This window comes from Nocardia sp. NPDC051833 (assembly GCF_040681225.1).
GTDB lineage: Bacteria > Actinomycetota > Actinomycetes > Mycobacteriales > Mycobacteriaceae > Nocardia.
On record NZ_JBFAYK010000001.1, the window covers coordinates 916506 to 971786 of the forward strand.

Consider the following 55281-nt stretch of genomic DNA (forward strand, 5'->3'; position numbering starts at 1 on the left):
GAGGCCTTCACCAGCTGGGCGACCTCCCAGTTGATGGTGTGCTCGGGAATGCCGTTGAGCGAGGTCATGCCGGTGGTCTGGCAGTCCTTGGTGCCACCGCGCCCGTTGTCGACCTGGCGGCTCAGATCCTCCGCATGCGCCGTTCCCTGATGACCCGGGTCGAGGAAGATCGTCTTGCCCGTGAGCTGATCGCTTGCGGCGGGTTCCGGCGCGGCGTGCGCCGTCGCGGGCACCAGCCCCGTCAGCGACAGGACGACCGCGGCGGAGACGGTGGAGCAGAGACCGGCCTTGATGATGTTTGGTTGCATGTTCGGTCGGTGCTCCGGAACGGAGCACCCCTCCCTTCCCATTGGTAACACCAAACCCAGTGGTTCACTCTTGCAACGTGAGCAACTACAGAGCAAGCACCGTTACCGAAATGTGACGGGAGAAAAGAGCAGGTTAGCGCTGGTCAAACGCCCAGATCGGGGGGCTCGTCGACCGAATCAGGCAACGTCGGGCAATTGCCGCAACGAGCGCAGCGCGTAGTGCACGCGGGTCTTCACCGTCCCCACCGGCACCCCGAAGTCCGCGGCCACCTCCCGATAGCCGCGATCGTGCAGGATCACTTCGACGACCGCGGCCCGCTGCGGCTCGGGCAGCCGGGCCAGCAACTGATCGACCAGCAGCCCGTCGACGAGCCCGTCGGCGAAATCCGGTCGGCCGACGCAGGCGACCTCGGTGATGTCGTCCCAGCCGACGTCACCGGGCCGGGCGGCCCGCGCCCGCACGATGTCGACGACGACGTTGCGTTCGATCGCCAGCAACCAGGTCCGCACGCTGCCCTTGCGCACGTCGAAGTCGCGACAGGACCGCCAGCCGCGCAGCAGCGTCTCCTGCACGGCGTGCTCGGCCAGGCCGGGATCGCCCAGACTGCGCATCGCCCGCCAGTGCAGCAGGCCACGGTCGGCGGCCAGCACCTCGGCCAGCCCGTCGGGGGTACACAGGCGCGCGCAGTGCGCACCGCAGGAGTTGTCCTTCATATGGGGTTATCGCCGCGCACCGCCCCGATGACAACGAGCGACGTTAAGCCGCTCTTCAGAATCCTGCTGGCCCCGGACGCGACACTCGTTTCGCGAGCCCGGCCAGGGCCTGCTCCAGGAGGGGGGAGCAGGGCCACCGGGCTCGCTCTTTTCCACCCATTCCCTGGCGCGAGCGGGAATCGGCGACGACAATCGCGGCGAGGGAGCGAGAAAACGTGGACATCCATGCATACCCGACCGACGCGCACACGCCGGTCGACCGGGCCGAGGCCACCCGCATAGCGGCCGACCACCTACCACCGCCGCAGCCGGACACCGAGCGGCGCATCGTCGAATTCGCGACCGGCTTCGTCGCCTTCGAGATCAGACCACTGCACGCACCCGTCGACCGGCCGTTACCGGTCGGCGGCTCGGTATACGTCATCGACAAGGAAACGGGCGCGGTGTCGTTCTGGCCGACCTATTCCTGCGCGGCGGTCGCGGATCGTTATGAAGCGGGGCAGGTGATCGTCGAGGACGCCTGGCCCGATCAGGACGACTGATCGAGGACATCACCATCCTCAGGCGCTGAACAGCCCGCGCGATCCACGGCGTTAGGCGCTGAACAGCCCTCGCGATCCGCGGCGTTTCCGAGCGTCCGGGCTGCTACTGGTATCGGCCGTCGGCGGCTGCGGTGAGTCTGTCGGCCAGGGCGCGGACGGCGTCGTTGAGGGTGGCGGGGTGTTCGATGATGAAGGGGCGGTTCAGGCCGGCGAGCAGGGCGGGGATCCAGTCGAGTTGTTCGGCATGGATTCGGATGCGGACCCACGGGTCGGTGTCGGCGGGCTGGGAGTCGATCTCGTGCACGGTCGCGATCGTCGCGGGGAGCAGGGGGCGGACCTGGGTGAGTGTGCCCTGGACTCGGACTGATACCTCGTGCCGGTAGGGCGCGGTGGCCAAGGCGGACAGCAGATGAGCGGCGGGCTCGAATTCGGCTGGCGGGGTGAATGTTCCGGGCTGGGTGGTCGCCGCGGTGATGCGGTCCAGCCGGAACTGGCGTAGTTCCTCGCTGTCGCTGTCCATCCCGGTCAGGTACCACCGGCCGGAGTGGTCGACGAGCCCGTAGGGGTGTACGGTCCGGCTGCTGGACCGTCCGTTTCGGTCGGTGTACTCGATGGCGACCGGTTGATGCTCGCGGGTGGCCTCGGCGAGCCGGAGCAGGACGGTGGTCTCGACCGGCGCTTCCGGGCGCGTGTCGGCGGTGAATTCGACGGTGTCGATCAGGGCGTCCAGCCGGGCCGTCAGGCGTGCGGGGAGGACGCGGCGGAGTTTGGCCGTCGCGCTCTCGGCCGCGCGGGTGGCCGCTGTCGGCCGGTCGGTGCCGCGACTGGCGAGGAGCCCGAGGAGCACGGCCACCGCCTCGTCGTCGGTCAGCATCAGCGGTGGCATTCGGTAGCCGGGCGCGAGCCGGTATCCCCCGTAGCGGCCCCGCACCGATCGGACCGGGATATCCAGGTCGGTGAGATGGGTGACGTATCGCCGGACGGTGCGTTCATCGACGCCGAGCCGTCGGGCGAGCTCGCCGACGGTATGGGTACCGCCGGTCTGCAACAGCTCGAGCAGGGCCAGCACTCGGGCGGTGGGGCGCGTCATCGGGAAATTCTCGCATCAATACCGGGCGGAAACTGTCCGGTATCGGCTCTACCGTGGCGTGCGGCGGTGGAACCCTCCCCCGCATCCGACAGCAGGAGCACACCATGAAGCTCGTCTCGATCCGTCTGATCACCGACGACATCCAGCGGCTGGTCAGTTTCTATCGCCACGTGACCGGCGTCGAAGCGAACTGGGCTACACCGGATTTCGCCGAGATCGTCACACCGGCCGGCACCCTCGCGATCGGCAGCACCCGCACCGTGGCGCTGTTCGCCGCGGGCAGCGCGAGCCCAGCCGACAATCACACGGCGATCATCGAATTCCTGGTCCCCGACGTCGATGCCGACTACCGGCGGTTGCGAGATACGGTCGAGGACTTCGTCAACGAGCCGACGACGATGCCGTGGGGAAACCGGTCGCTGCTGTTCCGCGATCCGGACGGCAACCTGATCAACCTCTTCACCCCGGTCACCGCGCAGGCCGCCGCGAAGTTCGCCGACTGATATCCGCTCACCGACATTTCACGATGCGCCGGTCATGCCTCCACGCCGACCACGCCGCCGCCTGCTCGCGCGGCACCGGAACCGCTCGCGGGCGCTCTCGTCTTCCGCCGGAAGTGACTTGGCTCGGCGCGCTAGCGAAGCGTCGATAGCAGGGCGAATGCCTGTCGCACCAGTTCGGAGAGATCGGGGGGATTCGCGGTGTCCCGGGTGCGCAGTTCCCAGTCGCGGATCAGGGCGGTGCGCAGGACCGCGACGGCGGTGCGGGCGGCCAGGTCGGCGGCGTAGTCCACGTCCTCGGGTGCGATCCCGTTGCGGTGCAACCGGTCTCGCAGCGCGTCGGCGATGGCCGATTCGAACTGCACCAGGAGTGACCGCGCCGAGCGGCCGAGCTGTGTGCGGGGTGGGCCTTGCAGGAACAGCCACAACGCGCTGGGTGTCCCGGAGGCGTCCGGGGCGCTTTCGACGGCGGCCAGCGCCGCCCGTTCGATCGCGGTCAGGGGCGTCTCGTGGTCCGGACGGGCGCGGATCGCCGCGGTGAACACCGGCATGCCGTCGATGATGTCGTCCACCAGCAGCTCCTCCTTGCCGGCGAAGTACCGGAAGAAGGTCCGCTCGGTCACCCCGGCCTGGTCGGCGATCTCCCGCACGGTGGTCGCGGCGTACCCCTGGTCGGCGAACAGGCGGGTCGCGGCCGTCCGCAGCGCCTCGCGCGTGGCGGCCTTCTTCCGTTCCCGATGGCTGGTCTGTTCGCTCACCGCCATCACGATAGCGGTCCGATCGATCCTGCGCGGCCAAGAAATGTCAGTACTGACGATTGTCAGTACTGACATTTTGTGCGAGTCTCTAGCTCGGACCGAAGGGAAGACAATGAAGATTCTCGAGCGCCGCCGGATCCTGTTCGCGGCAGTGACCGTGGTGGTCGTCGCCGCGGCGACCACCACCCTCCAGCTGAGACACCACACGCCGCCATCCCGCACGGAAGATCCCGCGGCTGCGATGTACGGGGGAACGATGAGTACGTGCTTCTGGAAATACGGTGCGGTCGGTGCGGTGCCCGACACGGTCAACGTCGCGTACCCCGACGCCGGAGCCGTGTACTGGACCGCCGCCTTCCGCCGTCCGCCGGGCAGCACCCTGACGCTGTCGGGCACTTTTCCCCATGCTCGTTACACATCGTTGATCAGTTACGACATCTCCGGGCGGGTCATCGACGGACTGGCCGACTATCAGTACGAGCCCGATGCGGGGTCGGTCAACCCGTTCCGGCCGGGCGCCCCCCGCGGCGGCACCAACCACTACACCGTGACCGTCGCCGAGCAACAGAACCTCGACCCGGACACCCGCCGGCCCCACTTCAGCCGCAACCCGAAATACGGTGAGGCCCCGCGCAATACCCTCTACGCCGAGCCGGACACCCCGAATACCGAAACCGTCGGCGGACGCGATTACGCCATCGAATCCGTCACCCTGCGCACCTACGTGCCCGACCGAGGCACCGACCTGAACGGCGATGTACCGCTGCCCGAGCCGCAACTGACCCTCGCCGACGGCACCCGGCTCACCGGCCAGGGACTCTGCGACGCCATCGACTCCGAATCGAAGGACCGCCTCGCCCACGGTCTGGAACCGCGCGGTGCCGCCGCCGACGCGCTACGCCTGGACGACAGCACTTTCGCCGCCCTGCGCCATCCCGAGACCCTGACTCAGCCCTGCAATGTGCTGACTCCGACCGGATGCCCCACCGACTACACCGTTCCGCCTGCCCTGGTGCAAAATCCGCGCCCGGTCGCCGACCCGGCCACCTTTCCCGCCACCCCCGAGGCGAACTGGCGCGCACAGTACGACCGCCGGTATCTCCTCCAGCTCTACACCGGCGACGACGCGCCAGGCGCCAGCATGAACCCGCAGCGCGCCGGCGGCGGCGGCTTCTTCCCCAATATGCACAACAACTACGTTCGCAACGCCCTCAATCACCGATTGGGCGACGTCGTCGTGCTGCGCGGCAAGCTGCCCACCTCGCCCCGGACCGAAGGCGGCGAAACCACCTTCCCCGCCGACGCGTTTCAGACCCGCTACACCTCGTTCTGCATGACCGAGTCGATCCAAACCACCCGAACCATGAACTGTGTCTTCGACGAGCAGATCGCCACTGATCCGGATGGGTACTACACCATCGTCATCAGCCGCGCCGGCGATCGCCCTGCCAACGCCGATCCGGGCTGCGGGCGTACCTGGCTGGAATGGCAGACACCCCGCGACACCGACCCGGACTTCGCGTTCATCCAGATCCGCAACATGCTGCCCGACCAATCCTTCGCCCAGGCCACTCAGAACACCCGGCACCCTGGCGACGAAAAGGCCGTCATGGGCGACTACCTGCCCACGGTCACCTACATGAGCAAGGCCCAGAGCGAGGCCACCGGCTGCCCTATCGGCCGCGAGGGACAGGAGTGATACACCAGTGAGCACAGCGCGATGTCTGCGCACGGGAACCGTTGCCGCCGTCGTGGCTTTGGCCACGGCACTGGCGGTTCCGGCCTGTAGCAGCAACTCTTCGGAATCGGGCGACGGCCGCTCGTCGGCTACCTCCTCCCCGGCGCCCGCCGGGAGTGGTCCGGCGCGGAATCCCCATCTGGCCGCGGACAAGTACGCAGTCACCCATCTGGACTCGAGCCAGTCCGACAGCTTCGACGATCCGGTACCGACGGGCACCTTCCATATCGACCCGGCGCGGATGCCGCGCGTCACGGTGGGCCCGGTCAGCATCATCACTCTGGCCTCCACCGACCCGGAGTATCGATGGATCTCCTCGTCCGCCGGTGTGCGGTACGTCGACGTCTCCGACGGTGGATTCAGGGAAGTCGCCGGGATGGACGTCCCCGGCGTCGCACCGCTCCCCGCGCCGGCACTGGACGCGGTGCTGAATCAGAACTTCACCGACGTCGCCCAGATCCAGAACGCGGTGAAACAGGGCTGGGACGGGATGACCTGGAGGCGCATCACCAACGGCGTCTACAGCCTGGTGGACAGGGACAATCGCGTCTACTACACCACCGGCGACTCCCAGCTGTATGTCTTCGGGCTCGCGAACAACGACAAGCCCGAAGACGGCATCGAGATCCTCGAACACCTCGACCTGAAACCATTTCTGGGCACCGGCACGACCGCAACGGGCCTGCCGGAGAACGTGGTCGGGGTGAACCTGACCTACGACGGGCGCCTGATCGTGGCCTCCACGCGTGAGGTGCTGGCCTTCGATCGCACCGATCTCGACGCCGCCCCGCAGCGGGTGCGTTTCGGCGAGGACGAGACCGTGTCGAACTCGATGGCCATCGATGCGGACAACGGCATCTACATCGCCTCGAACAAGATCATGCGCAAGATCGTGTGGACCGGGTCGAAACTCTCGACCGAGGAAGCCGACGGCGCGTGGTCCTCGCCCTATGACACCGGCCGCCGACCCCCCGCGGTGAAGTTCGGCACCGGCACCGGATCCACGCCCACCCTGATGGGATTCGACGGCAAGTCCGACGAACTGGTAGTGATCACCGACGGCGCGGACCAGATGCATCTGGTCGCTTTCTGGCGCAACAAGATTCCCGAAGGCTTCCAGCAGAAGCCCGGCACCAGATCCAACCGCATCGCCGATCAGATCCAGGTGACCGCGGGCCTGCCCGACCCGCTGCCGGAATTCGTGCAATCCGAACAGTCGGTCGTGGTCGACGGGTACGGCGCGTTCGTGGTCCAGAACATCGGTGCGGGCGGCCAGCCCGACCGGCTCATCGACGTCCTCGCCAACGGCCCGGTCGACACCCCGCCACACGGCATGCAGCGTTTCGAGTGGGATCCGGCGGGGCACCGCTGGAACTCGGTGTGGGCACGCGGCGATGTCGCCTCGACCTCCATGGTCCCGGCGGTGTCCACCAGTACCGGGGCGGTGTTCGTCAACGGCTACAGCAAAGCCGACGGCTGGGAAGTCACCGGTCTCGACTGGAAGACCGGGGAAACCGTGCACCGCACCATCTTCGGTCACTCCAACCTCGGCAACGGTGCCTACGCCATCATCGAGGCACTGCCCAACGGCGACCTGCTGTTCAACAGTATCGGCGGACCCTTCCGCGCCAAGATCGCCGAGTAGACACCGAGCACCGACGCGACGGTCTGCCCATCCCACCGGGCAGACCGTCGTGCAGGTTGCGAGTGAATGGAAGCCGAGAACTCGTCCCTACCGCCGAACCGCGCAAGAGAACGGTGCCCGCGCCCATGCAGCAGGGTTCATCCAGCAACGGGCAGGTGAGATTTGGGCGTGTCATTCGTTGGCGGAGATCGCGGCGTCGAGCTCCTGGAGAGCTTTGTCGTATTGATCGCGGTCGAACAGGAATGGGCCGAGTGCGGTGTAGTCACGAGTGGTGCGGTGGGGCTGTTCGAAGCGATCCCACACGACGAGGTGGCCGGTCAGGGTTATGCGCGTCAATAGTGGCCAGCAGCCCATTACCCCGCAGCTGCAGGCGAGCACGGGGGCTTTCTGTCGCATGACGTAGGAGGACCCGTGGAAATGGTCCATCGCCGACTCCAACCGGAAGAACACTGGAACGAGGCCGCCGTACGCGTCACCCGCAGGCTCCATGCCGGCGCAGATTTCGAAGGTATCGATGAGATCAGTCAGGGGGATGGTGTCGATGCGGGGCATGATCTGGTGGACGTCGGTTCGTCCGGGCGGTCCTGGGCGATAGTCGAACCCGATTTCGCTGATTGCTGTCGAACGCTTGCGTCGCAGGCGCTGCCGATCTCGGGCGGTCGACCCAACACCCGCGTGGCGGCGGGCGTCTGGGGTCTGGGCCCTTTCGGGGATCATCGCCCGAGGCGCACGACGCCCTTCTCAGTGGAAAGAATCATGGCGTCAACGTATCCAGAGCTCGTCCAACCCGCAAGGTGGACCACCTCCGCTGCCCGCCCAGGTCGCACATCGGCATTTCAGGATGCATTTACCGACTTGCCCGTCCACGCTGCTGGGGGTGGTCGGAGTGGCCGCGTGGACCAGGACGCGCCGAGCCTCACCCGTTCAGGTAGGTGTTGATTCGTTCGCGGTCGGCGTCGGTGGCCGGAAGCTGGACGACGAGCAGGAGTTCCGGGTTCTCGACCAGGCGGAATTGGAAGAGTTCCAGGTCTATCGGGCCTGCCTCGGGGTGGTCGATGCCGATGGTGGTCGGTTGGAAGTCCTGGACCGGGTACTCCGACCACCAGGTGCGGAATTCCGCACTGGCCGTGCTCAGTTCGGCTACGACCTGGGTCAGGCGTGGGTCGCCGGGACTGTTGCCGAGCAGGACGCGGAACTGGCTGAGGATCGCTCGGGCGGCGGGTTCCCAACGGCGCATCATGGCGCGGTTGCGGTGGTCGGTGTACATCCACCACAGCAGATTCCGGCGGTCGGGGGGCAGGGCGGCCGGGTCGGTGCGGATCCGGCTGAACGCGGTGTTCCATGCGACGAAATCCAGGCGCGCGTCGTGCACTACGGCGGGGGTCGGCGACATCGTGTCGACAAGCCGTTGCAGGCGCGAGATTTCGTCGCCGGTCCGATACCGCACGACCGGATCGGCGAACCCCGCGAGCCTGCGGAGCTGCCGGTGCTGGGTGGCGTCCAGATGCAGCGCCCGCGCCAGCGCGTCCACCACCTGCGGGCTGGCCGCGATCTTGCGACCTTGCTCGAGCCAGGTGTACCAGCTGAGGCTGACGCCGGCCAGCTCGGCGACTTCTTCCCGCCGCAGGCCCGGGGTCCGCCTCCGCCCGGGAATCACATCCGCGGGGAGACCGACGTCGGAAGGCTGTAACCGGGACCGGTGTGCTTTGAGGAACTCGGCGAGTTCGGTGCGGCGATTTTCGCTCATGGCGCTCCCGTTGTCTCGGCGAACAGTGATGTTCTGGGTAGCAGTATCGGTGCCAGGACCGGTGGGCGTGGGCGACTTACCGTCGTAGACATGAGGTGATCGCGAAAGGTCATCCGGGACAAGGGAGTACGGCGATGAGTAACGACAACGGGCCGGTGCTGGTGATCGGGGCTACCGGGCAGCAGGGGCGGGCGACGACGACGGCGCTGCTCGAACGGGGCGCGCAGGTCAGGGCTTTCGTGCGGGATCCGGAATCGGCGGGGGCGCTGGCGCTGCGAGCCGAGGGTGCCGAGCTGGTGGTGGGCGATCTGGACGATCCGGGCAGTGTGAAGGCGGCGCTGGACGGCAGCGGCAGTGTGTTCCTGATGCTGACCATGATGGAGGGCGTCCACATCACGGCGGCCGGGATCGCCGCGGAGCAGCGGCGCGGTGAGCTGGTGATCGATCTGGCGCGCGACAGTGGGATCGAGCATCTGGTGTACAGCTCGCTGCGGGGCGCCGGGGAGGACTCGGGGGTGGAGTATTACGCCGCCAAGACCCACCTCGAGGAGTACATCGCCGCGCAGGGCGTCCCGGCGACGATCCTGCGGCCGGTGTTCTTCATGGACAACTTCCGGTCGTTCAATCGCCCCGTGCTCGACGATTCGGGCACGCTGCTGGTGAATCTCGCTGTGCGCGGCGATATTCCGATCTCGCTGATTTCGGTCCGCGATATCGGCGCGTTCGCCGCGCTCGCCCTGACCCACCGCGCCGAGTACCTGGGACGCACGGTGTCGATCGCCGGTGACCGGCTGACCCCGCCGCAGATCGCCGAGGTCTTCGGGGCGGCGGCCGGGCTGCCCGCGCGCAGTGTGCAGGTGCCGATCGAGGCGGTGCGCGCCTTCGACGAGCAGGTGGGCAAGATGTTCGCGTACTTCAACGAGAGCCCCGACGAGCCGCTCGACCTGGCCGCGCTGCGCACCGCCCACCCAGGACTCCAGGACCTGGCGACCTGGGTGACGGCTACCGGCTGGCGGCCGTGAGCGGGCGGCGCAGGGCCGCGACGACCCCGAGCACCGTGAGCGTGAGCGTCAGCACGCCGAACCAGTCGCCCCAGCGGACGTACGGCGTGCCGGCGGTGCTGGTGCCGAGATCGGCTATCGCCATGTGGGTTTCGGTGATGCCGGTCTCGACCGAGACGTCGATGCGGCCCTGCGCGTCGACGCCGAGCAGTTCGCCCAGTTGCGCGGGCCGGGCGATGGCGATGCCGGATTCGACGGCCCGCACGACGGCCATGCGGCTGTGCAGCCAATGGTCGACGGTGAAGTCCAGGGCCGGGGCGAGCAGCAGGGTCGCGCCGTTCGCGCGGTTCTCGCGGACGAGGTCGGGGTGGTCGAGATCGGCGCAGATCGCGAGCGCCCACGGGCGGCCGGGTACCGGCACCGCCGCCCGGCCCGCCCGCAAGCCCGCTTCCAGGCCGGGCACCAGATATCGCTTGGCGTAGACGGTTTGGCCCGGATAGGCGATGGCGGCGTTGACGGTGCCGCCCTGCTGTTCCAGTTCCAGGCCCACCACCACGTGCACCCCGCGCCGCCTGGCGACGTCGTCCAGTGGCTCACTCAGCCGGGCCAGATCAGAGGACGTTGCGTGCCAAGCCTTCTCGGTGAAGACGACGACCTCGGCGCCCTGATCGGACGCCCGCTCGACCATTGTCACCGCCTCCGCGATCATCGCCGCGCCGGGAGCGGAGTCGACGGGAACGTACATGGGCGGTTGCGCCAGCGCGACGAGGGCGACCCGGACGACAGGCCCCTCGGCAGCCGAGCACACAGCACCCGCCGCGCCGGCGCCGAGCGTCAGCACAGCCGCGATGCCGACAATCCGACGCCGCCTCGTGCTTCGAACCTCATACAGTGCCCTGGAATGGCCGTCTCCTCCCCGACGCTGCCATGGGCTTCGCTCCTCTGCCACCGCTACGGTCCGAGCACCGGCAATTCCGCGCCGCATCGCATTTCGCACCGAACCAGCCACAGCGCCGACGATCCTCCGCCACTGTGGGTTTCGCACGGCCGACGCCGCGACGTCGACGGTCCGGCGCGGCTGAGTGCCCGATGCCCCCGGCACCGCCACGGTCGCGGCGTCGGCAGGTGCGAGCGGCTGCGAGTTTCGCAGCTGAGGCGCTGTCACGGCCACTACGACGGCTGGCACCGCGAGCAGGAGGAAGGTGATTCCCGCGACGCCGGTGATCGCGGCGATCCGCACGATCGGTCCCACCTCGGCCTGGGAGTAGCCGATGCTCCACCACGCGCCCACCCCGCCGACCAAGCGGTACAGGTATTCGGCGCAGGTCCAGGCGGCGGGGAAGGCGAGCGCCGCGAGTCCGATCCGGTGACGCGCGAGCAGCGCGCGGAACAGCAGGACGCACGCTCCGTACGCGACGGCGCTGCCGCCCAGCAGTACGGCGGCCGCGAGGACCGGCTGTTCCAGTGTCCGCACGAAATACGGCCAGTAGCGTGCGGTTCCGCCGAGCCAGGACAGAACCGCCGCCGCGTACAGGGCGCGAGCGGGGTAGCGCGGTGCCAGCCACAGCACCGGCAGCGGCGCGAGGAACGCGATCAAGGGGACCGGACGCAGCCCGGTTCCCACCGCCCACAGCCCTGCTGAGATCACCGTGGACGCGCACCAGATACTCACGTGGACAGATCTTTTCGTCGAGAAGGTCACTGCTCGATGGTCGGCGGCGAGCGGTACCGCGCACATCGCCCGGACGAGCGGTCCCGCCTCCCTCCCGCGAGGGAGATCAGCGCCCCGGCAGCCCGTTGTCGCCGGGCGCCACCATCCCGGATTCGTAGGCGAACACCACCGCCTGCGCCCGGTCACGCAAGCCGAGCTTCGACAGCACCGAACTGACATGGGTTTTCACGGTGTGCTCGGTGACGACCAGGCGCGCGGCCAGTTCCGCGTTCGAGCGGCCCGCGGCGAGCTCGCGCAGGATGTCGCGTTCGCGGGCGGTGAGGGCCGTCAGGTGGGCGGTGGCCTCCGGGCGGCGGGTGCGGGCGATCTCGGCGATCAGGCGACGGGTCACCGACGGGGCGAGCAGGGCCTCCCCCGCCGCGACGACGCGGACGGCGGCGACCAGCTCGGCGCGACGGGCGTCCTTGAGCAGGAATCCGCTCGCGCCGGCGCGCAGGGCCGCGTAGACGTAGTCGTCCAGATCGAACATGGTCAGTACCAGGACTTTCGCGTCGGACTCCGCGCAGATGCGGGCGGTGGCGGCGACGCCGTCGAGCCGGGGCATCCGGACATCCATCACCACGACGTCGGGCCGCAGCCGTCGGGCCGCGGCCACCGCGTCGAGGCCGTCGGCGGCTTCCCCGACGACCTCGATGTCGGGTTCGGCGTCCAGGATGAGGCGGAAGCCGGTGCGGAACAGTTCCTGATCGTCGACGACGAGTACCCGCATGCTCACTTCCCCTGCGCCAGTGGCAGTTCCGCGTCGACGGTGAATCCGGTGGCGGTCGGTCCAGCGCGGAGCACGCCGCCGCAGGCGTGCACGCGCTCGCGCATTCCGAGCAGGCCGAATCCGGTGGTGTCCGAGCGGGAAGGGCCGGTGCCGTCGTCGACGACGCTGACCCCGAGGCGGTCCGCGGACCAGCGCACCGCGACCTCGACCCGGCTCGCCCGCGCGTGCTTGCCGGTATTGGTGAGCGCCTCCTGCACGATCCGGTAGGCGGCGGCCTCGGTCTGCGGTGCGATCGGCGCGCGCGTTCCGTGTTCGGTGTAGTGCGCGGCGAGGCCGGGGCGCTCGGCCCGCGCGACGAGGTCGGCGACGGCGGCCACGCCCGGCGGGTGGGGTGGGTCGTCGCCGTCTCGGAGTGCGCCGATGCTGTGCCGGAGTTCGCGCAGTGCGGCGCGGCCGTCGTCGGCGATCGCGGCGAAGGCGGTGTCGGGGTGCGCGAGCAGGGGGCCGGTCTCGGCGCGCAGGATCATGGCGCCGACGGTGTGGGCGAGCCCGTCGTGCATGTCGCGGGCGATGCGCAGCCGTTCCCTGGCCACGGCGGCGGCCCGTTCCTCGTCGAGGCGGCGGGCCCGCTCGGCGAGGACGTCGATCTGGGCCTGCCGAGCCCGCACCCCGGCGCCGAGCGCCCACGCGGTCAGGAACGACATGGCGGCGTAGCCGTAGGAGTCGACGGGCTCGTTCGGCACCAGGAGCGAGACGAGAATCCCAGCCGCGACCAGCACGAACGTGATCCGGCGCTGGATCGCCGAACAGGAGGCGGCGATCGTGTACACGCACACCACGGTGCCGAACGGCAGCACGGGCATGGCGTGCGCGCAGGCCAGCGCGGTGATCGCGGGTCCGACCACGCCGAGGGTGGCCAGCGGCGCCCGGCGGCGCCAGAGCACCGGGACCGAGGCGAGCACCGACAGCCCGACGATCCACCACGTCGCACCGGCGACGACGGTGGGTCCGACGGTCACGACCGTCACGATGGCGGCGATCAGCGCGTCGATCGGTTCGAGCGGTTTCCGAGGCAGGCCCACGACGATCCAGTCTGACCGGCGACCGCGCGCCGCGCCTCCCTCGCGAGAGTGATTCCCGCACCGCGCGGTGGCGGTTCCCCACGGCGACGCTCGCGGGCCTAGGCTGGATCCGGACCGGACGACCGGGCGGCCACAGGCCCATGACCAGCGACGATGCCCACCCCGGACCACGGCGAATCAAGAACGAATTGCATACATAGCGATGTATGCATACGATAGCGACCGATCGAACCGCAGGGAGAGGTGAACACGATGGGCGCAGGACACGGACACGACCACGGGGTGTCGGCCGACAGCGACAAGCGCTGGCTGGCCGGCGCGCTGGCGGTGATCGTCACCTTCCTGATCGGTGAGGTGATCGTCGGCATCGTGGCCGATTCGCTGGCGTTGCTCTCCGACGCGGCGCACATGACCACCGACGCCGCCTCCATCGTGCTGGCGCTGGTGGCGATCCGGCTCGCCAAGCGCCCGGCCACCGGCCGGATGACCTTCGGCTGGAAGCGGGTGGAGATCCTGTCGGCGCAGGCCAACGGCCTGACGCTGCTCCTGCTGGCGCTGTGGCTGGGCTACGAGGCGATCCGCAGGCTGTTCGAGCCGCCGGAGGTGCACGGCACCCTGGTGCTGGTGACCGCGCTGATCGGCATCGTGGTCAATGTCCTGGCGACCTGGATGATCAGCCGCGCCGACCGGACCAGCCTGAACGTCGAGGGCGCCTACCAGCACATCCTCAACGACCTGTTCGCGTTCATCGCGACCGCCGTGGCGGGCCTGGTCATCATCCTCACCGGCTGGGTGCAGGCCGATGTCGTCGCCACCCTGATCGTGGTGGCGCTGATGATCAAGGCGGGCATCGGGCTGATCCGGGCGTCGAGCCGGATCTTCCTCGAGGCCGCCCCCGACTACCTCGACCCCGAGCGGGTCGGTCGCGACATGGCCGCGCGCGACGGCGTGACCGAGGTGCACGACCTGCACATCTGGGAGATCACCTCCGGCTCCCCCGCGCTGTCGGCGCATGTGCTCGTGCAGCCGGGGCACGACTGCCACGCGGTCCGCGAGGACATCGCGCACATGCTCGACCACGAGCACCACATCGAGCACGTCACCCTGCAGGTCGACCACGCCAGGCCGGCGGTCATCGGGATCGGCGCGGTCGACGACGACAGCCACTGCGGCGAGCCGCACGGACCCAAGCACGTCTCGACCGGCCGGGTGCCGCACACGCACTGACCCCACGAACGCGGGAAGGCCCCACACCTGGACAGGTGCGGGGCCTTCTCGTCGGTCACGCTGTCAGGGCGGACCCGGTCGTTTCATCGACCTGGAGGCTTGCTCAGCCGCCGAAGGAGCCGGTCCACAGGGTGTCGACCAGGCCGTGCAGGGCGGCGCCGAGGGTGTCGAAGAGGCCGTTCAGGGCGGCGCTACCGGTGTCGATGATAACGGGGATCATAATAATTCCTCTGTTTCTCGCATAGGCCCAGCCGGAGCTGGCTTACAGATGACCTATCGACGCCGGAACGCCGCGAGTTACGAAATTCCGGAATTCGTGACCCGCGTAACAACAACCCTCGTAAACCTATTACTACCTGCGGTTTTACCCGAATACCTCACGTTTCTGAGGGGATTATGAGAATCGCATGAGATTCATGTTGCGCTCATCCGATAAGACTGAATTTCCGATGCCCCGAAAAATAGGGGCACCGATCACGAATACATAGCGGGACAGCTGGTCACACCTGTTCACCCGCGCCCCGGATGGGTCGGCCGCCGACCATGCCCGCGACCAGGGCGAGGAAGCCGAGATGGGCGCGCAGCGCGGCGCCGTCGCGGGCGACGGAGGCGACCGTGGCCGTCCCCGACGTCACCGGATGACCGGCGAACCGGTCGGCCAGCCAGGCGAGCACGACCGGGACCACCAGGAACTCCAGCGGCAGGTGCGAGCCGCGGCGCACGCGCAGGTATTCGACCGTGGCGCCTGCCTCGCGATAGCGCTGGACGTGGGCATCGATGTCGGCGACGGCGATCACCTCGTCGCGCACGCCCTGCACCACCAGCAGCGGAGCGGCGGGCGCCCTGGTGCCGGGCTCGATGTCGGCGAGGATGCGGCGCAGGGCCGGTTCGGCCAGCAGCCCGGCCAGCCCCTCGCGCAGGTGCCGGGCGACATCGCGGCGGGCGAACCGCCACAGCAGCGCGAAGGTGGTGCGCTGTTCGGCCTCGCCGAGCAGGGCGCGGTACCGGTCGTCGAGGTGGTCGTCCAGGACCGGGTCGAGATCGGGGTAGGCGCGGCGCAGGCCGGCGACGAACGCGGCGGGGAAACCGGCGAACCAGCCACCGTTGAGGCGGACGAACGCCGCCGCCGGGTCACCGACCGGCGACCCGGCCGCCGCGCCGACGATGGTCAGCTCCGGCGCGTACTCGGCGGCCAGCTCCGCCGCCCACGCCGTCGCCAGGCCGCCGCCGGAGTAGCCCCACAGGGCGACCGGGGTCGTCGGCGTCAGCCCGAGTGGCACGAAGCCGAGCGCGGCCCTGATCCCGTCCAGCGCCCGGTAGCCGGGCTCGCGGGCGGCGCCGAACCGGCCACCGAGCCCCTCGTGATCGGGCACCGACACCGCCCAGCCCTGCCGCAGCGCCATCGCCACGATCGGCAGTTCGAGCGGCGCGATCGAGCCGGTGGTCTGCGCGCCGAGCCGCAGCGCGTAGGAGGGGAAGCACTGCGGGGCGACGGCGTCGATGGCGCACTGGAACGAGACCAGCGGACGCGGACGCGTTGGGTCGGCGCCCCACGGCAGCAGCACCGTGGTCACCGCGACCTCGGGCGCACCGTCGAGATCGCAGGTCCGGTACAGCAGTTGCCAGGCCGCGATGCGCTGGCGCACCAGCCCGAACAGGGCCAGCTCCACCGAACGCGAGCGCACCACCGTGCCCGGCGCGAGCAGCTCGGCGCCGGGCGGGGTGGCGTAGAACGGGTCCTCGGGCGGGAGCAGCGGCGCGGTGCTCCACTGCGTCAGCGCGAGCGGGTCGAGCCTCACAACTTGCCGCCGCCACCGAAGAACCAGGGATTGAACGTGCAGGTCAAAGCGAGACCGCCTTCCGGGTCGAGGGCCCGCAGCGCGATCGAAGCGGCCCGCGGGGAGTACATCATGGTCAGGTGGTCGGAGATGTCCTGCTCGCAGCCGTCCTGCAGGGCGATGTTGTCGACGGTGGCGTCGGGTCCGGCGCGCAGGAAGGCCAGGTCGAGGGGGTTCATCACCTCGTCGTAGCGGGAACCGACGACGGTGTAGGCGACGCCGGGCACGGTGTCACCGCTCGCGTTGAGCGTGCTGTAGAACGGCGAGCCGATGGCCTGTTCGACATTGGCGACGCCGATGATCGGCCGGTAGAAGCCGAGGATGTCGATGCCGGCGTTGTTGATCATGCGGCCGAGGGTGGCGATGCCGAGCAGCGCGGTGCCGTGGTGGGTGGCGCCGAAGGTGACCAGCTTGCCGACCTTGCCCTGGCCGCCGTCGAACTTGAGGTAGTGGTTGGCGATCGTGCCGCCCTGGGAGTGGCCGACGATGTCGACCTGGTCGGCGCCGGTGGCCGCCCGCACCCGCTCGATGAAGCCCGCGACCTGCTGCGCCGAGTCGGCCATCGGCCCGACGCCGTAGCGGCCGGGCAGCACGGCGCCGAGGCCGCCGCCCTCGAGCAGGCCCGACTTGCCGTAGTTCAGGGTGAACACGCAGTACCCGGCCTTCGCCAGGCGCGGCGAGAGGTAGGAGAAGGTGTCGTAGGCGTTGAGCCAGGTGCCGTGCAGGAGCACGACGGGACGCGGGTGCTGTGCGCTCGGCTTGCAGTCCCAGCGGTTGGCGCCGGGCGGCGCGGCGTCGGGGTGCAGCAGGCCGTAGGCGAAGGCGGGCAGGTAGGCCGACATCTCCGGCCCCTCGCCGACGGCGTCGGACGCGCGGCTGCCCGCCGACCCCGAGCTGCTGCCCGAGGCGCTGCCGGTGTCGGCGATGGCGGTGGGCCTGCGGCCGTCGGGGGCCGTGGCCATGCCGGCGTCGAGGTATTCGGCCAGCGAGGCGATGGTCGGTTCCAGCACCGGGTCGGCGCTCGCCGGGCCCGTGCCGAGAACCGAGGCCGCGGTGAGGCCCGCGGCGATACCGAGTCCGCACAGGGTGCGGCGCAGTGGCTGCGTCGTTGCAATCATGGTGGTCAGTCACTTCCGTCGAACCGCGTCGGCCAGCGTTGGCTCGGACGCGCACAGCGAATCTATGACCGGCGCCACAGCGGTGTCACTGCACCGTGCACCGAGAAAACGTCGCACTTGTTGGCGCGGGAACCAAGATCTGTGCGTTCTCGATGGGAGCTGCCCACGCCGCCCTGTTCTCGGACACAATCAGGTCATGCTCGCCGAACACCCCGTTACCGCACCACCCGCTTTGACCGCACGACTATTGACCCGCTGGCCCCAGATCGCCGAGCGGATGCTCGCCGCGGGGCTCGGTGCCACCGCCCCCGCCGAGCTGCCGCCGGGCCATTTCACCGCGGAAGTCCTGCCGACCATCTACGCCTGCGGGCGCGCCGTGCTCGAGGCGATCGCCGCCGAGCGCGAGTTCACCCAGGCCGAGGTCGCGGCGTTCGTCGGGCCGGTCGCCGAGCGCCACGCCGAGGACCGGCTGCCGCTGCCGATGCTGATCGGCGCGATCCACGGCTCGGCGCAGGCCGTGCTCGACGAGGCGTTCGCGCTGGCCGAGCCCACCGAGATGAACGACCTGGTCCGGGTAGGCAGCGGACTGCTCGAGTTGCTGCGCCACATCAACATGACCGTCGTCGAGACCTACACCGAGGTCGAGCAGTCGATCTATCACGCCGAGCGCGAGGCCCGTCGGGAACTGTGTTCAGCGCTGGTGCGCGGGCTGCCTGCCGAGGAACTCGCCGCGCGCGCCGACACCGTGCTCGCCGACCAGTACACGGTGCTGGCGATCCACCTGAGCGAGCCCGCCCGCACCGGCAGCGCGGCGAACCTGGTGACCCGCCGCCGGATCCGGGTCCTGCAGCGCGCACTCGACGAGCTCACCGGCACCACCACCCCGGCCACCTTCGACGGCGCGAACGGCATCGCGCTGCTGAGCAACAGCTCCGAGACCGACGCCCTCGGCGCCCGGCGCTTCGACGAGCTCGCCGCCCGGCTGACCGATCAGTACGGCGTGACGGTGTATCTGGCCGAGTTCTCCGGCGTCGCCCGCGACGCCATCCCGGCCGCGGCCAAGGACGCGACCGAGCTGACCGAGCTGGCCCGGCTGCGCGGCAGGCCCGGCGGCTGCTACCGCCTCGACGACCTGCTGCTCGAATACCAGCTCACCCGCCCCGGCCCGGCCCGGGAACGCCTGGCGCAGCGGGTGATTCCGCTGCTCGGCAGTCCGCATCTGATCGAGGCGCTGGAAGCGCACCTGCGCCACGGCGCCGACCGCAAGACGGCCTCACGCAAGATCCACGTGCACCCCAACACCTTCACCTACCGGTTGCGCCGCATCGCCGAGCTCACCGGACTCGACCCGGCCGACCCGACCGATTCGCGCATGCTGGCCGCCGCGCTCACCGTGCACCGGCTCGACACCCCGCAGCGGCACGGCGAGGACCAGCAGGTCTAGCGGGTCAACCCGTCGGCGACGGCGCCGAGCCCCGCGGAGATCGCGGCGCGCTGCGCGGGCTCGAGCACGTCGACGAACACCCGGCGCACCACCTCGACGTGCCCGGGCGCGACGGCGTCGAGCTTGGCCCGGCCCGCCTCGGTGAGCACCGCGTTGACGCCGCGCACGTCGCTGTCGTCGTCGACGCGACGCACCAGCCCGGCCTGCTCGAGCTTGCCCACCTGATAGGTGAGGCCGCTCTTGGAGGTGTAACTGGCGGCGGCGAGGTCGGTCATCCGCATGGCGCCGCCGGGCTCGGCGGCGAGCCGGACCAGCACCTCGTACTGGGTGTGCGTGAGCCCCTCCCCCTTGAGGTGCTGGTCCACCGCGCGGTCGACCAGCGCGCCCGCGGCCAGGAACCTGACCCACAGCCGCATCTCCTCGGCATCGAGCCACCTGGGTTCTTCCATGCCGCAAACCCTAATCACTTCGGCGGAATAGCTGCGCATCGCGTATTGTTCAAATTTGAACATACACAGTTCACCGATCCGAAGGAGCCGACCGTGACCATGCCGGTGCTCTACCTCTCGCACGGCGCTCCGCCGCTGATCGACCACGCCACCTGGCCCGCCGAGCTCGCCGCCTGGTCGGCCGACCTGCCCCGGCCGCGCGCGATCCTGATCGTGTCCGCGCACTGGGAGTCGGCCCCGATCACCCTCGGCGCGACCACCACCGTGCCGCTGGTCTACGACTTCAGCGGCTTCGCCCCGCGCTACTACGACCAGCGCTACGCCGCCCCCGGCGCGCCCGAGCTCGCCGCCCGGGTGCGCGAACTGCTCGGCGGCGCGGTCGCCGACGCCCCCGATCGCGGCCTCGACCACGGCGCCTACGTGCCGCTGAGCCAGATGTACCCCGACGCCGACATCCCGGTGCTGCAACTGTCGATCCCTACACTGGATCCGCAGGACCTGATGGAGTTCGGCCGCGCACTCGCCCCGCTGCGCGCCGAAGGTGTGCTCATCATCGGCAGCGGGTTCTTCACCCACAACCTGCGCGCGCTGACCGCCGACGACCACCACGTGCACTCGTTCACCGCCGAGTTCGACGACTGGGGCCGCCGGGCACTCGACGACCGCGATATCGACGCACTGCTCGACTTCGAGCACACCGCCCCCGCGCCGCGGCTGGCCCACCCGCGCACCGAGCACTTCGCCCCGCTGTTCCTCACCCTCGGCGCGGGCGCCGATGACATCGACTCCCTGCGCACCGTCATCGACGGTTACTGGTTCGGGATGGCACGACGCTCGGTTCAGATCGGCTGACCGGGCGCAACGGAAAGGACATCGCCATGACCACATCGACCACCCCCACCGACGCCGGACTCCTCGTGCTGCGCCTCGGCGTCGGCGCGACCATGGCCGCGCACGGCACCCAGAAGCTGTTCGGCTGGTTCGACGGCGGCGGCCTGTCCGGCACCGAGAAATTCTTCGCCGCGAGCGGCTATCCGTCGGCGAAAGCCTTCGCCGTGGTGGCCGGGCTGAGCGAGACGCTCGGCGGCATCGGCCTGATTCTCGGCCTGCTCACCCCGCTGGCCGCGGCGGCGATCCTGGGCACGATGCTCAACGCGATCGCGGTGAAGTGGGGCGGCTTCTTCTCGCCCAAGGGTGTCGAATACGAGATGATCCTGGCGGTCGCGGCGACGAGCCTGGCACTCAGTGGCGCAGGCGCTTTCGCGCTCGACCGGTTCGTCCCCGGCCTGCGCAACTACAAGCTCGCCTATGGCGTGGGGGCCATTGCCCTGGCCGTGCTCGTCGGCGGAATAACGCTGCTCGTCCGGAATTGAAATTCAACGAAAAAACCCGCTATTCGACGTGTGCATCGAATAGCGGGTTATTCGTTTCCCGACAAGGAAAGTCTGAAATTCAGCGCGCTTTACAGGTAGGCGCTGCACACCGGCCAGGCGCCGGGACCCTGCGCGGCCAGCACGTTCTCCGCGATGCGGATCTGCTCCTCGCGGCTGGCGTTGTCGGCGGTGCCGGTGCCACCGTAGGCCTCCCAGGTGCTCTGCGAGAACTGCAGGCCGCCGTAGTAGCCGTTACCGGTGTTGATGTTCCAGTTGCCCGTGCTCTCGCACTGCGCCACGGCGTCCCAGTTGTTCGCCGAGGCGGTCGCGGTGGTCAGACCGGCCGGAACGGCGATCATGGCGCCGGCGACAGCGGCGAAACCGAGGGCACGAGTGGTGAACTTGCGATTGAAAGACATAAGGATTCCTGCCTGCGCCCACCGGCTCGGTGAAGTAATCCACCGCGTCCCTGCCCCTCAGTAATGTCGGGGATCCTCGAAATCGCGGGGCAGGCTTTCCGGTGTTCTGCGATTCGATTCGGCTCGGGTTGTTGTTCAAGCCGTGACCGAATGTAGCCGGAATGCGAGCTGAGATCACGTCCGGATCACGGACGCGTCTGTACCGGACATTGTCCAAAGGAACACTGTTCCGCGCAGGTCCACCGTGACAAATCCGTAATCACAATACTGTCGTTATACCGTCGTTATGTGACCGGGATCACCCGTATATAGCGACCCCGGTCACGTTTCCGACCCGGCAATTCGGGCATCGCGCCCGCGCGGGTCAGCGGTATTCGGGGTTCTCGAAGCCGAACCGGCAGCCCGCGTCCCACTCCGAGCGCTGGTTGCCGTGGACCGGGATGCCGCCGACATCGCGCAGGATCCGGGCCAGATGCAGCAGATTCCAGGTCATGAAGGTGGTGTTGCGGTTGGTGAAGTCGTTGTCCGGGCCGCCCGAACCCGGGTCGAGGTAGGACGGCCCCGGCCCCGCCTCACCGATCCAGCCCGCGTCGGCCTGCGGCGGAATGGTGTAGCCCAGGTGCTGCAGGCTGTAGAGGATGTTCATCGCGCAGTGCTTGACGCCGTCCTCGTTCCCGGTGATCACACAGCCGCCGACCTTGCCGTAGTAGGCGTACTGCCCCGCCGCGTTGAGCTGCGACGAGTTGCCGTAGAGCCGCTCGATCACCCGCTTGGTGACCGAACTGTTGTCACCGAGCCAGATCGGCCCCGCGATCACCAGGATGTCGGCGGCCATGACCTGCTCCTGCAGCGCGGGCCAGGCGTCGGTGGCCCAGCCGTGCTCGGTCATATCGGGCCAGACGCCGGTGGCGATGTCGTGGTCGACGGCGCGGATGTGCGAGACGGCGACGCCGTTCGCCGCCATGATGTGCGCGCTGACGTCGATCAGACCCTGCGTATTGCTCGGTTCCGGCGAACGCTTGAGCGTGCAGTTGATGAACAGCGCCGACAGATCGTCATAGGTCGCCATGGTCGTTCGGCCTCCTCGGTGGATGACGCGGCGATCCCCGCCGCGCAGTACCGTGCCCGCACCGGCCGTGACGTTACGGCGGCGAGGTCACATCCGAGGGCGCCGCGGGAGCACAGCACGATGTCGACAACACCCCGGCCACCGCACTCTCGGCCGCCCGGCGCGGCAACTCCGGATCGGGTTCCAGCCGGAGCAGGACCACCTGGTGGTAGACCGGGGCGGTCGCGGTGATCAGCAGGGCGCGCGCGTCGACAGCGGGCGCGAGCTCACCCCGCGCTACCGCCCGTCGTACGACGACCTCCGACTGGTGGTAGCGGTCGGCCCACAGCCGCCGCAGGGCGTCGGCGGCCTCCGCGGAGCGGAACGACACCGCGATGAGCGCCACCGCGATCGAGTTCGGCTCGCCCAGCGAGTCCTGGATCTCCTGATTGAGCGCGGTCAGGTCGCCCACCAGCGACCCGGTGTCGCGGGGCTGCCAGTCGATGTCTCCCGCCGCGGTGAACAGGTCGGCGATCAATCCCCCGGTATCGCGCCAGCGGCGGTACACGGTGGCCCGGTGCACGCCCGCGCGGGCCGCGACGGCGTCCACGGTGACCGCGTCGTAGCCGTTCTCGGCCAGTTCGGCGCTGACCGCGTCGAGGACCTGGGTGCGGATCCGGGCGGTCCGGCCGCCGGGGCGAGTCCGGGGTGTCGGCGAGGGGGAACTCATATCGGCTATCCGGTTGCTCGGTGGGACGGGGTCGTGGCACCATCCTAACGCGATAGTTGTCGCACTAATACCGGAGGAGTTCACTGTGCCAGAGACATCAACGCTCGAACCTCCGGATCCGGCCACGCTGCATCCCATGGCGGGCCAGCCGCGGGTGGTGCTGCTGAAACCGCTGGTCACCTCGCCGCTGATCGAGGTCGGCGAGTTCACCTACTACGACGATCCCGACGACGCGACCGCGTTCGAGACCCGCAACGTGCTCTATCACTACGGGCCGGAGAAGCTGATCATCGGGAAGTTCTGCGCCCTGGCCACCGGCGTCCGGTTCCTCATGAACGGCGCCAACCACCGCATGGACGGACCGTCGACCTTCCCGTTCCCCACCATGGGCGGCGCGTGGTCGGCGCATCTGGACCTGCTCACCGACCTGCCGAACCGGGGCGACACGGTCGTCGGCAACGACGTGTGGATCGGCAACGGCGCGACGATCATGCCCGGCGTCCGCATCGGGCACGGCGCGATCGTCGCCGCCGGATCCGTGGTCACCCGGGACGTCCCCGACTACGGCATCGTCGGCGGCAATCCGGCCCGGCTCCTGCGCACCCGCTACGACGACCAGGACATCGCTCGGCTGCTGGCCCTCGCCTGGTGGGACTGGCCGACCACCCACCTCACCGAGCACGTGCGCACGATCATGAGCGGCACCGTCGCCGACCTGGAAGCCGCCGCCCCGACCGGAAAGTGAGCGATGCCCCGCCACCTCGCCATGATCGGCATCCCGATCGTCAGCCACGTCCTGCCGAGCCTGGCGGTCATCCGGGAGCTGGTGGCTCGCGGCCACCGGGTGACCTACGCCAACGACCCGGCCGTCGCCGACCTCATCACCGGCACCGGCGCCGACTTCGTGCCGTGCGCCTCGCTGCTCCCGGTCGCTGACAACGCCTGGCCGGACGACCCCATCGCCGCGCAGAACCTGTTCCTGGACAACGCGATCCACGCACTCCCCCAGCTGCGCGCCGCCTATGACGACAACCCCGCCGACCACTATCTGTACGACATCGGCGCCTACGCCGCCCGCGCACTCGCCGAAGCCCAGCAGCGGCCCCTGCTCCAGCTGTCGCCGACCTTCGTGGCCTGGCAGGGCTATGAGCAGGACGTCGCGGTGCACCTGCGTGGCCTGCCGGGCGCCGCCGCCTACCGCGAGAAGTTCGCCGGTTGGCTGCGTGGGTGCGGTGCGACGACCACCGACGTGGACGCGTTCGCCGGTCCACCCGACCGCGCGCTGGCCCTGATTCCCCGGTCCATGCAACCGCAGGCCGACCGGGTCGACAGCGACACCGTCACTTTCGTGGGCCCGTGCTTCGCCGCCGACGCGACCACCTGGACCCGGCCGACGGCGGACAAGGTCCTGCTGATCTCGCTGGGTTCGGCCTACACCCGCCGACCGGAGTTCTATCGCCGGTGTCTGGCGGCCTTCGGTGACCTGCCGGGCTGGCATGTCGTCCTGCAGATCGGCAAGCACACCGAGGCGAGCGAACTCGGTGCCATTCCAGCGAACATCGAAGTGCACTCGTGGATCCCGCAGCGAGCGATCCTGGAGCAGGCCGACGCTTTCGTCACCCATGCCGGCATGGGCGGGTGCGGCGAGGGACTGCTCTCGGGTGTCCCGATGATCGCCGTGCCGCAGGGCGCCGAACAGTTCATGAACGCGGACCGCCTGGTCGAACTGGGTGTGGCCCGCCGGATCGACACCGCCGACGCCACCGCCGAGAACCTGCGGTCGGCCCTGTTCGAGCTCATCGGCGATCCCGAGGTCGCGCGCTGCTCGGCCGCGCTGCGCACCGAGGCCAGGGCCGAGGGCGGCACCCACCGCGCCGCCGACCTCGTCGAATCGCTGCTCACCTAGCGCTGGAAATACTCCTCGAGCCGCGCCCGCACGGTCGACCTGGCGCGGTGCAGCAGGACGCGCTGATTGCCCGCCGAGATGTCGAGCAGCGCGCAGACCTCGTCGGCGGAGTAGCCCTCGATATCGCGCAGGGTGAGGACGGTGCGGTGACGGGCGGGCAGTGCGGACACCGCGGCGGCGAGCAGGCGGGCCACTTCGGCGCGTTCGACGGCGTCCTCGGGTTCGGACCACGGACGCGGCTTGGCGCCGATCGCCCAGTGACCCGGGTACTGGTCACCGGGCGGGCGGAACCGGCCCGGATCGACGGCGGGCCCCTCGTCATCGGGCAGCAGCGTGGCGAACGGGACCGTGCGATGTTCCTTGATCCCGCGCTTCTTGGCGGTGTTCACCAGGATCCGATACACCCAGGTCTTGAGTGAGGACCGGCCTTCGAACCGGTCGACACCGCGCACCACGGCCAGCCACGCCTCCTGGACCACTTCCTCGGCCGAGGCGTCGGTGGAGACGAACGAGCGCGCCAGCCGCAGCATCGAGCCCGACCAGGCATCGACGACCAGCGCGAACGTCGCGTCGACACCCGCTCGCAGCTCGGCGACGAGCACGTCGTCGGCGGGCAGGGCGCCGTCGTGTCCCACCGGGTCTCCTCGCTGTCACCACTCGCGTCGCTGGCAGCACAGTACCGCCGCGCGGCGGTGTAACGCGCGGGACCGGTCCGGGAACGGAGAACGCATGCGAGAGAAGGAGAAGACCATGCCACACCGCCGTATCCGCCGAACAGTCCTCAGCGTGCTGGCGGTGGGGTTCGTCGCCGCGCTGGTCGTGGGCCTCTACCTGTTCCAGCCGTGGCGGCTGTTCACCACGACGACCGTCGACGAGGCGCCGGTCACCGCCATGGGCGACGCGCCGGTCTCGGTGATCGCGTCCGGCGAATTCCTCTCCCACGAACACGACACGACCGGCTCGGCGCAGCTCCAGCGCCTGCCCGACGGCACGCTGGTCCTGCGGATCACCGACCTGCGCACCTCCGACGGTCCCGCGCTGCACGTGTGGCTCACCGATCAGCCGGTGATCGGCGACGACTGGCACAACTTCGACGACGGCACGCACATCGATCTGGGCGCGCTCAAGGGCAACGAGGGCAACCAGAACTACACCCTGCCCGCAGGCACGGACCTGTCGGCCGTCGAGTCGGTGAGCATCTGGTGCGCCCGCTTCCACGTGTCGTTCGGGGCGGCCACGCTGACGCCGGCCTGAGCCGCTCAGGCGGGGCGGTGCCAGTCGCGGAACGCCGCGAGCAAGGTGGTGCGCGCCGGGCCGGAGAGCTGCTCGGGCGCGAGTCCGCCGAGGTCACGGGTGGTGCGGCGGATCTGTTCGAGGTAGACCTCGCAGCCGTCGCACTCGGCGAGATGGGCGAGGAAGCGCAGTTCGGTCGCGCTGTCGAGGGCGCCGTCGAGGAAGCTGGTGACCAGCTCGACGAATTCGTCGCAGTCCATTCGCACCGGCTCCTCTCGCTCGGCCAAGCATAGCCATCGCCGCACCCTTCAGAGCCCGCGGCGGCCCCGGCGTTACAGCCGTCGGCGGTTCAGGCGAGCAGGCGCTTCTCCGTCGCCACCGCGACGGCCGCCGCCCTGGTGTCGACGCCGAGCTTGTCGTAGATGCGGCCCAGGTGCGTCTTCACCGTCGCCTCGCTGATGTGCAGCGCGCGGGCGATCTCGCGGTTGCCGAGGCCCTGGGCGAGCTGGCCGAGGATGTCGCGTTCGCGCGCGGTGAGGGTGGGTCCGGGATTGCGCATCTTGGCCATCACCTTCGCCGCGACCGGCGCGGACAGCGCGGTCTGCCCGCTCGCGGCGGCGTGGATCGCGGCGAACAGCTCCTCGGGCCGCTCGGCTTTGAGCAGGTAGCCGGTGGCACCCGCCTCGATCGCGCGGGTGATGTCGGCGTCGGTGTCGTAGGTGGTGAGAACCAGCACGTGCGGGGTCGGCGCCGGCTGCGCGGTGATCCGGCGGGTGGCTTCGACACCGTCCATGTCGCTGCCGAGTTGCAGGTCCATCAGCACCACGTCGGGGCGCAGGCTCGCCGCCAGCGCGACCGCGGCCGGGCCGTCGGCGGCCTCGCCGATGACCTCGATATCGGGCGCGCTCGACAGCAGCGCGTGCAGTCCGGCGCGGACGACGGCGTGATCGTCGCAGATCAACAGGCGGACGGCGGGTTTCACAAGTGCCGATGCTAGCGCGCACTCCCCACCGGAACATCGTTCCTCATTGCGCACACCGTACGGTAGCCGTACAGTGTTCGACATGACGAACATCGTGCGCACACCGTCGGCCGAGGCCACCGCGACCGGCCCGATCGCGGCCTTCGCGCGGTTCGTCGCCTGCGGCGGCGGGCTGGGCCTGGCGTCGAGCGCGGCGGTGGCGCAGCTGGCCTGCGTGCTGCCGTGGGCCGTCGCGAACGCGGTGGTCACGATCGTCTCGACGCTGCTCGGCACGGTGCTGCACGCGCTGATCACCTTCGGCGGGCGCACGCTGCCGGGGTGGCGGGAGCACTGGCAGTCGGCGGGGTCGGCCGCGGCGGCCTACGCGGTGACGAGCGCGGCGATGTTCGCGCTGTTCGCCGTGCAGGCGGCGCCGGGGGTGCTCACCGAGCAGGTCGTGTACCTGTCGGCGTCGGGCCTCGCCGGGATCGGCCGGTTCCTGGTGCTACGCATGGTCGTGTTCGCCGATCAGCGCCCGATGGCGCGGATCGGCCGCGCGGCGGCCCGCGAACCGATCACGAATACCGCCGGCCGCACCACCGTCGACATACCGGCCGAGGTCACCCGCACCGAATGGCCTGCTGTACCGGCCGAGGCTGGGTCGGCCGGCGGCCCGGCCGGGACCCGCCCCCGGATGCGTCCGAGCACGACCCGGCTGGTTCTCCCGGCGCCCCGACCGCACCGGTACTGGCTGCCCGCCGCCGCGTAGCGCTCTCAGCCGACGGCGAGCGGAATCGCGACCGAGAGCACGGTGCCGTCGCCGGGCGCCGATTCGATCGCGCAGGTCCCACCCAGCTGACGCACCCGCGCCCGGATCGCGGGCAGGCCGTGCCCGCGATGCTCGGCCGGATCGGCCCGCTCGTCGGGATCGAACCCGCGCCCGTCGTCGGCCACATCGAGGAGGATCTGGTCGTCGAGGCTGGTGAGGGTGATGGTCGCGGTCGTCGCCGCCGCGTGTTCGCGCACATTGGCGAGCGCGCCCTGCGCCACCCGCAGCAGCGTCGCCTCCACCCGCTGCGGCAGCGGGCCAGGGGTGCCTTCCAGATGACAGCGCACCGTGAGGGTGTCGCCGGACTCCCGCGCGGCGAGCGCGGTGAGCGCGGCGGCGAGCGAACCGCCGGCGGCCAGGTCGGCGGGCGCCAGGTCGTGGACGAAGCGCCGGGCCTCGGCGAGGTCGCGGTCGGCGATCTCGGCGGCCGAGCGCAGATGAGCGCGCGCCAGTCCGGGATCGCTGTCCCACACCAGATCCGCCGCCTGCAACAGCATCCGCTGGCTGGACAGCCCCTGCGCGAGGGTGTCGTGGATCTCCATGGCGAGCCGTTCCCGTTCGGCGAGAGTGCCCTCGCGGCGCTCGGTCTCGGCCAGTTCCTGCCGGGTGCGGACGAGGTCGTCGATGAGCGCCGCCTGGTGTTCGGTCTGGCGGCGCATGCCGACGAACAGCACGGTGGTCACCGCGGCAACCGCGGGCGGCGCGAGCACCAGGTTCGGATCCAGCCAGCCCGCGATCCGCACCTGACTGAACACCACCAGCGCGGTCAGCGCGCAGACCAGCGTCACCGCGACGCGCACCGACAGAATCCGTAAACCGGTGTACACCAACGGAACCGCGCACCAGGCGAAGCTCGGTGCCAGCACCACCAGCACCGCCCAGGTCGCGACGAGCGCCGCGAACCACATCACCCGATTCGAATGCCGCAGCTCGCTCATCGCGTAGAGCACCGCGAGCAGCAGCGCGAGCGCGACGACGAGCGGGGTCGAGCGGGTGTCGGCGTGCCGGATCAGCCAGCGCATGAGCGAGGCGGCCAACAGTACGTAGAACGCGCTGTAGACGATGACCGTGAGCAGGCGCGTATCGTCGTTCCGGTCGCCGAGTGTGCTCCGCATCGGTACCTCCCGTCCACATCAGCTGGGCAAACTCCCCCATTCTCCCTCGCGGGACGCCGTGCCCGGGTCATCCGATCGGTTGACCCCGGTGTCGCCCGATCCGGCCGCGCAAGTGCAGCCGGTTCGCCGATCCGCGCGGGCCGCCCAGCGCACAGGATGGATATCAACAGGCCACGGCACCACCGCCGGACGGCCGAGAATCCGATCAGGAGCAGCCATGAGCACCAAGTTCAGCACCCGCAACCGCCTCATCGTCGCCGGCGCCTCGGCCGCCGTCGTCGCCGCGGGCGTGGTTGGCGTGGTGACGGTGCAGGCCCAGAACCCCGACGCCGCGACCCGCACCCCCGTCGTCGCCGACGCCGCCGACGCCAACCTGACCCAGAGCACCCACCTCTCGATCGCCGCCGCCACCAAGGCCGCGCAGACCGCGCTCGACGCGGCGGCCAAGGAGAACCAGCGGGTCAGCGTCGCGGTCGTCGACCGCAACGGCAATGTCATCGTCACCCTGCGCGGCGACGGCGCGGGCCCGCAGTCCTACGACGCCGCCCAGCAGAAGGCGTTCACCGCCGTCTCCTGGAACGCCCCCACCACCGAGCTGAGCAAGCGCCTCGAGTCCGCCCCGCACCTGGCCGACATCGACGGCACCCTGTTCCTCGGCGGCGGCGCGCCGGTGAAGGCCAACGGCGCCCCGATCGCCGGCATCGGCGTGGCCGGCGCCCCGAGCGGCGACCTGGACGAGAAGTTCGCCCAGGCGGGCGTCGCCGCGATCGGCAAGTAATCCCCTCGAACACCCGGCGGCCCGATGACCTCCCCAGGTCATCGGGCCGCCGCGGCGTTCAGCTCTCCCGCCGCGCCTTGGCCCGGCGCTTGCCCTCGTGCATGGCCTGCACCCTGGCGATCGGGATGGTGTGCCCCTCGGCGATCAGGTCGGCCGGAAGTGCCTGTGGTGCGGGCATTTCCGTGGCCCACGGATCGGTGTCGCCGAGCAGGTTCGGCGCGCTGCGGAGGGTGAAGTCGGCGGGGACGACATCGTCGATATCGCTCCAGCGCAGGGGAAACGAGACCGGGACGCCGGGGCGGATGCGCGGGCTGTAGGCCGCGATGACGGTGGCGCCGCCCGCCCTGGTCGAATCGAGGAAGACCTTGCCGTGCCGGTCTTCCCGGATGAACGCGGTGGTGCCGACGGCCGGGTCGATGCGTTCGGCGCGGGCGGCGATCGCCCGGGTCGCGGCGGCCGCGTCCTCGATCGCGATGCCCGGCACGACCGGGACGAACACGTGTAAACCCTTGGCGCCGCTGGTTTTCACCGCGCCGTCGAGTCCGTCCGCGGTGAGCGCGGCCCGGATCAGGTGGGCGCCCGCCGCGGCGTCGCGAAAGGTCTGCCCCGGTGACGGGTCGAGGTCGAGCACCAGATGGGTCGGCCCGGCGCTGTGGTCCACCGGCAGCAGGGTGGGGTGATACTCCACGGCCCGCTGATTGCCGAACCACAGCAGTGTCCGCTCGTCGTTGCCGAGCGCGTAGGTGACCTCCCGGTGCGAGCTCTCGGCCCACACCGTCACCCGGGGCACCCATTCCGGCGTGTACTTCGGCAGGTTCTTCTGCATGAACGGTTCCTGCCCCGGCCGCACCCGCACCACCGACAGCGGGCGGCCCCGCAGCACGCGCACCAGCCGCTCCCCGGCGAACTCCAGGTAGTCCACCAGGTCCCGCTTGGTCGCCTCGGCACCGTCGAACAACGGCTGGTCGAGGTTCGACATCTCCACCCCGCCCCGCACTTCCTTGCTGGCCATCGCCCCACCCTCCCCCGTCCCGCCGGGGTGGTCAACCAGCCGCGTCGCCGAGGATTCGCCCGAAAAGGAAACATCCACCGGAACACGAGCCGATCAATTACTCGAATTGTCGACCGCGCACAATTATCGGCAAGCGAATCCTACACAGAAACAATCCGCGCATCGAACCCGTCTTTTCCCGCCCGGAAGGATCGAGTGTGATGCGCGACACAACAGTGCCGAAACCTCTGCCGATTCATCTTTCGTTCACCTGCATAGCGCGAATGGAAACGAAGGAAATCGACAAGGTTTCACAGCGGGGTGATTCTTATCCGGTCGCGGATTTTTCACGGCCCGACCGCCGATCGACAAGGCTGGAGCACCACCGGCACGCATCAGCGAACAGCGCCACACCGCCGAATCCTCCGAGATTCCCCAGGTCCACATGCCTATCGTCGATCGACATCACGCATGACCGACGCCCGGGAAGGCCGCAGAATCGGTGACACAGATCACACAGAAACTTCACAGACAGGTGTCCCCGAGGTCCCCGAACGGTCTCGCAATAGGCCGATTAGCGCGCGTGAACCGAGATCCCGGAACAAAACCTCGCTGTGACCCAAATCATTCGGCAATCCAGATCCCCAGGTCACCGAAAGGAATCGACCCCATTTATCGGAGCGCCGTTTCCGCATTGTTCAACATTGCGACTGCGACCGCCTCGTCCGGTCTGCTATCAATTAGCTCTCGCCGGCCGATTCGGGCGGGTGAGAGAAACTTCAGGAGATCAACTATGCGCACCCTGCGTATCCTCGGCGTCGCCGCTGTCGCGGCGGGAATCGTCCTGAGCGGCACCGAATTCGCGTCGGCCGCCGCCCCCGAGCCCATCGCCGACCCGCCCGTCTCGGGCTCGGCCGTCCTGGTCAAGGGCCTCGAGGCGCTGGGTTCCGGCTCGGCCACCGCTCCGAAGATCGTCGCCGACCCGCCCATCTCGGGCTCGGCCGTGCTGCTCAAGGGCCTCGAGGCGCTGACCTCGGGCTCGGCCCTGCCGTCCGCCTTCGGCCAGCTGGGCGTCGCCCCGCAGCCGATCGCCGACCCGCCGATCTCCGGCTCGGCCGTGCTGCTCAAGGGCCTCGAGGCCCTCGCGACCGGCTCCAGCGCCGCGCCGAAGCCGACCAGCTAGTCGCCGACCGTCCGGACAGGGTCCGCCCTGTCGGCCCGACCGGGCAGCCGACCAGCCGTTTTGGTTGATTGCCCGGTCGTCGGCTATCGTATGTTCCGCGCGGTTCACCCCGGTGAATCGTAGTTCTGGCCCCGTCGTCTAGCGGCCTAGGACGCCGCCCTCTCAAGGCGGTAGCGCGGGTTCAAATCCCGTCGGGGCTACAGCGAACTCCCCGGTCATCGCGACCGGGGAGTTTTTTCATGCCCCGATTCGTGCAACATATTGACAGACGTTGCACAGTCCATACACTGAGGGAGATGTTGCACCCGGAGGTGACGTGACCGAGCAGACCGCGCTGAGCAAGCGACTCGACGATCTCGCCGCCCGGCCCGACGCCCTCACCGCCTTCAAGGCGGCCAGATCAGGGTTCCTGGCGGGCCGCAGGCTGGAGATGAAGGAGCTCGCCGTCGAGCTCGGCGTCAACCGGGCCACCCTGTTCCGCTGGGTCGGCGGCCGCGACGAATTGCTCGCCGAGGTGATCTGGTCGGTGGCCGAACCCACGCTGCGCCGCGCAGCCACCGCCAACACCGCGCAGGGTGCCCGCCGGATCGCCCGCGTGCTGGGCGATTTCGCCGAAGCGGTGAACACCTCCGACGCCTTTCGCCAGTTCCTGCGCCGCGAACCCGAACGCGCGCTGCGCCTGCTCACCACCCGCGCCGGTTCCGTGCAGCGACGCTTCGTCGACGTGATCGCCGGCCTGCTCACCGAGGAGATCGCGGCGGGCACCCTCGATCCGCCACTGCCGGTGCCGGAACTGGCGCTGCTGCTCGCGCGGATCACCGAGACCTTCATCTACGCCGACGTGATCAGCGGCGAGGAACCCGACGCGGCCAAGGTGGTCCAGGCGTCGCTGGTTCTGCTGGGCGTACGGCCCGAACAGTAGGAAGCGAAAGGAAAACCATGCAGCGCACCATCTACTCCGAGGACCACGAGGCGTTCCGCGCGTCCGTCGCCGAATTCGTCAAGCGCTCGATCGAGCCCAACGCCGAGCGCTTCGCCGAGGAGCGCGCGATCGACCGCGCGACCTGGCTGGCCGCCGGTGAACTCGGCTACCTCGGCCTCGGCGTGCCGGAGGAGTTCGGCGGCAGCGACGCGGGCGACTACCGGTTCGCCGCGGTCCTCGGCGAGGAACTCGCCAAAGCCGGTGCGGCGCTGTCGTCCTCGTTCGGCATCCACTACGACGTGTGCGCGCCCTACCTGGTGGAACTGACCACCGACGAGCAGAAGCGGCGCTGGCTGCCCAAGTTCTGCACCGGTGAGATCGTCACCGCCATCGGCATGACCGAGCCCTCGGGCGGTTCGGACCTGGCCGCGCTCAAGACCACCGCGGTGCGCGACGGCGACGACTGGATCATCAACGGCTTGAAGACCTTCATCACCAACGGTTTCAACGCCGACCTGGTCATCGTCGCCGCCCGCACCAGCCCGGAGAAGAAGGCCAAGGGCATCACGCTGTTCGCGGTCGAGAACGGCATGGAGGGCTTCACCCGCGGCCGCAAGCTCGACAAGGTGGGTCAGCCCGAATCCGACACCGCCGAACTGTTCTTCGACAACGTCCGGGTGCCCGACGCCAACCGGATCGGCGAGGTCGACCGCGGCTTCATCGCCATGATGGAGCGGCTGCCGCAGGAACGCATCGGCGCCGCGATCTCCAATATCGCCCACGCCGCGGCCATCCTGGACGAGACGCTGACCTACGCCAAGGAGCGCAAGGCGTTCGGGCAGCAGATCGGCAGCTTCCAGTACAACAAGTTCCTCTTCGCCGAGCTGGTCACCAAAGTCGAAGTGACGCAGGCGTTCGTCGACCAGGGCATCGCCGCGCACGCCGCGGGCACGCTGTCCGCGGTCGACGCCGCGAAGGCGAAGTGGTGGTCGGCGCAGGTGCAGAACGAGGTGCTCGACGCCTGCGTGCAGCTGCACGGCGGCTACGGCTACATGCGCGAGTACCGGGTCGCGCGGGCCTGGATGGACGCCAGGGTCACCAAGATCTGGGCGGGCTCCAACGAGATCATGAAGGAGCTCATCGGCCGCGATCTGGGCCTGTAGGGACACCGCGATGAAGTAGTGCGTCGCGCCCGGTGCCGGAGCACCGGGCGCGACGCGACGCCGGTCAGTTCAGGATGATCGGCAGCGCGGCCAGATCGTTCTGCGTGAGCACCGGCAAGTTGCCGAGCTCACTGTCGGGCACGGCCAGCCGCAGCTCCGGGAAGCGGGCGAACAGCGCGGGCAGCGCGATCGCGGCCTCCAGCCGGGACAGCGCGGCGCCGGGGCAGATATGCGGGCCGTAGCCGAAGGCGAGGTGGCGGTTGGCGGTCGGGCGGGTCACGTCGAACTCGTCGGCGGTCTCGCCGTGCACGGCGGTGTCGCGGCCGATGGCACGGTAGGACATCACCACGCCCTCGCCTTTGGCGATCACGGTGTCGCCGACGGTGATGTCCTCGGTGGCGAAGCGCATCAGCAGGTGCGAGACCGGCCCGTCCCAGCGCAGCGACTCCTCGATGACCTGCTTCCAGTCCACGTCGCCCGCCAGGACTTTCGCCAGCTGCTCGGGTTCGTTGAGCAGCGCGCGCACGGTGTTGACGATCAGGCTCACGGTGGTCTCGTGCCCGGCGGCGACGAGGGCCTTGATGTTGCCGATCGCCTCCTCCTCGGTGAGCGGCTCGCCGCCCTCCTCGTCGGCGACGACGAACGCCGAGGTCAGATCGTCGCCGGGATTCGCGATCTTCTGCCGCACCTGATCGGTGAAGTACACGTCGAGCTCGCCGATCACGCGCAGGCGCTCGTCCTGCGGGGTCATCACCGAGAAGAACTTCTTGTACCAGTCGAGCAGCTGCGCGTGGTCCTCGCGCGCGACGCCCATCAGGTCGCCGACCACCCGCATCGGCAGCGGGTAGGCGAAGACGGCCTTGAGGTCGACCGGCGTGCCGTCGGCGCCCGCCGCGGCGAGGTCGTCGAGCAGTTCGAGGGTGAGCCGCTCGATCACCGGCCGCAGTTCCTCGAGCCGGCGCGGCGCCAGCGCCTGCGCGGTCTTGAGCCGCAGCCTGCGGTGCTCGGCGCCGTCGACGTTGAACATCGACCGGTCGACGTCCACCATGCCGATCAGCGGCCACTGGTTGGTCACCACGCCGTCGGTCCACAGCTTCCACGCGTGGATGTCCTTGACCAGGCGGGAGTCGGTGGTCAGCTGCCGGGCGACGGCGTGGTCGGTGACGGTCCAGGCGGGCACACCGAGCAGGTCGATCCGGGTGAGCGGACCTTCGGCGCGCAGTCGGGCGGTCTCTCCGTTGAGGTCACCGACCATGGGATCGATGGCGAAAGGGCACTGGGAACTCACGACGAACCTCCGACGGGTCTGACTGGTGTGAAACGAACGGGCAGTGCGGTCATGCCCCGAAGGAAAGCCGAAGGTCGCCGGGTGAGTTGCTCGGCGGGCACGGCCAGGTCGACATCGGGGAGCCGGTCGAGCAGCACCTCGATCCCGGTCCTGGCGATGATCTCGGCGATCTGCTGCGCCGGGAAGGGGCAGCGGTATTCGCCGTAGCTGAACGCGAAGTGCGCGTTGTTGCCGGTCGGCACCGTGTCACCGTCGGTGAACGACTGGCGGATGTGCGGGTCGAGATTGGCCGCGGCCAGTCCGAGCAGCAGCATGTCGCCCGCCCGGATGGTCTGATCGGCCAGGCGGGTGTCGCGGGCGGCCCAGCGCCCGGCCAGGATCGAGGTCGGGCCCTCTTCCCAGAGCACCTCGTTCATGGCCTGGCCGACGCTGCGCCTGCCGCCACCGAGCGCGGCCGCGAACCGGTCGTCGACGAGCATCAGCCGCATGGAGCTGCCCAGCCAGTCGGCCGTGGTGAGGTGACCCGCGGCGGTGATCGCCATCAGGTCGTTGATGTATTCCTCGTCGGTGAACGGTTGCGGGTCGGCCAGCATCAGCGACACCAGATCGCCTGCGGGCCTTGCCTTCTTGGCCGCGAGCAGCCGGGCCATGTGCTCGCCGAAGCGGGCGTGCCCGGCCTGGGCGTCGGCGCCGCCGTCGGCGAGCAGCTTCATGGTGAGGGCCAGGTCGGCGGCGTCGCTGTCGGGCAGGCCGAGGATGCGGCCCAGCGCCAGCACCGGCAGCGGTTCGGCGAACTCGGCCACCAGGTCCGCGCTGCCGCGGCCGCAGAATCCGTCGACCAGGCGATCGGCGAGTTCCTCACAGGCCCGGCGCAATTCGAAGTGGTCGACGGCGTCGAGCGCGGGTTCCACCATCGCCAGATGCCTGCGGTGCTCGGCACCGGCGGTGAAGTAGATCGAGGGCATCGGCCTGCCGACCATCGGCAGCAGCGGCCAGTCCTCGGGTACCCGGCCCCACTGGTTCCACAGCGACACATCGCGCGGGAACAGCAGCGGATCGCTGGTCACCTGGTGCAGTTCGCGGTAGCCGATGACCAGCCACGCGGGGAACCCGCCGGGCAGCTCGACCGCGACCACCGGACCGTGCTCGCGCCGCATCCTGCGGTAGACCTCGTGCGGCTCGATATGGAATTCGGGACCGCTCAGCGGCACCGCGCCGGTGATCGGGCAGGCACCGGTGCCGGTGGGTGTGCTCATCAGACGGTCTCCCCCTGCGGGACAGCGGAATACAAGTGCTCGACCAGAGCGATCAGCACCTGTTTGCTCGATTCGCGCGAGCGCGCGTCACACATCACCAGCGGCACGGCGGGATCGAGGTCGAGCGCGTCGCGCACGTCCTGCGGCTGGTGCGAGCCGCCGAAGTCGTTGCAGGCGACCACGAACGGGGTGCCCTGGTGTTCGAGCCGGTCGATCGCGTACCAGGAGTCCTCGATCCGGCGCTGATCGACCAGCACGATCGCGCCGAGCGCGCCGGTGAACAGCCGGTCCCACAGGAACCAGAACCGTTGCTGGCCCGGCGCGCCGAACAGGTACAGCACGTGTTCGGCGTCGAGGGTGATCCGGCCGAAGTCGAAGGCCACCGTGGTGGTCGACTTGCCGGGAACGCCGGTGGCGTCGTCGATCCCGACACCCATGTCGGTCATCGTCGCCTCGGTGTCGAGCGGCCTGATCTCGCTCACCGAGCGCACCAGGGTCGTCTTGCCGACGCCGAATCCGCCGATGACGACGATCTTCAGCCCGTGCTTGGCCGTGCTGTGCAGCGGTGCCAGCGACCGCTCGGGCGCGGATTCAGAGCTTGCGAAGTCCAACGAGCACCTTCTCGAGGGTGGAGGCATCCAGCGACATCGCCGCCGACAGCGGCGGCCGAACGGTGATCTTCCCCGCGTGCAGCAGGTCCCCCAGCAGGACCGTGGCGACGCCGACCGGCAGCCGCAGTTCCGCCGCGATCTCCACGACCGCGGTCGGCGCCCGGCACATGTCCAGGATCGCGACCTGCTCGGAGGTCATCCCCGCCGACGGCGCCGATTCACTGACCACCAGGGTCACCAGGTCGAAGTCCTCGGTGGCCGGGGCCCGTCCGCCGGTGAGCGTGTAGAACCGGTCCGGATCCTCGTCGCGGACCGACCTGCTCAATTCGGCGCTCCGCTTCTGGGCTGGGCGGCCATATGCTCACCGAGCTGTTCGACCAGCTCGTGCATGGTGTGCCCGACCAGCCCCGCGTCGGCGTCCTCGGCGGCCACCACCGCTAAGTGCGCGCCGCGTCCCGCCTCGACCACGAACAGGATGCCGCCGTAGAACTCGGTCATCGACTGGCGGACACCGCCACGCCCGTCACCGAACTCGACGGAAGCCCCGTGCGACAGGCTCTGGAACCCGGCGGCGATCGCGGCCAGCTGATCGGCGCGATCGACATCGAGTTCCGGTGTGTGGCAGATCTTCAGGCCGTCCCCGGACAGCAGCAGCGCGTGCCGGGTGCGTGGGGTGCGGGCGAGCAGTTTCTCGAGCAGCCAGCCGAGGTTCGTCGGGGCGGTGGTGGTCATCGGTCCTCCATGGGGTCGGGAGCAGTGGCGGCGCTGCCTGGGTGGTGGCCGGACCGATCCGCCGCCCGACCGGGCGCGGACCGCTGGAACGCGCCGAGCGCGGCCGGCTTGGCCGGTGCGGTGTCGGCGACCGGCGAGCCGGTCAGGCCGTCGGGATGGACTTTGGCCAGGGTGTCGCCGCGGCGCCGCTTGGGCAGCGCGGGCGAGGCGGACACCGTGGGAGTCGGCGGCTCGGCCGCGATCCGGTGGGCGGGCTGCCCGACGGTCTCGGCCCAGCCCAGTTCGTCGGTGGTCCTGGCGTGCTGGGCCCGCGGAGTGGGCGCGTCGAACTGGCCGAGGGTGGTGAGCTGGGGTTCGGTGCGTCGCGGGGTGGGCGCGGCGAGCTGGGCGGCGGGGCGGCTGCGGCGTTCGGCGCGGGCGGTGAGCTCACGCGGGACGACGACGACCACCGCCGTGCCGCCGATCGCCGACGGCCGATACGACACGGTGAGTTCGTGTTTGCGGGCCAGGTGGCCGACGACGGCCAGACCGAGCCGGGTGCCAGAGAGCGAGGCCAGGTCGGCGCCCTTGCCCTTGTGGTCGCGCCCGCTCACCGCGGCCTCGGCCCGGCGCAGCGCCGAATCGCTCATCACCAGGCCGCTGTCCTCGATCGTGATCACCACGCCCGCTGGCACTTCCGCGGCGTAGACGTGCACCTCGGTGGTGGGCGGGGAGAAGTTGCAGGCGTTGTCGAGCAGTTCGGCCAGGGTGTGCATCACGCCCTCGGCGGCGTGCCCGGCGATGCCGACGTCGGCGATGGCACGCAGCCGCACGCGCTGGTACCCGGCGACCCGGCCCATCGCGCCGCGCAGGATCGATTCCATCGCAATCGGTTTCGCCCAGCGGCGGCCGGTGCGGGCACCGCTGAGCACCGCGATGCTGTCGGCCAGCCGACCGGTCTGCGCGGTGCGGTGGTCGATGTGGAGCAGGTCGGTGAGCACGCGCGGGTCGGCGTGCCGGTGTTCCATCTCGCGCAGTTCGGCCAGCATCGAGGTGGTCATGGCCTGGATGCGGCCCGCGGCGCCGGCGAAGGCGGCCAGCGCGGCCGCGCCACGGCGGCCGTTCTCCTGTGCCTCCCAGGCGTAGTGGGTGGCGTGGTCCTCGGCGGTGGTGATCCGCTGGGTCGCCTCGGCGACGGCCGCGGCCAGCTGCTGTTCGGCCCGCTCGGCGGCGGCCGTGGCGGCGCGCGCCCGCGCGTGCTGACGCAGGGCGACGAACACCGCGGGGCAGGCGATCAGGGCGACGGCGAGTGACGCGGCGAGCACCGGAATCCCGATGGCGGTCGGCGTGAACACCGCGACCACGGCGGCGATCGCGGCCAGCACCACCCCGGCGCCGAGCACCACGTATCCGGCGGCCCCCGCGGTCACCCCGCGGGCGGTGCCCTCCCCCGGCGACACAGTCGTCGACTGTGCCATCGGCCCGACTTCCGCAGTACTCACAGGCCCCCAACCACCAATCGGCACACCGAACGCGCAGCACGACAGCCCGTTTCGATAACGCAGGCGAGCATATCGAGCCCTCGCCCCGCCTGCCACCCGAGCGAGGAGGGTTCATCACGAGTTCGTCTGCGATTCGTTACCGAATCGGGATGTCCTCGATCCGCCGACCTGCGGAGATACCGGTTCCGGGCGGTGCCGACCGTGGCGACCGTCACGCGCGGGGCGCGACGGCCGAAACCCACTGAGACAGTTGCCCGGCCGGGCACCACCGGTCAGTCGAGGGTCCACGTCATGCCGAACGCGGCCAGCGCGTCGAGGAATTCGGCGGGCTCGAACAGCTCGGCGGGAGCCTGCGCGCCCGGCGTGCCCGCGCCGGCGGCGATCCGGGTGGCGACCTCGACCGCGAGCTGGGCGCTGTTGCGGTAGGCGTCGGGTCCGCTGCCGATGCCGCGCAGGGTGCGCCCCTCATGGCGGACATCGACGACCACCGAATACGCGGCGGGCGCCGACGGCGTCTCCGGCGCGGCCGCCAGATCGGCCTCGGTGACGGTGCCGATGATCTCGAAGATCGACGTCGCCAGCACACCCTCGACCGAGCCCGCCTGCGTGTGCCGCGGGATCGTCACCACCGACGGCTGCGGGAACTTGCGCACGGCAATGGGTTCGGTGGTGCCGGGAACCAGGAAGGTGTCGCGGCGCGGCTGGGAGCCGGTGCGGAACTCGCCGTCCGACCAGGACAACCCACCACTGGTGAAGACGTCCAGGTTCTTCAGGACCGTGTGCATGCTGCCGCGCGAACCCTCCCCGCCCGGCAAGGCGACATGACTCAGCACGATCTCGTCGGCACCGCCGAGCCGCTGTGCCCCGAGGTGGGCGAGCAGATCGCCGAAGATGCCCGCCTCGGTGGTGGCGGTGGCCAGGGTGACCCCCGCCGCGGCCGCGAGCGGACCGTACTCGGTGAACACCCGCTGGACGAAGAGCTGTTCGCCCGCGACGTCGACGTAGTGGGCACCCGCCGCGATGGCGGCGCGCAGCACGCCCGTCCCGTTGCCGGTGTAGTCGGGCAGGGTGCTGATCACGACGTCGATCCCGGTGAAGGCGTCGACCAGGGCGTCGTGATCGTCGGCGGCGGCCACCCGGACCACCCCGCCGACCTCGGCGAGCCGCTCCGCGTCGCGGCCGACCACCACCGGGTCGATGCCGCGCCCGCGCAGCTCGGCCACCGCGAATCGGCCGACGTGTCCAGTGGCTCCGTAGACGGCGATCTTCATGTCGTTCTCCTTGTTCATCGGGATGATGAACTCAGGTTATGCACCATGATCGAGACAGAAAATCATCCAGAATCTTCCGCAGATATCCCATCGTCTCGTGACGTAGGCTTCCTGACATGGACCTGCTCAGCGACGTCCTCGCCACCGCGCGGACCGGCACCCCCGCCTCCGGCATGTTCGTGCGGCACGGCACGTGGGGCAGGCGGTATCCGCACATCGACGGCGCGGGCTTCCACGTCGTCCTCCAGGGCTCGTGCTGGTTGACCCGGCCCGGGGTGGAACCGCTCGCGCTCGGCGCGGGCGACGCGGTGTTCCTGCCGCGCGGCATCGCCCACGATCTGCTCGACCAGCTCGACAGTCCCATCACCGAAACCGCCGGACCGGGCGACATCCGGCTCATCGAGGGACCGGGCGCGGCAGCGACGCTGCTGTGCGGGTCGTATCACCTCGCCGTCGACCGCACCCATCCCCTGCTGACCGAACTGCCCGAGGTGGTGCACGCCCCGGCCCGGCTGGGCACCCATCCGGCGCTGCGCGCCGCCGTCGAACTGCTCGCCGCCGAACTCACCGACGCCGGACCCGGCTCCGACGCGGCGATTCCCCCGCTGCTGGATCTGCTGCTGCTCTATCTGCTGCGGGCCCATCTCGCCGAGGCCGCGACGTCCTCGGGCTGGGCCGCCGCGGTCGCCGACGCCGACATCTCCCGATCCCTGCGCGCCATCCACGACGACCCGGCGCACGGCTGGACCGTCGAATCCCTCGGCGCCACCGCGGGTCTGAGCCGCGCCGCCTTCGCCCGCCGGTTCGCCGAGCTCGTCGGCGAACCGCCGCTGACCTACCTCACCCGCTGGCGGATGCTCACCGCCGCCCGGCTGCTCCGCGACACCGATCATCCGCTGGCGACGGTGGCCCGGCGCAGCGGCTACGGCTCCGAATACGCCTTCGGCAAGGCGTTCAAGCGCGCGTTCGGCACCGCCCCCGGCCGCTATCGCGCGGCCGGGACTCCGGTGCTCGTCGCGGGCGCGAGCTGATCGGTCAGGCGAGGACGGCGGTGGCCTCGACCTCGACGAGCAGGTCGGGCTCGCCCAGCGCCGCGACGCCGAGCAGGGTGATCGGCTTGACCGGGTCGACGCCGAGTTTCGCCGCGGCGCGGGCGACCCCCTCACCCAGCAGCGGGTACTTGTCCGGGCCCCAGTCCACGACATAGATGGTCAGCTTGGCGACATCGTCGAACGAGCCGCCGATCGCGGCCAGCGCGGTGCCGATATTGAGGTACGCCTGTTCGACCTGCGCCGCGAAATCGCCTGTACCGACCGGGTTTCCGTCGGCATCGCGCGCCACCTGCCCGGCCAGGAAGACCAGCCGCGACCCGGTCGCGATCGAGAGCTGCCGATAGACCTCGGGCTTGGGCAGCCCGTCGGGATTCACCAGTTCCACTGCCATGTTCACTCCCACCATCCGAGGGTCGACTGCCGATAACATAACATTGATATGTAATCTGACACCATGGCACGGACGAGGAATCCCGCGGTGCGCGCGATGCTCATCGACCGCGCGGCCCAGCTGCTGCGCGAACGGCAGCCGGTCACGTTGCGCGGTCTCGTCGCGGGCACCGCGGTGTCGACGATGGCCGTCTACACCTACTTCGACGGGATGGACGGGCTGTGGCGCGCGGTCCGGCAGGAGGGCTTCACCCGGCTGGCGGCCCGGCTGGCCGACGTGCCCGTCACCGACGATCCGGTGCGCGATCTGGCCGCCCTCGGCAGCGCGTACCTGGCCAACGCGCTCGCGAATCCCGACCTCTACCGGGTGATGTTCGACGCCGGGTTCGCCCTCGAGGACGCCGCGGCCGCCGACGCCACCCTGGACCGCCTGGTGACGGCGGCCGCCTCGGCCCGCGCCGCCGGCCGCTTCCGCGCGGAGGTCGATCCGCTCGAACTGGCCATCCAGAGCTGGACTTTCGGCCACGGCTTGGCCGGGCTGGTCGCCACCGGCCCGCTGCCACCGGCCACGCTGGACTCCGGAATCCCGGTCCTCACCGCACTGTTCGTCGCGGCGGGCGATGAACCTGCGCGCTGCGCGACATCGGTGGCGGCGGGCTGGCACGTCATTCCAGTTCGGTGAGAGCCTGTTTCGCCGCCGCGGCGACCAGGGCGTTGGCGGGCTCGGCGTCCTGCTCCGGCTTGGTGGTGAGCACGGCGAGCACGAGTGGCGCGCGTCCCGGCGGCCACGCGACGGCGACATCGAGCGCGGACCCGTAGGCCGGGGTGCCGGTCTTGTCGCCGACGATCCAGTCCGCGGGCAACCCCGCCTTGATCCGCTTGGCGCCCGTGGTGCTGGCCTTCAGCCAGGCGGCGAGCTGGGCGCGCTCGGGCTCGGCCAGCGCGGTCCCGACGACGAGGGCCCGGTAGTCGGCCGCCAGCGCGGCGGCCGTGGTGGTGTCGCGTTCGTCGCCCGGGATCGCGGTGTTCAGCTCGGGTTCCCAGCGATCCAGGCGCGACACCGAGTCGCCGAGGGTGCGCAGGAAGGTGGTGAAACCTGCGGGGCCACCGAGCAACCGGAGCAGCAGGTTGCCCGCGGTGTTGTCGGACTGGGTGATCGCGGCATCGCAGAGCGCGGCGACGGTCATGCCGGTGTCGATGTGCCGCTCGGTCTCCGGGGAGTTCACGACGATGTCGGCGGCGGTGTACCGGATGACCTGGTCGAAGTAGCCGGTCGCGAGCGGGTGCGCCTGGAGCAGGGCGCCGCAGGCCAGGCCCTTGAAGGTCGAGGCCATCGGGAAACGCTCGTCGGCCCGGTACGCGACGGTGCGGCCGGTGCCGGTGTCGACCACCGACAAGCCGAGGCGCGCACCGTATTCCGTCTCCAGCGCGGCGAACGAGAGCGCCACCGACGCGGTCGACGAGGTGGCGGGGGTGGTCGCCTCGGAGGCGTTCGAGCAGGCCGGGACGGCGACGGCGGTGAGCGCCAGCGCGGCGGCGGCGAGGCGCCTGCGGAGGGTGGTGGTCACGAAGGAAGTCACCACCGCACCTCATCACCGGCGCCACCGCGCGAGCCAATACCCGACACGGCCGCCGCCGAGTCGGCATCGATATCGGCGCAGGTCGTTCCCGGCCGGATCGGGTGAACGGTCGAGCACCCGTGGCCGATCCGGGGTGGCCGCGCGCCGGGCGCTGGTTCAATGGCCGACATGGATCTGCTCCGTCACCTCCGGTTCTTCGTCGCGGTCGCGGACGAGGGCCACTTCGGGCGGGCGGCCGCCGCGCTGGAGATGACGCAGCCGCCGCTGTCGCAGGGTCTGCGCCGCCTCGAACAGCACCTCGACCTCGAGCTGATCCACCGCACCAGTCAGGGCGCGATGCTCACCGCCGCGGGCAGGCAGTTGCTCCCGCGGGCCCGGCTGCTCGTCGACGACGCCGATCGGCTGCTCGCGGAATCCGAACGGATCGCCCAGCGCAGCGGCACCGTGCGATTCGCGGCCACGACCGCGTTGCCGGACCGGCTGGTCACCGCCTGTGTCACCGCGCTGCGGGTCGCGGGCGGCACCGTCTCGACCGCGCTCGGCACGACCGTCGACCTCGCCGCCGAGGTGCGCGCCGGGATCTGCGATGTCGCGGTGATCGAGCATCCGGCCCTGGTCGACAACCTCGACGCCGGGCCGGTCGTGAAACTGCCACGCTGGCTGGTGGTTCCGGCCGAGCATCGCACCACCACCGCCGAACGGCCGACCTTCCCGATGCTCGCGGACCTGCACTTCGCACATCCGGCCCGCGCCGCCAATCCGCCCGCCTTCGACACCGTGCTCGACCTGCTGCGCGAGCGCGGCCTCGACACCGCGACCCTCACCGCGGCCGACGACCGGGCGGTGCTGGCCGCCGTCGCCGCCGGCACGTGTTTCGGCCTCACGGCCACCCCGCCGACACCGACGCCGGGCGTGGTCTGGCTGACGCTCGCGCCGCAGTCGGTCGCCCTGCGGGTCCGGATCATCCGCCGTCCCGACGCGGGCGACCACGCCGACGCCCTGGATCGGGTGCTCTACCGCGAGCGCCTGCGATGAGCGTGACCGACCGGATCCGCGCCGTGTTCGCCGACGCCGGGTGCACCGGGTGGCTGCACGCCCGGCGCTGCGACGGCTCCCCCGCCGAGCTGTCCGTTGGCGGCGGCGAGCGGGTGGTCATCGCGTCGGTGTACAAGCTGCTGCTGTTCGTGGCGTTCTGCCGCCGGGTCGACGACGGGCTGCTCGATCCGGCCGCCCGGATCACCGTCGACCCCGCCGACTGCACGCCCGGACCCACCGGCCTCGCGGCGCTGCACGATCCGGTCACCCTGAGCCGCCGCGACCTGGCCACCTCCATGATGACGGTGTCCGACAACGCCGCCGCAGACGTGCTGCTCGGCGAACTCGGCCTGGCCGCGGTCACCGATCTCCTCGACGCGCTCGGCCTCACCGAGACCCGCGTCGTCGGCGGCACCGCCGATCAGCACCGCAGCCTGGTGCGCGACACCGACACCCACACCACCGCCGAGGCCTTCGCCGCGCTCGCCGACAACGACGAGGCCTGGACCGTCTCGGCCTACGACCCCGCCTACGCCAGCGCGACCACTCCCGAGGAGATGACCCGGTTCCTGTCCCTGCTCTGGCGCGGCGACGTGTTGTCCACGGCGAGCACCGAATTCGCGCGCGCCGTGATGAGCAGACAGATCTGGCCACACCGGATCGCGGCCGCCTTCCCGCACCGCGGCGTCGTCGTCGCGGGCAAGACCGGCACCATCGGCGTCATCCGCAACGAGGTCGCGGTCGTGGAGTTCCCCGGCGAAACCCCGGTCGCGGTAGCGGTTTTCACCCGCGCCGCCCGCGCCGACCCGACCCTGCCGGTCGTCGACGCCGCCATCGGCGAAGCCGCCCGCCTGGCCGTCACCGAACTCCGCCGCCCGCACTGACCCACCCCGGTGCGGCCGGATATGGCTAGCATCGTCGATCGTGGGTGGAGATTCTTCCGGTTTCGGCCGGGTGCGGATGGTCGGGATCGTGGCGGGGGTCGTCGGGGTGGCGCTGGCGGTGGCGGCTCCGCTGCTGCCCGTCCGGCAGGAACACGCGAGCCTGGACTGGCCGCAGCCCCAGTCGATGCAGCTGAGCGCGCCGCTGGTGGACTACGTGCCGCTGTCGCTGGAGCTCAGCGTGCCGTGCACGGCATTGCGGGACCTGACCGGGGCGACGGTGCTGTCGACGGTGCCGCCAGAGGCGCCGCGCGCCGGATCGAAGGGACTGGTCGCGCGGATCGAGGACCGACCGGAGACCGGGCGGATGCTGGCAGTCGTCCTCCGCGATCGCCTGCTGCTGAGCGCGTCGCTGGCGGAGATCACCGGGACGCCGGGCGGTGCGCCCGCCACCGAATCCGAATCATCCGGCAATCGACCGCCCGGTGGCGACCCCGCAGGCATCACGCCGCCTCCCGGCACCACGCCACCTTCCGGTGCCACACCACCTTCCGGCGCGCCCGCGCCCGGCACTGCCGCGCCTGGCGATGGTCGGCAGCCTCCGGGAACACCACCCGCCGGTGCCACACCACCCCCCGGCGTAACGCCGCCAGGTCCCGGCACGCCGCCGTCCGGCGCGCCCGCTGGATCAGCACCAGGTCCGGGCGCACCCTCAGGCGCTCCCGCCGGAGCTGCGCCCACCGGGCCCGGCGGGACGAACCAGCCGACCGGATCACCCGGCGCATCACCGTCCACGAGGGAGCAGGGTGGTGGAAACCCTGGGGGCGCGACGCAGAACGGGCAATCGGCCGGATGCGGTGCGCTGACTGTCGTCTCGACCGCGTCGGGGACGACCGCCGAGCTCACCGGGTTGACCAAGGCCGACGGGTCGCCGCTGCGGACCACCATCGATGGCGATGTGCGTCCGCAGCTGGTCGGGGTCTACACCGAGCTGGATCGGGGGCGGGCGGGGGACGCGCGGCTGCATGCCGAGATCGATGCGCGATTCTCGTCGAGTCCGAGCGGGTGGAAGCTGGCGGCGATCCTCGGGGCGGTGCTGTGCACGCTCATCGCGCTGATCTGCCTGCATCGCGGTGATATTCGCGACGGGCGGCGGGCGCGGCGCGTGCTACCCGCGCGCTGGTGGCGCTTGACCGGCCTGGACGCGACGGTCGCGGGCACGCTGGTCGTCTGGCATGCGATCGGCGCGAACAGCTCCGACGACGGCTACATCCTGACCATGGCGCGCGCCTCCAGGGAGGCCGGGTACACCGCCAACTACTACCGGTGGTTCCAGGTCGCCGAGGCACCGTTCGGCTGGCCCTACGAGGTGCTCGCGCAGCTGACCCGGATCAGCGAAGCCGGGCTGTGGATGCGCCTGCCCGCGCTGCTGGCCGGACTGGTCTGCTGGCTGGTGCTCAGCCGGGAAGTGCTGCCGCGCCTTGGTTCCCGCGTCGCCGCGAGCACCGCGGCCCGCTGGACCGCGGCCCTGGTGTTCCTGTCGCTGTGGCTGCCCTACAACAACGGCCTGCGCCCGGAACCGCTGATCGCGGTCGGCGCGCTGCTCACCTGGTGCTCGATGGAGCGAGCCATCGCCACCCGCAGGCTGCTGCCCGCCGCCGTCGCGGTGGCGATCGCGGCGTTCTCCCTCGCCGCAGGTCCGACCGGCCTCATCTGCCTGGCCGCCCTGCTGGCCGGTTCGCGGCCGGTGCTCCGCACGGTCATCGCGCGCGCCACCACGGATTCGGGCCCCGCGCTGCTGCGCTACGCCGCCGTGCTGGCGCCGATCGCCGCCGCGGGCGTCCTCGTGCTCGTCGTGGTCTTCGCCGACCAGACCCTCGCGACGGTGCTGGAAGCCACCCGCGTCCGCCAGCTCGTCGGCCCCGACATGTCCTGGTTCGAGGAGCGCACCCGCTGGGATTCCCTGCTGTCGGTGAACCCCGACGGTTCCCTGGCCCGGCGCTTCGGCGTGCTGGCCATGCTGCTGTCCCTGGCCGTCGGCATCCTGGTGACCCTGCGCCGCGGCGGGCGCATCCCGTCGACCGCCCGCGGCCCGGTCACCCGCGTTCTCGCGGTGACCTTCCTCGCGCTGCCGCTGATGATGTTCACCCCCACCAAGTGGACCCACCACTTCGGCGTCTACGCCGGTCTCGCGGGCGCGCTGGCCGCGGTCACCGCTGTCGCGCTGAGCCGCAGCGTCATTCGGGCGACCTACCTCCGCACCCTGTTCGCGGCGGCCGTCCTGTTCCTGCTCGCCGTCTGCTGCACCGGCTCCAACGGCTACTGGTACGTCTCCGGCTACGGCGTCCCATGGCCGGACCGCGCCCCGACCCTCGCCGACATCGAGGTCTCCACCCTCTTCCTCGCCGCCACCGGCCTGACCCTGCTGGTCGCCCTCTGGCAGTACTACCGCGCGGCCCCCGAAGATACCGTCGAAACCACCTCACCCAGCGCAACATCCAGTGTTGGCAGCCTGCCCCCCACAGCCGCCGAAACCGAGGCCATCGAGTCCACGGACGAGGCCGCAACCCCAGCTGCGACCGCAACCACGACCACGAAACGGCCCGGAACCGATAGCGGGGCCGCCGACACACAGCAGCCAGGAACCGATGCCGAGGCCACAGGCACGCCCACGGGCGCCGGACGGTTCCGGTTGCCGGTGGTCGCGCCCCTCACTCTCGCTGCGGCGGCGATGGTGCTGTTCGACGTGGGATCGCTGGCGACCGCTGCCGTCGCGCAGTACCCCGCCTATTCGGTCGCGCTGTCGAACCTGCGGACGATGACCGGGAACTCCTGCGCGATGGCCGACGCCGTCCTGGTCGAAACCAACACGGCCGACTCACTGCTGACCCCCTACGCCGGCACCATCGCCGACGGCCTGTCCGCCGAGAACACCGGCTTCACCCCGAACGGCCTCGGCAGCCTCGCCCCCGACCCGGGCCCCGGCCAATCCTCGGCACCCCCTTCTGGCTCCGGCCCCGCCCCCGGCGGCCCTGGTGGCGCAGGTCCGGGCGGCGGCTCGGGTCCCGGCGGTAGCGCAGGTCCGGGCGGCGGCGCAGGTCCGGGCGGCGGCGCAGGTCCGGGCGGCGGCGCAGGCCCCAGCGGATCGGCTCCCAACGGTCCCGGCAACACCACGGGCGGTTCGGGCTCCACCACCGGCGGACCCGGCCAGAGCACTCCTGGCGGTTCTGCCCAGACAGGTCCGGGCGGCACAGGTGGATCAACACCCGGCGGCTCGGCCCCCGGCGGTCCCGGTGGACCCGCTTCCAGCGGACCCGGCGCCACCCCCGGCGTGAACGGCAGCACCGTCGCCCTCCCGTTCGGCCTCGTCCCCGAACGCACCCCGGTCCTGGGCAGCTACTCCACCGGCGCACCGCAACGTACCCAGCTGACCACCCAGTGGTATCGCCTGGATCTCGCTGCCGTTCAGCAGGATTCGGCGTACCGGGTGCTGATCCTCACCGTGGCGGGCCGCATCGAATCCGTGGCACCCGACGGCAGTCCGCTGCCCGGGCAGCGACTGCGGGTCGAGTTCGCCCACGCGGCGAACGGAACCTTCACCCCCACCGGTGAACTCACCCCGCCCACGGTCGGTGGCGCACCGGGCTGGCGGAACCTGCCGATCGACCTGGACGAGATCCCCGCCGGAACCACGGCGGTCCGGCTCGTCGCCGCGGCGGGCGAACCGGATCCGATGCAGTGGCTGGCGGTCACGCCCCCGCGCCTGCCGAAACTCTCGTCGCTGAACACCGTGGTCGGCACCACGGATCCGGTGCTCGGGGATTTCCATGTGGGACTGGCCTTCCCGTGCCAGCGACCGTTCGACCACCGGGCCGGGGTCGCGGAGCTGCCGATCTGGCGAATCCAGCCGGATAAGCTCAACGCGCAGGTCTCCGAGACCTGGCAGGGCGATACCGGCGGCGGCCCGCTGGGCTGGACCGGACTGCTCATGCGGTCGCGCACCATTCCCGCCTACCTCGCCGAGGACTGGACCAGGGACTGGGGCGAACTCCAGCGCCTCACCCGCCTGGTCGCCGCACCACCGGCGGAGATCACCGTCCGGGTCGGCGACACCTGGGGCTGGACGAACGAAAGCCCCATCAGGACACGCTGATCCGGCACAAATGAAACCGCCGTTGCCTCCATGGAGGCAACGGCGGTTTCGCGCAGGGAAGAGACTACTTCGGCGGCTCGCCCGCGGGCGGCTGACCACCGGCGGGCGGCTGACCACCCGGCGCACCGGCCGGCGGTTCCCCACCGGCGGGCGGCGCGCCCGCGGGCAGCGGCTTGCCGATATTGCGCGCCATATCCGGCATCAACCGGATGGCGACCTGCTCCCAGGTGCCCCAGTTGTGGATGCCGATATCGGGGAAGTCGTAGCTGACGTTCGTGTAACCCAGTGCGGTGATCCGCTTTTCGAACGAGCGGGTGTTGGCCAGCGCGATCGCCTCGAGCGGCATGCCCTGGGTGATCGCGTCGATCGAGGACAGGTCCTGATCGGCGGGCTTGGCACTGCCCGCGGAGATGTAGAGGCGGGTGTTGTTGGCGATCAGCTTCTCGGCGAACCCGTAGGGGTCCATCCGCTTCCACTTCTCACTGCCCGCGGGCGCCATCGCCTCGATGTTGTAGCCGCCGCTGGCGATCATCGCCCCGGCCAGCGCCTCACGCATGCCCGGCATCGACATGTGCAGATAGCCCGACAGCGATCCGGCGTAGACGAACTGCTCGGGGTGGTAGGCCGCCATCAGCAGGGCCGCGCTGCCACCGCTGGACAGCCCGACCACGCCGTTGCGGGTGTCGCTGAAGCCCAGCCGGGACTTCAGCGCGTCCGGCAGGGTCTCGGTGATGAAGGTTTCCCACTGATAGGTGTTGGTCTTGCCCTGGGTGTCCTCCCAGCCGCCGATGGCCGATCCGGAGTCGGCGCTGGGCAGCAGGGAACCGTCGGGGTTGACGCCGTTGAAGCTGCTCGGCTGGTCCCAGTCGGCGTAGAAGCTGGACTGGCCGCCGACCGGCATCACGACATTGATGTTGAACTTGGCAATCTGGGCGGGGATGGCGGTGTGCTTCTCCCAGCCGTTCAGGTCGTCCTCGGCGCGTTCACCGTCGAGCAGGTAGACCACCCGGTCGGTGTTGCCGTCGGCCGCCCGCACGATGCGGGTGTTGATGGTGCCCATGGAGGACTCGACCGGGAAATCGATCGCCGACGGATCGGCGTCGGCCGCCGCCGGCCCGACCGCGGCCACCGACGCGCCGAACGGCAGCAGGGCGGCCACCGCGGCACCCACCAGGAGTCTGCTCGTGCGGTGTCGGCGCCCCTGCGCCCCTCCCACAGTTACGCCACGCATGATCGTGTTCGGACCTTTCCGTTGTGCGGCCACGCCGCTCCCCACTCCACCCGGCCGCGGCGCGACAGCCTGCGGACGGATCCTGCCGGGCAGCATAGCGCGCCCCCGATCCGAGGGGCACATCGAAAACCGATGTGACGCAGTTCTCTTCGGCGCGCGCGCTCACCCGGTGGCGTCGACGCGGGAGATGCAGAATCCGTCGGTGCCGTGGTCGAGCGTCAGATACACCTGCTTCGCGGCGCCATCGGCGCTGGTCACCGGCGCGCTGACGGTGACGACCGAGCCGGTCGAACCACGCACGGTGAGCGCCTTGTCGTCGAAGCGCCGCACCCCCGACAGCGCGGTGCCCGGCTGGGCGCCGGTGCACAGCAGCGGATAGTCGGGCTCGACGTCGGCCGGGTTCACCGGGTAGCCGACCACCCGGCTCAGGTAGCGCTCGACGGTGTAGCGGGCCTGTTCATCGGTGAGCCGCGTCGCCGCCCGGTCGCTGACGATCGGGCAGCCGTAGCCGGAGCGCAGCTCGCTGGGCCGCAGGCTCACCTTCAGCACGTCGTTCTGCCAGTACGGACCGAATTGGCCGAGGATGCCGGGGCGGCGCACCGCGTCGGTGATCTGGTCAACGTCGCCGTACATGCGCGGGATCTCGACGGGTGATTGGGTCCAGCACTTGCGGATCAGCGCGTCGGTATCGCCTGCCCGCACGTCGTCGAGCCAGGGGCGCAGCACCGTCGCCGCGGTCGGGCTGTCGGGGACCGCGCCGATCTGCGCCGCCTGCGTCGGGCCCGGCGCGTTCGAATCACCCGACGAGACACGGTCTTTGGCGGTGAGCACGGCGATCGCGGTCAGCCCGGCGACGGCGGCGGCCGCACCGATGCCGACCAGGATCGTCCGCGCCCGCGAACGGGGCTTGCCCGGCGGCACCGGCAGTTCGGCCGACCGTGACACCAGCGTCTCCGCCGACAGCGGGGTGTCGGGCATCGTCCCGGCCAGCGCCGCCACCGCCGCGTCGGCGAGCTCGCCGCAGGAGGCGAACCGGTCGCGCGGATTCTTCGCCATGGCGCGCGCGATCACCGCGTCCATGGCCGGCGGCAGCGCCGGGTTGCCCGCCGACGGACGCGGCGGCGCCTCGATCAGGTGCGCGCTGATCATCGCGGCCGGACTGTCGCGCTGGAACGGGACGAAGCCGGTGAGCAGCTCGTAGAGGGTGCCGCCGAGCGCGTACACATCGGTGCGGACGTCGAGCGGATCGCCTTCGAGCTGTTCGGGCGCCGCGTAGGCGAGGGTGCCCAGCACCGAGCCCGCCGAGGTGAGGCTGGTCGTCTCGCCCATGCTGCGGGCGATCCCGAAATCGGTGACCAGCACCTCGTCGGCACCGTCGTCGGCGCGGGCGATCAGCAGGTTGGCCGGTTTGATGTCGCGATGCAGCAGTCCCTGCCGATGCGCGTAGTCCAGGCCCTTGGCCGCCTCGACGACGATCCGCACCGCGCGCGCGGGCGTGAGGATCGCCAGGCCGTGGCGCAGCAGCTGGGCCGCGTCGAGTCCGTCGACGAACTGCATGGCGATCCACAACCGGTCGCCGTCGACGCCGCGATCGAAGATCTGCACCACGTTCGGATGCCGCAGGCGCGCGGCCAGATCGGCCTCCCGCTCGAAGCGGGCCCGGAAGGTCGGTTCCACCGCGAGCCGCGCGTCGAGCACCTTCAGCGCGTCGTGGCGCGGCAGCCGGGGATGTCGCGCCAGATAGACCGCGCCCATGCCCCCACCGCCGAGCCTGCGTTCGATGCGATACCCCGCGAGGCTCGCCCCCGGCCCGAACTCCATCACCCGGTCAGGCTATCGGCTGGACCCCGGCGCTGCCGCCGGTCGGATCACGCTGCGCCGGTTCATCGGTGGTGCGCGGCGAAGAAGTCCCAGATCATCCGGGTCGCGTCGAGCGCTCCGTGCTCATCGGCGCCGGGCCACCGGTGCCCGGCGCCCGCCACGGTGACGAGGTCGACCGCGCGTCCGTCGCGGCAGGTGGCGCGCAGGGTCGTCACCCGATCGCTCGACGTGGACACCGGTGCCGCGCACTCGTCGACCGTCCGCCAGAACCCGTTCAGCTCCGGCACCGACGGCCCGTCGATCCGCGCGACACCGCTGCCCGGCGCACCGTCGTAGCGGATGTTCTCGTCGTCGGTGCCGTGCACATGCATCACCGAGACCGGGTCGGGCTGCGCGCAGTCGCCGAGCTGGGTGCCCGCGACCGCGCCGACGGCGGCGGCGAGGGCGGTGCGGCACGCCATCGCGTACGCCATCATGGCGCCGTTGCTCATCCCGGTGAAGTAGATCCGCGCGCGGTCGATCGGCAGGGCGCGGGCGATCTCGTCGACCATCGCGGTCAGGAAGCCCACGTCGTCGACGCCGGTGCGGCCGGGGTTGCCGCAGCAGCCGCCACCGGCGTTCCACGCCCGGCCGACACCGTCGGGATAGGCGACGACGAACCCTTCGGCATCGGCCACCGCGTCCCAGCCGACGCCGCGCTGCGCCAGCTCGCCGGTACCGAGTCCGCCGTGCAGCATCACCACCAGCGGAGCGGGCTCGGACAGTGTGGCGGGCCGGTAGACGCGATAGCTCCGGGTACCGCCGTCGTGCCCGACTTCGTGCAGCGAGGTGCTCCCGGTCGTCGCCGTCCCAGGATCGCCGCGGAGCAGCACGATGCCCGCGACGAGCAGTACCACCGTGACAGCCGCTGCGGCGAGCGTGGCGATCCGCATGGCACCAGTGAACCGGTCGACGCGCCGCCGGGCAACGGGGCGGCGCTAGTGTGGATGATCTATTCGTGGCCGCGACCGCACCCGGCGGCCCTGCGCAGGACGGGACCGGAGTGAGATTCGCTGTACGCCTGATGTTGATGCTGCTGATTCCGGCCGTGCTGTTCGCGCTGCCGTGGTGGACGCTGGTCGCGGCGCCCACCGGCGGCACCGGCCCGCTGTTCTGGGCCGGGACCGCGGTGTGTGTCCTCGGATACCTGTGTCTACCCGCCGCGATGTTCCTCGGCCACGGACCGGCCCAGTCCGATCCGGCGGTGATCGTCGGCGACACCCTGCTCGGGGTGCTCTGGGTGGTGTTCTCGTGGTCGGTGCTGGGCGTCTTCGTGCGCGGCGGGCTGGCCGTCGCCGGGGTGGAGGGCCTACTCGCCGCGCGGATCGTGGCGCTCGGCGTGCTGGCGGTCTCGGTCGCGCTGGTCGCCTGGGGTGTCTACGAGGCGCGCCGGGTGCCGCGGGTCCGCACCGTCGACGTCGCCATCCGCGGCCTGGCCGCCGGCCTGGACGGACTGCGCGTCGTGGTCGTCACCGACACCCATTACGCCGCGCTCGACCGGCAGCGCTGGTCCGAGCGGGTGGTCGATGTGGTCAATGCCCAACGCCCCGATATCGCCTGCCACGCGGGTGATCTCGCGGATGGTTCGGTGGTGAAGCGGCGCGCCCAGGTCGACCCGCTGGCCCGCGTCGAGGCCCCGCTCGGCCGCTTCTACATCACCGGCAACCACGAGTACTTCGGTGACGCGCAGGGCTGGATCGACCACATGGCCTCGCTCGGCTGGCAACCGCTGCACAACGCCCACCGGACCGTCGACCGCGACGGTGCTCGCCTGGTCGTCGCCGGGATCGACGACCCCACCGGCGCCGGTCTGCCCGGCCACGGTCCCGACCTGCCCGCCGCGCTGGCCGGCGCCGACCCCGCGCTGCCGGTGATGCTGCTGGCCCATCAGCCCAAGCAGATCACCGACAGCGCCGCGGCGGGCGTGGCGCTGCAGATCTCCGGGCACACCCACGGCGGGCAGATCTGGCCGTTCCACTACCTGGTCCGGCTGGATCAGCCGGTGGTCGCCGGCCTGAGCAGGCACGCGAACAACACCCAGCTCTACACCAGTCGCGGCACCGGTTTCTGGGGTCCGCAGCTGCGGGTGTTCGCGCCCAGCGAGATCACCGTGCTGGTGCTGCACCCCGAACCGGCCTAGCGGTGCGGCTGGGTCACTTCCTTCGGC

At 70.5% G+C, this 55281-nt stretch carries 54 protein-coding genes, 1 tRNA gene and 2 pseudogenes (2 of these 57 running past the window's edge); 24 read left to right on the plus strand and 33 right to left on the minus strand.

Going from position 1 to position 55281, the window contains the following annotated elements; genetic code table 11:
• Nucleotides 1-308, minus strand: a pseudogene (locus AB0L91_RS04140) (N-acetylmuramoyl-L-alanine amidase) (its annotated part extends 472 nt beyond the left edge of the window); the annotation flags it as partial.
• 177 nt (nucleotides 309-485) lie between these two features.
• Entirely contained in the window at nucleotides 486-1022 is a 537-nt protein-coding gene (locus AB0L91_RS04145; RefSeq protein ID WP_355282301.1) for a sigma-70 family RNA polymerase sigma factor, read from the minus strand.
• 215 nt (nucleotides 1023-1237) lie between these two features.
• Here AB0L91_RS04145 and AB0L91_RS04150 point away from each other — a divergent pair, with 215 nt between their 5' ends.
• Nucleotides 1238-1564 carry a hypothetical protein gene (locus tag AB0L91_RS04150; RefSeq protein ID WP_365007193.1) on the plus strand — a complete coding sequence of 109 codons (327 nt, stop codon included), beginning with the start codon at nucleotides 1238-1240 and terminating at the stop codon, nucleotides 1562-1564.
• A 103-nt stretch (nucleotides 1565-1667) separates the two neighbouring features.
• Here the strand turns inward: AB0L91_RS04150 and AB0L91_RS04155 are convergent, their stop codons facing one another.
• Nucleotides 1668-2654: a YafY family protein gene (locus AB0L91_RS04155; RefSeq protein ID WP_365007194.1), complete on the minus strand. Its 987-nt coding sequence runs from the start codon at nucleotides 2652-2654 to the stop codon at nucleotides 1668-1670.
• A gap of 104 nt (nucleotides 2655-2758) precedes the next feature.
• Here AB0L91_RS04155 and AB0L91_RS04160 point away from each other — a divergent pair, with 104 nt between their 5' ends.
• On the plus strand, nucleotides 2759-3157 hold the full coding sequence (locus AB0L91_RS04160; RefSeq protein ID WP_365007195.1) for a VOC family protein: 399 nt from the start codon (nucleotides 2759-2761) through the stop codon (nucleotides 3155-3157).
• A gap of 131 nt (nucleotides 3158-3288) precedes the next feature.
• On the opposite strand, the gene AB0L91_RS04165 is transcribed toward AB0L91_RS04160, so the two are convergent.
• Complete coding sequence (locus AB0L91_RS04165) at nucleotides 3289-3912, minus strand: helix-turn-helix domain-containing protein (RefSeq protein ID WP_365007196.1); 624 nt, start codon at nucleotides 3910-3912, stop codon at nucleotides 3289-3291.
• A gap of 43 nt (nucleotides 3913-3955) precedes the next feature.
• On the opposite strand from AB0L91_RS04165, the gene AB0L91_RS04170 reads away from it, so the two are divergent.
• Complete coding sequence (locus AB0L91_RS04170; RefSeq protein ID WP_365007197.1) at nucleotides 3956-5611, plus strand: hypothetical protein; 1656 nt, start codon at nucleotides 3956-3958, stop codon at nucleotides 5609-5611.
• 7 nt (nucleotides 5612-5618) lie between these two features.
• A complete protein-coding gene (locus AB0L91_RS04175) occupies nucleotides 5619-7295 on the plus strand; it encodes a hypothetical protein (RefSeq protein ID WP_365007198.1) in 1677 nt (558 codons plus the stop codon).
• 171 nt (nucleotides 7296-7466) lie between these two features.
• On the opposite strand, the gene AB0L91_RS04180 is transcribed toward AB0L91_RS04175, so the two are convergent.
• Both AB0L91_RS04180 and AB0L91_RS04185 read right to left on the minus strand, forming a co-directional pair.
• Entirely contained in the window at nucleotides 7467-7847 is a 381-nt protein-coding gene (locus AB0L91_RS04180; protein ID WP_365007199.1) for a hypothetical protein, read from the minus strand.
• A 364-nt stretch (nucleotides 7848-8211) separates the two neighbouring features.
• Nucleotides 8212-9042 (minus strand): helix-turn-helix transcriptional regulator, encoded by an 831-nt coding sequence (locus tag AB0L91_RS04185; protein ID WP_365007200.1) that lies wholly within the window; start codon nucleotides 9040-9042, stop codon nucleotides 8212-8214.
• Nucleotides 9043-9176: 134 nt separating this feature from the next.
• On the opposite strand from AB0L91_RS04185, the gene AB0L91_RS04190 reads away from it, so the two are divergent.
• Complete coding sequence (locus AB0L91_RS04190) at nucleotides 9177-10064, plus strand: NmrA/HSCARG family protein (protein ID WP_365007201.1); 888 nt, start codon at nucleotides 9177-9179, stop codon at nucleotides 10062-10064.
• Here the strand turns inward: AB0L91_RS04190 and AB0L91_RS04195 are convergent.
• The 3 genes from AB0L91_RS04195 to AB0L91_RS04205 form a co-directional block, all read right to left on the minus strand.
• Nucleotides 10045-11715: a nitrilase-related carbon-nitrogen hydrolase gene (locus tag AB0L91_RS04195; RefSeq protein WP_365007202.1), complete on the minus strand. Its 1671-nt coding sequence runs from the start codon at nucleotides 11713-11715 to the stop codon at nucleotides 10045-10047. The two genes, AB0L91_RS04190 and AB0L91_RS04195, sit on opposite strands and share 20 nt — an antisense overlap.
• 106 nt (nucleotides 11716-11821) lie before the next feature.
• Nucleotides 11822-12490, minus strand: a complete 669-nt coding sequence (locus AB0L91_RS04200) for a response regulator transcription factor (RefSeq protein WP_365007203.1) — start codon at nucleotides 12488-12490, stop codon at nucleotides 11822-11824.
• On the minus strand, nucleotides 12487-13566 hold the full coding sequence (locus tag AB0L91_RS04205) for a histidine kinase (RefSeq protein ID WP_365007204.1): 1080 nt from the start codon (nucleotides 13564-13566) through the stop codon (nucleotides 12487-12489). Before AB0L91_RS04205 ends, AB0L91_RS04200 begins: the two co-directional genes overlap by 4 nt.
• A 252-nt stretch (nucleotides 13567-13818) precedes the next feature.
• Between AB0L91_RS04205 and AB0L91_RS04210 the strand changes: the two genes are divergently transcribed.
• Nucleotides 13819-14793: a cation diffusion facilitator family transporter gene (locus AB0L91_RS04210; protein ID WP_355282329.1), complete on the plus strand. Its 975-nt coding sequence runs from the start codon at nucleotides 13819-13821 to the stop codon at nucleotides 14791-14793.
• A gap of 500 nt (nucleotides 14794-15293) precedes the next feature.
• On the opposite strand, the gene AB0L91_RS04215 is transcribed toward AB0L91_RS04210, so the two are convergent.
• A complete protein-coding gene (locus AB0L91_RS04215) occupies nucleotides 15294-16592 on the minus strand; it encodes a lipase family protein (protein ID WP_365007205.1) in 1299 nt (432 codons plus the stop codon).
• Nucleotides 16589-17749, minus strand: a complete 1161-nt coding sequence (locus tag AB0L91_RS04220) for an alpha/beta fold hydrolase (protein WP_357343831.1) — start codon at nucleotides 17747-17749, stop codon at nucleotides 16589-16591. The genes AB0L91_RS04215 and AB0L91_RS04220 overlap by 4 nt, the downstream gene beginning before the upstream one ends.
• 196 nt (nucleotides 17750-17945) lie before the next feature.
• Here AB0L91_RS04220 and AB0L91_RS04225 point away from each other — a divergent pair, with 196 nt between their 5' ends.
• Nucleotides 17946-19193: a helix-turn-helix domain-containing protein gene (locus tag AB0L91_RS04225; RefSeq protein WP_357343829.1), complete on the plus strand. Its 1248-nt coding sequence runs from the start codon at nucleotides 17946-17948 to the stop codon at nucleotides 19191-19193.
• Here AB0L91_RS04225 and AB0L91_RS04230 read toward each other — a convergent pair.
• A complete protein-coding gene (locus AB0L91_RS04230) occupies nucleotides 19190-19642 on the minus strand; it encodes a MarR family transcriptional regulator (RefSeq protein ID WP_365007206.1) in 453 nt (150 codons plus the stop codon). The genes AB0L91_RS04225 and AB0L91_RS04230 overlap by 4 nt on opposite strands.
• 99 nt (nucleotides 19643-19741) lie before the next feature.
• On the opposite strand from AB0L91_RS04230, the gene AB0L91_RS04235 reads away from it, so the two are divergent.
• Both AB0L91_RS04235 and AB0L91_RS04240 read left to right on the plus strand, forming a co-directional pair.
• Entirely contained in the window at nucleotides 19742-20494 is a 753-nt protein-coding gene (locus AB0L91_RS04235) for a class III extradiol ring-cleavage dioxygenase (protein WP_365011171.1), read from the plus strand.
• A gap of 26 nt (nucleotides 20495-20520) precedes the next feature.
• Entirely contained in the window at nucleotides 20521-21015 is a 495-nt protein-coding gene (locus tag AB0L91_RS04240; protein WP_357343825.1) for a DoxX family protein, read from the plus strand.
• A 104-nt stretch (nucleotides 21016-21119) separates the two neighbouring features.
• Here AB0L91_RS04240 and AB0L91_RS04245 read toward each other — a convergent pair.
• The 3 genes and pseudogenes from AB0L91_RS04245 to AB0L91_RS04255 form a co-directional block, all read right to left on the minus strand.
• Nucleotides 21120-21434 (minus strand): annotated as a pseudogene (locus AB0L91_RS04245) (transglycosylase family protein); the annotation flags it as partial.
• A gap of 364 nt (nucleotides 21435-21798) precedes the next feature.
• Entirely contained in the window at nucleotides 21799-22503 is a 705-nt protein-coding gene (locus AB0L91_RS04250) for a flavodoxin family protein (RefSeq protein WP_365007207.1), read from the minus strand.
• Between the two features lie 73 nt (nucleotides 22504-22576).
• On the minus strand, nucleotides 22577-23212 hold the full coding sequence (locus tag AB0L91_RS04255) for a TetR/AcrR family transcriptional regulator (protein ID WP_365007208.1): 636 nt from the start codon (nucleotides 23210-23212) through the stop codon (nucleotides 22577-22579).
• 136 nt (nucleotides 23213-23348) lie between these two features.
• Between AB0L91_RS04255 and AB0L91_RS04260 the strand changes: the two genes are divergently transcribed.
• Entirely contained in the window at nucleotides 23349-23957 is a 609-nt protein-coding gene (locus AB0L91_RS04260) for a CatB-related O-acetyltransferase (RefSeq protein WP_365011172.1), read from the plus strand.
• 3 nt (nucleotides 23958-23960) lie between these two features.
• Nucleotides 23961-25118, plus strand: coding sequence for a macrolide family glycosyltransferase (locus AB0L91_RS04265; protein WP_365007209.1), 1158 nt, complete (start codon nucleotides 23961-23963; stop codon nucleotides 25116-25118).
• Here the strand turns inward: AB0L91_RS04265 and AB0L91_RS04270 are convergent.
• Nucleotides 25115-25753 carry a sigma-70 family RNA polymerase sigma factor gene (locus tag AB0L91_RS04270; RefSeq protein WP_365007210.1) on the minus strand — a complete coding sequence of 213 codons (639 nt, stop codon included), beginning with the start codon at nucleotides 25751-25753 and terminating at the stop codon, nucleotides 25115-25117. The genes AB0L91_RS04265 and AB0L91_RS04270 overlap by 4 nt on opposite strands.
• A 94-nt stretch (nucleotides 25754-25847) precedes the next feature.
• Here AB0L91_RS04270 and AB0L91_RS04275 point away from each other — a divergent pair, with 94 nt between their 5' ends.
• Nucleotides 25848-26372: a DM13 domain-containing protein gene (locus tag AB0L91_RS04275; protein ID WP_365007211.1), complete on the plus strand. Its 525-nt coding sequence runs from the start codon at nucleotides 25848-25850 to the stop codon at nucleotides 26370-26372.
• A 5-nt stretch (nucleotides 26373-26377) separates the two neighbouring features.
• On the opposite strand, the gene AB0L91_RS04280 is transcribed toward AB0L91_RS04275, so the two are convergent.
• Both AB0L91_RS04280 and AB0L91_RS04285 read right to left on the minus strand, forming a co-directional pair.
• Nucleotides 26378-26611, minus strand: a complete 234-nt coding sequence (locus AB0L91_RS04280; RefSeq protein ID WP_355282354.1) for a zf-HC2 domain-containing protein — start codon at nucleotides 26609-26611, stop codon at nucleotides 26378-26380.
• An 89-nt stretch (nucleotides 26612-26700) separates the two neighbouring features.
• Nucleotides 26701-27333 (minus strand): response regulator transcription factor, encoded by a 633-nt coding sequence (locus AB0L91_RS04285; RefSeq protein WP_355282357.1) that lies wholly within the window; start codon nucleotides 27331-27333, stop codon nucleotides 26701-26703.
• An 82-nt stretch (nucleotides 27334-27415) separates the two neighbouring features.
• On the opposite strand from AB0L91_RS04285, the gene AB0L91_RS04290 reads away from it, so the two are divergent.
• Entirely contained in the window at nucleotides 27416-28081 is a 666-nt protein-coding gene (locus tag AB0L91_RS04290; protein WP_365007212.1) for a hypothetical protein, read from the plus strand.
• Between the two features lie 5 nt (nucleotides 28082-28086).
• Here the strand turns inward: AB0L91_RS04290 and AB0L91_RS04295 are convergent, their stop codons facing one another.
• Nucleotides 28087-29256 (minus strand): sensor histidine kinase, encoded by a 1170-nt coding sequence (locus AB0L91_RS04295; protein WP_365007213.1) that lies wholly within the window; start codon nucleotides 29254-29256, stop codon nucleotides 28087-28089.
• A 217-nt stretch (nucleotides 29257-29473) separates the two neighbouring features.
• Between AB0L91_RS04295 and AB0L91_RS04300 the strand changes: the two genes are divergently transcribed.
• Complete coding sequence (locus tag AB0L91_RS04300) at nucleotides 29474-30034, plus strand: heme-binding protein (RefSeq protein WP_355282365.1); 561 nt, start codon at nucleotides 29474-29476, stop codon at nucleotides 30032-30034.
• Nucleotides 30035-30092: 58 nt separating this feature from the next.
• Here the strand turns inward: AB0L91_RS04300 and AB0L91_RS04305 are convergent, their stop codons facing one another.
• Nucleotides 30093-31046, minus strand: coding sequence for an ATP-dependent DNA ligase (locus tag AB0L91_RS04305; protein WP_365007214.1), 954 nt, complete (start codon nucleotides 31044-31046; stop codon nucleotides 30093-30095).
• A gap of 772 nt (nucleotides 31047-31818) precedes the next feature.
• Here AB0L91_RS04305 and AB0L91_RS04310 point away from each other — a divergent pair.
• The 4 genes from AB0L91_RS04310 (at nucleotide 31819) to AB0L91_RS04325 (ending at nucleotide 34293) form a co-directional block, all read left to right on the plus strand.
• Nucleotides 31819-32208, plus strand: a complete 390-nt coding sequence (locus AB0L91_RS04310) for a hypothetical protein (protein ID WP_365007215.1) — start codon at nucleotides 31819-31821, stop codon at nucleotides 32206-32208.
• A 127-nt stretch (nucleotides 32209-32335) separates the two neighbouring features.
• Nucleotides 32336-32408 (plus strand) — tRNA-Glu (locus tag AB0L91_RS04315).
• A 116-nt stretch (nucleotides 32409-32524) separates the two neighbouring features.
• Entirely contained in the window at nucleotides 32525-33130 is a 606-nt protein-coding gene (locus AB0L91_RS04320; protein ID WP_357343804.1) for a QsdR family transcriptional regulator, read from the plus strand.
• 17 nt (nucleotides 33131-33147) lie between these two features.
• The gene (locus AB0L91_RS04325) at nucleotides 33148-34293 is read left to right on the plus strand and encodes an acyl-CoA dehydrogenase family protein (RefSeq protein WP_365007216.1); all 1146 of its coding nucleotides are present in this window, start codon (nucleotides 33148-33150) and stop codon (nucleotides 34291-34293) included.
• 64 nt (nucleotides 34294-34357) lie between these two features.
• On the opposite strand, the gene AB0L91_RS04330 is transcribed toward AB0L91_RS04325, so the two are convergent.
• From AB0L91_RS04330 to AB0L91_RS04360, 7 genes are all read right to left on the minus strand, one after another.
• Nucleotides 34358-35581 carry a cytochrome P450 gene (locus AB0L91_RS04330; protein WP_355282886.1) on the minus strand — a complete coding sequence of 408 codons (1224 nt, stop codon included), beginning with the start codon at nucleotides 35579-35581 and terminating at the stop codon, nucleotides 34358-34360.
• A complete protein-coding gene (locus AB0L91_RS04335) occupies nucleotides 35578-36837 on the minus strand; it encodes a cytochrome P450 (protein ID WP_357343798.1) in 1260 nt (419 codons plus the stop codon). Before AB0L91_RS04335 ends, AB0L91_RS04330 begins: the two co-directional genes overlap by 4 nt.
• Entirely contained in the window at nucleotides 36837-37400 is a 564-nt protein-coding gene (locus tag AB0L91_RS04340) for an ATP/GTP-binding protein (protein ID WP_365011173.1), read from the minus strand. Before AB0L91_RS04340 ends, AB0L91_RS04335 begins: the two co-directional genes overlap by 1 nt.
• 28 nt (nucleotides 37401-37428) lie before the next feature.
• Complete coding sequence (locus tag AB0L91_RS04345) at nucleotides 37429-37773, minus strand: DUF742 domain-containing protein (RefSeq protein WP_355282891.1); 345 nt, start codon at nucleotides 37771-37773, stop codon at nucleotides 37429-37431.
• Complete coding sequence (locus tag AB0L91_RS04350) at nucleotides 37770-38180, minus strand: roadblock/LC7 domain-containing protein (protein ID WP_365007217.1); 411 nt, start codon at nucleotides 38178-38180, stop codon at nucleotides 37770-37772. The genes AB0L91_RS04345 and AB0L91_RS04350 overlap by 4 nt, the downstream gene beginning before the upstream one ends.
• Nucleotides 38177-39637, minus strand: a complete 1461-nt coding sequence (locus tag AB0L91_RS04355) for an ATP-binding protein (RefSeq protein WP_365007218.1) — start codon at nucleotides 39635-39637, stop codon at nucleotides 38177-38179. The genes AB0L91_RS04350 and AB0L91_RS04355 overlap by 4 nt, the downstream gene beginning before the upstream one ends.
• 296 nt (nucleotides 39638-39933) lie before the next feature.
• Nucleotides 39934-40932: a saccharopine dehydrogenase NADP-binding domain-containing protein gene (locus AB0L91_RS04360; RefSeq protein ID WP_365007219.1), complete on the minus strand. Its 999-nt coding sequence runs from the start codon at nucleotides 40930-40932 to the stop codon at nucleotides 39934-39936.
• A gap of 116 nt (nucleotides 40933-41048) precedes the next feature.
• Here AB0L91_RS04360 and AB0L91_RS04365 point away from each other — a divergent pair, with 116 nt between their 5' ends.
• A complete protein-coding gene (locus AB0L91_RS04365) occupies nucleotides 41049-41963 on the plus strand; it encodes an AraC family transcriptional regulator (RefSeq protein ID WP_365007220.1) in 915 nt (304 codons plus the stop codon).
• A 4-nt stretch (nucleotides 41964-41967) separates the two neighbouring features.
• On the opposite strand, the gene AB0L91_RS04370 is transcribed toward AB0L91_RS04365, so the two are convergent.
• Nucleotides 41968-42375: a RidA family protein gene (locus AB0L91_RS04370; RefSeq protein WP_355282903.1), complete on the minus strand. Its 408-nt coding sequence runs from the start codon at nucleotides 42373-42375 to the stop codon at nucleotides 41968-41970.
• 63 nt (nucleotides 42376-42438) lie between these two features.
• On the opposite strand from AB0L91_RS04370, the gene AB0L91_RS04375 reads away from it, so the two are divergent.
• Nucleotides 42439-43056, plus strand: a complete 618-nt coding sequence (locus AB0L91_RS04375) for a TetR/AcrR family transcriptional regulator (protein ID WP_365007221.1) — start codon at nucleotides 42439-42441, stop codon at nucleotides 43054-43056.
• Here the strand turns inward: AB0L91_RS04375 and bla are convergent.
• Nucleotides 43040-43942: a class A beta-lactamase gene (bla, locus tag AB0L91_RS04380; RefSeq protein ID WP_365011175.1), complete on the minus strand. Its 903-nt coding sequence runs from the start codon at nucleotides 43940-43942 to the stop codon at nucleotides 43040-43042. The genes AB0L91_RS04375 and bla overlap by 17 nt on opposite strands.
• Before the next feature lie 171 nt (nucleotides 43943-44113).
• Between bla and AB0L91_RS04385 the strand changes: the two genes are divergently transcribed.
• Genes AB0L91_RS04385 through AB0L91_RS04395 form a run of 3 tightly spaced genes read left to right on the plus strand, consistent with a single transcriptional unit; the run spans nucleotide 44114 to nucleotide 50023 of the window.
• Nucleotides 44114-44989, plus strand: coding sequence for a LysR family transcriptional regulator (locus AB0L91_RS04385; protein WP_365007222.1), 876 nt, complete (start codon nucleotides 44114-44116; stop codon nucleotides 44987-44989).
• Nucleotides 44986-45873 carry a serine hydrolase gene (locus tag AB0L91_RS04390; RefSeq protein WP_365007223.1) on the plus strand — a complete coding sequence of 296 codons (888 nt, stop codon included), beginning with the start codon at nucleotides 44986-44988 and terminating at the stop codon, nucleotides 45871-45873. The genes AB0L91_RS04385 and AB0L91_RS04390 overlap by 4 nt, the downstream gene beginning before the upstream one ends.
• 40 nt (nucleotides 45874-45913) lie before the next feature.
• The gene (locus tag AB0L91_RS04395) at nucleotides 45914-50023 is read left to right on the plus strand and encodes an arabinosyltransferase domain-containing protein (protein WP_365007224.1); all 4110 of its coding nucleotides are present in this window, start codon (nucleotides 45914-45916) and stop codon (nucleotides 50021-50023) included.
• Between the two features lie 64 nt (nucleotides 50024-50087).
• On the opposite strand, the gene AB0L91_RS04400 is transcribed toward AB0L91_RS04395, so the two are convergent.
• The 3 genes from AB0L91_RS04400 to AB0L91_RS04410 all read right to left on the minus strand — a co-directional run bounded on the left by AB0L91_RS04400 (nucleotide 50088) and on the right by AB0L91_RS04410 (nucleotide 54007).
• Complete coding sequence (locus AB0L91_RS04400) at nucleotides 50088-51194, minus strand: alpha/beta hydrolase-fold protein (protein ID WP_365007225.1); 1107 nt, start codon at nucleotides 51192-51194, stop codon at nucleotides 50088-50090.
• Between the two features lie 222 nt (nucleotides 51195-51416).
• Nucleotides 51417-53075, minus strand: a complete 1659-nt coding sequence (locus tag AB0L91_RS04405; RefSeq protein ID WP_365011177.1) for a serine/threonine-protein kinase — start codon at nucleotides 53073-53075, stop codon at nucleotides 51417-51419.
• Between the two features lie 62 nt (nucleotides 53076-53137).
• Nucleotides 53138-54007, minus strand: a complete 870-nt coding sequence (locus tag AB0L91_RS04410) for a PHB depolymerase family esterase (RefSeq protein WP_365007226.1) — start codon at nucleotides 54005-54007, stop codon at nucleotides 53138-53140.
• Between the two features lie 110 nt (nucleotides 54008-54117).
• On the opposite strand from AB0L91_RS04410, the gene AB0L91_RS04415 reads away from it, so the two are divergent.
• Nucleotides 54118-55254 (plus strand): metallophosphoesterase, encoded by a 1137-nt coding sequence (locus AB0L91_RS04415; protein ID WP_365007227.1) that lies wholly within the window; start codon nucleotides 54118-54120, stop codon nucleotides 55252-55254.
• Here the strand turns inward: AB0L91_RS04415 and AB0L91_RS04420 are convergent.
• Nucleotides 55251-55281, minus strand: the final stretch of a protein-coding gene (locus AB0L91_RS04420; RefSeq protein WP_365007228.1) for an LppP/LprE family lipoprotein. It continues 656 nt past the right edge of the window; 31 of the gene's 687 nt are visible here — the last part of the coding sequence; its start codon lies off the right edge, out of view; its stop codon occupies nucleotides 55251-55253. The two genes, AB0L91_RS04415 and AB0L91_RS04420, sit on opposite strands and share 4 nt — an antisense overlap.

Bases quoted from the DNA above. Each gene is read 5' to 3' on its own strand.
- AB0L91_RS04405 (WP_365011177.1), bottom strand. From the start codon at position 53,075: ATGGAGTTCGGGCCGGGGGCGAGCCTCGCGGGGTATCGCATCGAACGC.
- AB0L91_RS04180 (WP_365007199.1), bottom strand. From the start codon at position 7,847: ATGCCCCGCATCGACACCATCCCCCTGACTGATCTCATCGATACCTTC.
- AB0L91_RS04355 (WP_365007218.1), bottom strand. From the start codon at position 39,637: ATGGCACAGTCGACGACTGTGTCGCCGGGGGAGGGCACCGCCCGCGGG.
- AB0L91_RS04325 (WP_365007216.1), top strand. From the start codon at position 33,148: ATGCAGCGCACCATCTACTCCGAGGACCACGAGGCGTTCCGCGCGTCC.
- AB0L91_RS04275 (WP_365007211.1), top strand. From the start codon at position 25,848: ATGCGAGAGAAGGAGAAGACCATGCCACACCGCCGTATCCGCCGAACA.
- AB0L91_RS04300 (WP_355282365.1), top strand. From the start codon at position 29,474: ATGAGCACCAAGTTCAGCACCCGCAACCGCCTCATCGTCGCCGGCGCC.
- AB0L91_RS04290 (WP_365007212.1), top strand. From the start codon at position 27,416: ATGACGAACATCGTGCGCACACCGTCGGCCGAGGCCACCGCGACCGGC.
- AB0L91_RS04225 (WP_357343829.1), top strand. From the start codon at position 17,946: ATGCTCGCCGAACACCCCGTTACCGCACCACCCGCTTTGACCGCACGA.
- AB0L91_RS04160 (WP_365007195.1), top strand. From the start codon at position 2,759: ATGAAGCTCGTCTCGATCCGTCTGATCACCGACGACATCCAGCGGCTG.
- AB0L91_RS04220 (WP_357343831.1), bottom strand. From the start codon at position 17,749: ATGATTGCAACGACGCAGCCACTGCGCCGCACCCTGTGCGGACTCGGT.
- AB0L91_RS04255 (WP_365007208.1), bottom strand. From the start codon at position 23,212: ATGAGTTCCCCCTCGCCGACACCCCGGACTCGCCCCGGCGGCCGGACC.
- AB0L91_RS04210 (WP_355282329.1), top strand. From the start codon at position 13,819: ATGGGCGCAGGACACGGACACGACCACGGGGTGTCGGCCGACAGCGAC.
- AB0L91_RS04385 (WP_365007222.1), top strand. From the start codon at position 44,114: ATGGCCGACATGGATCTGCTCCGTCACCTCCGGTTCTTCGTCGCGGTC.
- AB0L91_RS04350 (WP_365007217.1), bottom strand. From the start codon at position 38,180: ATGACCACCACCGCCCCGACGAACCTCGGCTGGCTGCTCGAGAAACTG.
- AB0L91_RS04365 (WP_365007220.1), top strand. From the start codon at position 41,049: ATGGACCTGCTCAGCGACGTCCTCGCCACCGCGCGGACCGGCACCCCC.
- AB0L91_RS04360 (WP_365007219.1), bottom strand. From the start codon at position 40,932: ATGAAGATCGCCGTCTACGGAGCCACTGGACACGTCGGCCGATTCGCG.
- AB0L91_RS04185 (WP_365007200.1), bottom strand. From the start codon at position 9,042: ATGAGCGAAAATCGCCGCACCGAACTCGCCGAGTTCCTCAAAGCACAC.
- AB0L91_RS04370 (WP_355282903.1), bottom strand. From the start codon at position 42,375: ATGGCAGTGGAACTGGTGAATCCCGACGGGCTGCCCAAGCCCGAGGTC.
- AB0L91_RS04190 (WP_365007201.1), top strand. From the start codon at position 9,177: ATGAGTAACGACAACGGGCCGGTGCTGGTGATCGGGGCTACCGGGCAG.
- AB0L91_RS04145 (WP_355282301.1), bottom strand. From the start codon at position 1,022: ATGAAGGACAACTCCTGCGGTGCGCACTGCGCGCGCCTGTGTACCCCC.
- AB0L91_RS04230 (WP_365007206.1), bottom strand. From the start codon at position 19,642: ATGGAAGAACCCAGGTGGCTCGATGCCGAGGAGATGCGGCTGTGGGTC.
- AB0L91_RS04250 (WP_365007207.1), bottom strand. From the start codon at position 22,503: ATGGCGACCTATGACGATCTGTCGGCGCTGTTCATCAACTGCACGCTC.
- AB0L91_RS04260 (WP_365011172.1), top strand. From the start codon at position 23,349: ATGGCGGGCCAGCCGCGGGTGGTGCTGCTGAAACCGCTGGTCACCTCG.
- AB0L91_RS04305 (WP_365007214.1), bottom strand. From the start codon at position 31,046: ATGGCCAGCAAGGAAGTGCGGGGCGGGGTGGAGATGTCGAACCTCGAC.
- AB0L91_RS04155 (WP_365007194.1), bottom strand. From the start codon at position 2,654: ATGACGCGCCCCACCGCCCGAGTGCTGGCCCTGCTCGAGCTGTTGCAG.
- AB0L91_RS04390 (WP_365007223.1), top strand. From the start codon at position 44,986: ATGAGCGTGACCGACCGGATCCGCGCCGTGTTCGCCGACGCCGGGTGC.
- AB0L91_RS04240 (WP_357343825.1), top strand. From the start codon at position 20,521: ATGACCACATCGACCACCCCCACCGACGCCGGACTCCTCGTGCTGCGC.
- AB0L91_RS04335 (WP_357343798.1), bottom strand. From the start codon at position 36,837: ATGAGCACACCCACCGGCACCGGTGCCTGCCCGATCACCGGCGCGGTG.
- AB0L91_RS04375 (WP_365007221.1), top strand. From the start codon at position 42,439: ATGGCACGGACGAGGAATCCCGCGGTGCGCGCGATGCTCATCGACCGC.
- AB0L91_RS04170 (WP_365007197.1), top strand. From the start codon at position 3,956: ATGTCAGTACTGACGATTGTCAGTACTGACATTTTGTGCGAGTCTCTA.
- AB0L91_RS04410 (WP_365007226.1), bottom strand. From the start codon at position 54,007: ATGCGGATCGCCACGCTCGCCGCAGCGGCTGTCACGGTGGTACTGCTC.
- AB0L91_RS04235 (WP_365011171.1), top strand. From the start codon at position 19,742: ATGCCGGTGCTCTACCTCTCGCACGGCGCTCCGCCGCTGATCGACCAC.
- AB0L91_RS04295 (WP_365007213.1), bottom strand. From the start codon at position 29,256: ATGCGGAGCACACTCGGCGACCGGAACGACGATACGCGCCTGCTCACG.
- AB0L91_RS04280 (WP_355282354.1), bottom strand. From the start codon at position 26,611: ATGGACTGCGACGAATTCGTCGAGCTGGTCACCAGCTTCCTCGACGGC.
- AB0L91_RS04310 (WP_365007215.1), top strand. From the start codon at position 31,819: ATGCGCACCCTGCGTATCCTCGGCGTCGCCGCTGTCGCGGCGGGAATC.
- AB0L91_RS04265 (WP_365007209.1), top strand. From the start codon at position 23,961: ATGCCCCGCCACCTCGCCATGATCGGCATCCCGATCGTCAGCCACGTC.